48 protein-coding genes, 1 pseudogene and 2 riboswitches (2 of these 51 cut by a window edge) are annotated in these 57,671 nt (G+C 70.4%); of the genes and pseudogenes, 28 read left to right on the top strand and 21 right to left on the bottom strand.

The features are described 5' to 3' along the window. A protein-coding gene (locus tag WHN02_RS20420; RefSeq protein ID WP_434740308.1) for a FecCD family ABC transporter permease crosses the window boundary here: on the bottom strand, positions 1–712 show its 5' portion. Its footprint begins 371 nt before the window's first position; only the first 712 of its 1,083 coding nucleotides appear in the window; it begins with the start codon at positions 710–712; its stop codon lies off the left edge, out of view. 194 nt (positions 713–906) lie between these two features. Between WHN02_RS20420 and WHN02_RS20415 the strand changes: the two genes are divergently transcribed. From WHN02_RS20415 to htpG, 4 genes are all read left to right on the top strand, one after another. Next, positions 907–1,521 (top strand): superoxide dismutase, encoded by a 615-nt coding sequence (locus WHN02_RS20415; RefSeq protein ID WP_434740307.1) that lies wholly within the window; start codon positions 907–909, stop codon positions 1,519–1,521. A 5-nt stretch (positions 1,522–1,526) separates the two neighbouring features. Then, complete coding sequence (locus WHN02_RS20410) at positions 1,527–1,787, top strand: superoxide dismutase (RefSeq protein WP_350897394.1); 261 nt, start codon at positions 1,527–1,529, stop codon at positions 1,785–1,787. Positions 1,788–1,887: 100 nt separating this feature from the next. Next, positions 1,888–2,107: riboswitch (cobalamin riboswitch) on the top strand. A gap of 128 nt (positions 2,108–2,235) precedes the next feature. After that, the gene (gene metE / locus WHN02_RS20405) at positions 2,236–4,536 is read left to right on the top strand and encodes a 5-methyltetrahydropteroyltriglutamate--homocysteine S-methyltransferase (protein ID WP_434740306.1); all 2,301 of its coding nucleotides are present in this window, start codon (positions 2,236–2,238) and stop codon (positions 4,534–4,536) included. Positions 4,537–4,802: 266 nt separating this feature from the next. Further along, positions 4,803–6,656, top strand: a complete 1,854-nt coding sequence (gene htpG, locus WHN02_RS20400) for a molecular chaperone HtpG (RefSeq protein WP_434744015.1) — start codon at positions 4,803–4,805, stop codon at positions 6,654–6,656. A gap of 104 nt (positions 6,657–6,760) precedes the next feature. On the opposite strand, the gene WHN02_RS20395 is transcribed toward htpG, so the two are convergent. Further along, a complete protein-coding gene (locus WHN02_RS20395; protein ID WP_434740305.1) occupies positions 6,761–7,054 on the bottom strand; it encodes a hypothetical protein in 294 nt (97 codons plus the stop codon). 296 nt (positions 7,055–7,350) lie between these two features. Further along, a riboswitch (cyclic di-AMP (ydaO/yuaA leader) is annotated at positions 7,351–7,463 on the top strand. Between the two features lie 17 nt (positions 7,464–7,480). Here WHN02_RS20395 and WHN02_RS20390 point away from each other — a divergent pair. The 3 genes from WHN02_RS20390 to WHN02_RS20380 all read left to right on the top strand — a co-directional run bounded on the left by WHN02_RS20390 (position 7,481) and on the right by WHN02_RS20380 (position 9,930). Beyond that, entirely contained in the window at positions 7,481–8,080 is a 600-nt protein-coding gene (locus WHN02_RS20390) for a transglycosylase family protein (protein ID WP_434740304.1), read from the top strand. A 193-nt stretch (positions 8,081–8,273) separates the two neighbouring features. Further along, positions 8,274–9,320, top strand: a complete 1,047-nt coding sequence (locus tag WHN02_RS20385; protein ID WP_434740303.1) for a diacylglycerol/lipid kinase family protein — start codon at positions 8,274–8,276, stop codon at positions 9,318–9,320. Positions 9,321–9,438: 118 nt separating this feature from the next. Beyond that, entirely contained in the window at positions 9,439–9,930 is a 492-nt protein-coding gene (locus WHN02_RS20380; protein ID WP_434740302.1) for a DUF1707 domain-containing protein, read from the top strand. Between the two features lie 178 nt (positions 9,931–10,108). On the opposite strand, the gene WHN02_RS20375 is transcribed toward WHN02_RS20380, so the two are convergent. The 4 genes from WHN02_RS20375 to WHN02_RS20360 form a co-directional block, all read right to left on the bottom strand. After that, on the bottom strand, positions 10,109–10,234 hold the full coding sequence (locus tag WHN02_RS20375) for a hypothetical protein (protein ID WP_434740301.1): 126 nt from the start codon (positions 10,232–10,234) through the stop codon (positions 10,109–10,111). A 34-nt stretch (positions 10,235–10,268) separates the two neighbouring features. Beyond that, a complete protein-coding gene (locus WHN02_RS20370) occupies positions 10,269–11,084 on the bottom strand; it encodes a hypothetical protein (RefSeq protein WP_434740300.1) in 816 nt (271 codons plus the stop codon). Between the two features lie 77 nt (positions 11,085–11,161). Further along, positions 11,162–11,752 (bottom strand): hypothetical protein, encoded by a 591-nt coding sequence (locus WHN02_RS20365; RefSeq protein ID WP_434740299.1) that lies wholly within the window; start codon positions 11,750–11,752, stop codon positions 11,162–11,164. A gap of 97 nt (positions 11,753–11,849) precedes the next feature. Then, a complete protein-coding gene (locus WHN02_RS20360; RefSeq protein WP_434740298.1) occupies positions 11,850–12,383 on the bottom strand; it encodes a DUF4352 domain-containing protein in 534 nt (177 codons plus the stop codon). Between the two features lie 100 nt (positions 12,384–12,483). On the opposite strand from WHN02_RS20360, the gene WHN02_RS20355 reads away from it, so the two are divergent. The 3 genes from WHN02_RS20355 to WHN02_RS20345 all read left to right on the top strand — a co-directional run bounded on the left by WHN02_RS20355 (position 12,484) and on the right by WHN02_RS20345 (position 16,655). Further along, positions 12,484–14,133 (top strand): 3'-5' exonuclease, encoded by a 1,650-nt coding sequence (locus tag WHN02_RS20355; protein WP_434740297.1) that lies wholly within the window; start codon positions 12,484–12,486, stop codon positions 14,131–14,133. A 71-nt stretch (positions 14,134–14,204) separates the two neighbouring features. Beyond that, positions 14,205–16,019 (top strand): N-6 DNA methylase, encoded by a 1,815-nt coding sequence (locus WHN02_RS20350; RefSeq protein WP_434740296.1) that lies wholly within the window; start codon positions 14,205–14,207, stop codon positions 16,017–16,019. A 165-nt stretch (positions 16,020–16,184) separates the two neighbouring features. Beyond that, positions 16,185–16,655, top strand: a complete 471-nt coding sequence (locus WHN02_RS20345; protein ID WP_434740295.1) for a DUF1707 domain-containing protein — start codon at positions 16,185–16,187, stop codon at positions 16,653–16,655. A 64-nt stretch (positions 16,656–16,719) separates the two neighbouring features. Here the strand turns inward: WHN02_RS20345 and WHN02_RS20340 are convergent, their stop codons facing one another. From WHN02_RS20340 to WHN02_RS20315, 6 genes and pseudogenes are all read right to left on the bottom strand, one after another. Further along, positions 16,720–17,289, bottom strand: a complete 570-nt coding sequence (locus WHN02_RS20340; protein ID WP_434740294.1) for a helix-turn-helix domain-containing protein — start codon at positions 17,287–17,289, stop codon at positions 16,720–16,722. Beyond that, positions 17,286–17,432, bottom strand: coding sequence for a hypothetical protein (locus WHN02_RS20335; RefSeq protein ID WP_434740293.1), 147 nt, complete (start codon positions 17,430–17,432; stop codon positions 17,286–17,288). The genes WHN02_RS20340 and WHN02_RS20335 overlap by 4 nt, the downstream gene beginning before the upstream one ends. A gap of 391 nt (positions 17,433–17,823) precedes the next feature. Further along, a pseudogene (locus WHN02_RS20330) lies at positions 17,824–18,021 on the bottom strand (type II toxin-antitoxin system Phd/YefM family antitoxin); the annotation flags it as partial. 54 nt (positions 18,022–18,075) lie between these two features. After that, positions 18,076–18,483 carry an arsenate reductase ArsC gene (locus WHN02_RS20325; protein WP_434740292.1) on the bottom strand — a complete coding sequence of 136 codons (408 nt, stop codon included), beginning with the start codon at positions 18,481–18,483 and terminating at the stop codon, positions 18,076–18,078. Further along, complete coding sequence (locus WHN02_RS20320) at positions 18,483–19,217, bottom strand: aquaporin (protein ID WP_434740291.1); 735 nt, start codon at positions 19,215–19,217, stop codon at positions 18,483–18,485. The genes WHN02_RS20325 and WHN02_RS20320 overlap by 1 nt, the downstream gene beginning before the upstream one ends. Continuing rightward, positions 19,202–19,582, bottom strand: coding sequence for an ArsR/SmtB family transcription factor (locus WHN02_RS20315; protein ID WP_434740290.1), 381 nt, complete (start codon positions 19,580–19,582; stop codon positions 19,202–19,204). The genes WHN02_RS20320 and WHN02_RS20315 overlap by 16 nt, the downstream gene beginning before the upstream one ends. A gap of 108 nt (positions 19,583–19,690) precedes the next feature. On the opposite strand from WHN02_RS20315, the gene WHN02_RS20310 reads away from it, so the two are divergent. Next, positions 19,691–20,155 carry an ArsI/CadI family heavy metal resistance metalloenzyme gene (locus WHN02_RS20310; RefSeq protein WP_434740289.1) on the top strand — a complete coding sequence of 155 codons (465 nt, stop codon included), beginning with the start codon at positions 19,691–19,693 and terminating at the stop codon, positions 20,153–20,155. A gap of 398 nt (positions 20,156–20,553) precedes the next feature. Beyond that, on the top strand, positions 20,554–20,997 hold the full coding sequence (locus WHN02_RS20305) for a hypothetical protein (protein WP_434740288.1): 444 nt from the start codon (positions 20,554–20,556) through the stop codon (positions 20,995–20,997). An 81-nt stretch (positions 20,998–21,078) separates the two neighbouring features. On the opposite strand, the gene WHN02_RS20300 is transcribed toward WHN02_RS20305, so the two are convergent. Further along, entirely contained in the window at positions 21,079–21,810 is a 732-nt protein-coding gene (locus WHN02_RS20300; protein WP_434740287.1) for a hypothetical protein, read from the bottom strand. A 604-nt stretch (positions 21,811–22,414) separates the two neighbouring features. Between WHN02_RS20300 and drmD the strand changes: the two genes are divergently transcribed. The 10 genes from drmD (at position 22,415) to WHN02_RS20250 (ending at position 43,290) form a co-directional block, all read left to right on the top strand. Next, positions 22,415–25,555: a DISARM system SNF2-like helicase DrmD gene (gene drmD / locus WHN02_RS20295; protein WP_434740286.1), complete on the top strand. Its 3,141-nt coding sequence runs from the start codon at positions 22,415–22,417 to the stop codon at positions 25,553–25,555. Next, the gene (locus WHN02_RS20290) at positions 25,552–29,547 is read left to right on the top strand and encodes an Eco57I restriction-modification methylase domain-containing protein (protein WP_434740285.1); all 3,996 of its coding nucleotides are present in this window, start codon (positions 25,552–25,554) and stop codon (positions 29,545–29,547) included. Before drmD ends, WHN02_RS20290 begins: the two co-directional genes overlap by 4 nt. Before the next feature lie 45 nt (positions 29,548–29,592). Beyond that, positions 29,593–31,200 carry a 3'-5' exonuclease gene (locus tag WHN02_RS20285; protein WP_434740284.1) on the top strand — a complete coding sequence of 536 codons (1,608 nt, stop codon included), beginning with the start codon at positions 29,593–29,595 and terminating at the stop codon, positions 31,198–31,200. Between the two features lie 76 nt (positions 31,201–31,276). After that, a complete protein-coding gene (locus WHN02_RS20280) occupies positions 31,277–32,464 on the top strand; it encodes an AAA family ATPase (protein WP_434740283.1) in 1,188 nt (395 codons plus the stop codon). Continuing rightward, positions 32,461–33,150 carry a hypothetical protein gene (locus WHN02_RS20275; protein WP_434740282.1) on the top strand — a complete coding sequence of 230 codons (690 nt, stop codon included), beginning with the start codon at positions 32,461–32,463 and terminating at the stop codon, positions 33,148–33,150. The genes WHN02_RS20280 and WHN02_RS20275 overlap by 4 nt, the downstream gene beginning before the upstream one ends. Continuing rightward, on the top strand, positions 33,147–36,977 hold the full coding sequence (gene drmA / locus WHN02_RS20270) for a DISARM system helicase DrmA (RefSeq protein ID WP_434740281.1): 3,831 nt from the start codon (positions 33,147–33,149) through the stop codon (positions 36,975–36,977). Before WHN02_RS20275 ends, drmA begins: the two co-directional genes overlap by 4 nt. Beyond that, the gene (gene drmB, locus WHN02_RS20265; RefSeq protein WP_434740280.1) at positions 36,977–38,869 is read left to right on the top strand and encodes a DrmB family protein; all 1,893 of its coding nucleotides are present in this window, start codon (positions 36,977–36,979) and stop codon (positions 38,867–38,869) included. Before drmA ends, drmB begins: the two co-directional genes overlap by 1 nt. After that, a complete protein-coding gene (drmC, locus tag WHN02_RS20260; protein WP_434740279.1) occupies positions 38,866–39,639 on the top strand; it encodes a DISARM system phospholipase D-like protein DrmC in 774 nt (257 codons plus the stop codon). The genes drmB and drmC overlap by 4 nt, the downstream gene beginning before the upstream one ends. A gap of 4 nt (positions 39,640–39,643) precedes the next feature. Then, on the top strand, positions 39,644–41,671 hold the full coding sequence (locus WHN02_RS20255) for an N-6 DNA methylase (RefSeq protein WP_434740278.1): 2,028 nt from the start codon (positions 39,644–39,646) through the stop codon (positions 41,669–41,671). Beyond that, complete coding sequence (locus WHN02_RS20250; RefSeq protein WP_434740277.1) at positions 41,659–43,290, top strand: protein kinase domain-containing protein; 1,632 nt, start codon at positions 41,659–41,661, stop codon at positions 43,288–43,290. The genes WHN02_RS20255 and WHN02_RS20250 overlap by 13 nt, the downstream gene beginning before the upstream one ends. Positions 43,291–43,342: 52 nt before the next feature. Here WHN02_RS20250 and WHN02_RS20245 read toward each other — a convergent pair whose 3' ends face one another. Continuing rightward, the gene (locus WHN02_RS20245; protein WP_434740276.1) at positions 43,343–43,918 is read right to left on the bottom strand and encodes a hypothetical protein; all 576 of its coding nucleotides are present in this window, start codon (positions 43,916–43,918) and stop codon (positions 43,343–43,345) included. Positions 43,919–44,124: 206 nt separating this feature from the next. Here WHN02_RS20245 and WHN02_RS20240 point away from each other — a divergent pair, with 206 nt between their 5' ends. Continuing rightward, positions 44,125–46,989: a DEAD/DEAH box helicase gene (locus WHN02_RS20240; protein WP_434740275.1), complete on the top strand. Its 2,865-nt coding sequence runs from the start codon at positions 44,125–44,127 to the stop codon at positions 46,987–46,989. Between the two features lie 48 nt (positions 46,990–47,037). On the opposite strand, the gene WHN02_RS20235 is transcribed toward WHN02_RS20240, so the two are convergent. After that, positions 47,038–48,165, bottom strand: coding sequence for a hypothetical protein (locus WHN02_RS20235; RefSeq protein ID WP_434740274.1), 1,128 nt, complete (start codon positions 48,163–48,165; stop codon positions 47,038–47,040). Between the two features lie 167 nt (positions 48,166–48,332). On the opposite strand from WHN02_RS20235, the gene WHN02_RS20230 reads away from it, so the two are divergent. Then, positions 48,333–48,776, top strand: a complete 444-nt coding sequence (locus tag WHN02_RS20230; RefSeq protein ID WP_434740273.1) for a hypothetical protein — start codon at positions 48,333–48,335, stop codon at positions 48,774–48,776. A 166-nt stretch (positions 48,777–48,942) separates the two neighbouring features. Here the strand turns inward: WHN02_RS20230 and WHN02_RS20225 are convergent, their stop codons facing one another. Next, positions 48,943–49,374 carry a hypothetical protein gene (locus WHN02_RS20225; protein ID WP_434740272.1) on the bottom strand — a complete coding sequence of 144 codons (432 nt, stop codon included), beginning with the start codon at positions 49,372–49,374 and terminating at the stop codon, positions 48,943–48,945. A gap of 194 nt (positions 49,375–49,568) precedes the next feature. Continuing rightward, on the bottom strand, positions 49,569–49,769 hold the full coding sequence (locus WHN02_RS20220; protein WP_434740271.1) for a helix-turn-helix transcriptional regulator: 201 nt from the start codon (positions 49,767–49,769) through the stop codon (positions 49,569–49,571). A gap of 433 nt (positions 49,770–50,202) precedes the next feature. Between WHN02_RS20220 and WHN02_RS20215 the strand changes: the two genes are divergently transcribed. Beyond that, positions 50,203–51,081 (top strand): helix-turn-helix domain-containing protein, encoded by an 879-nt coding sequence (locus WHN02_RS20215; RefSeq protein WP_434740270.1) that lies wholly within the window; start codon positions 50,203–50,205, stop codon positions 51,079–51,081. 821 nt (positions 51,082–51,902) lie between these two features. Here the strand turns inward: WHN02_RS20215 and WHN02_RS20210 are convergent. From WHN02_RS20210 to WHN02_RS20200, 3 genes are all read right to left on the bottom strand, one after another. Continuing rightward, positions 51,903–52,514, bottom strand: a complete 612-nt coding sequence (locus WHN02_RS20210; protein ID WP_434740269.1) for a DUF6879 family protein — start codon at positions 52,512–52,514, stop codon at positions 51,903–51,905. A 50-nt stretch (positions 52,515–52,564) separates the two neighbouring features. After that, positions 52,565–52,798 (bottom strand): hypothetical protein, encoded by a 234-nt coding sequence (locus WHN02_RS20205; protein ID WP_434740268.1) that lies wholly within the window; start codon positions 52,796–52,798, stop codon positions 52,565–52,567. Positions 52,799–52,948: 150 nt separating this feature from the next. Continuing rightward, positions 52,949–53,185 (bottom strand): hypothetical protein, encoded by a 237-nt coding sequence (locus tag WHN02_RS20200; RefSeq protein WP_434740267.1) that lies wholly within the window; start codon positions 53,183–53,185, stop codon positions 52,949–52,951. 433 nt (positions 53,186–53,618) lie between these two features. On the opposite strand from WHN02_RS20200, the gene WHN02_RS20195 reads away from it, so the two are divergent. Then, entirely contained in the window at positions 53,619–54,518 is a 900-nt protein-coding gene (locus WHN02_RS20195) for a hypothetical protein (RefSeq protein ID WP_434740266.1), read from the top strand. Then, the gene (locus WHN02_RS20190; RefSeq protein ID WP_434740265.1) at positions 54,515–54,724 is read left to right on the top strand and encodes a hypothetical protein; all 210 of its coding nucleotides are present in this window, start codon (positions 54,515–54,517) and stop codon (positions 54,722–54,724) included. Before WHN02_RS20195 ends, WHN02_RS20190 begins: the two co-directional genes overlap by 4 nt. Before the next feature lie 12 nt (positions 54,725–54,736). Here the strand turns inward: WHN02_RS20190 and WHN02_RS20185 are convergent, their stop codons facing one another. Beyond that, positions 54,737–55,264: a hypothetical protein gene (locus WHN02_RS20185; protein ID WP_434740264.1), complete on the bottom strand. Its 528-nt coding sequence runs from the start codon at positions 55,262–55,264 to the stop codon at positions 54,737–54,739. A gap of 403 nt (positions 55,265–55,667) precedes the next feature. Between WHN02_RS20185 and WHN02_RS20180 the strand changes: the two genes are divergently transcribed. Continuing rightward, positions 55,668–57,671 carry the 5' portion of a GmrSD restriction endonuclease domain-containing protein gene (locus WHN02_RS20180; RefSeq protein WP_434740263.1) on the top strand. Its footprint extends 531 nt past the window's final position, so only the first 2,004 of its 2,535 coding nucleotides appear in the window; its start codon is at positions 55,668–55,670; the stop codon falls past the right edge of the window.

Below are 57,671 nucleotides of genomic sequence, written 5' to 3'. Positions count from 1 at the left end.
CGACGGTCAACAGGAGGATCGTGCCGAGGACCACCACGGCGGCGATCGTGAGCAGGGCGTTCCACCGGGCCAGCCCGAGGGATCCGAGCAGCCAGAACATCACCGACCGGGCACCCTCGGCCGACCCCGAGGCGAAGATCAGGAAACTGGTGGTGGCGTAGAGGGCGTACCCGACGGCGACCCCGGCCAGCAGCAGCCGGATCGAGGTCACCCGGCCGCCGGTACGCGCGATGAGGAAGACCAGCAGCGAGGCGGCGAGCGCGCCGAGGAAGGCGCTGGTCGGCAGGGCGTACTGCCCGAACCCGGCTCCGGCGCCGAACAGGATCGCGGCGGCGGCCCCGCTGGAGGCCCCGGAGTTGATGCCGAGCAGGTACGGGTCGGCCAGCACGTTGCGCACCATCGCCTGCAGGGCCACCCCGCAGACCGCCAGTCCGGCGCCGACCAGCATGCCGAGCAGGACCCGGGGGAGCCGGACCTGCCAGACGATGGCCTCCTCCGACAGGGTCCAGGTCACCTCACCGGGGACCCCGACGAGGTGGTAGCCGATGATCCGGGTGACTGTGAGCGGGGCGATGCCGATGGCACCGGAGCCGACCGCCACCACCCCGGTCACCAGGAGCGCGACGGTGAGCCCGATCAGCCAGGCGCCCGTACGGCGTCGTCGGGTGGCGACGCCGAGCAGGTCCTCCTGCTCCTTCAGCAGGGTGGCCATCTGCGTACCCCCAGTGCGACACCGTCGTTCCTGCAAAGTCTTGGCAAAAGCTAACAGCATGATCAGGGGGGTGAAAGGGGCGGACCCGCTGTTCACTGTGAGGTCGCCCGCACGCCACCCCGCCACACCGTAGGCTCACTGTTGCAAGATACTGGCAACAGCGAAGTTTCGGCAGAACCCATCAAGGAGTGCTGATGACGGCGTACACCCTGCCCGACATGCCCTACGACTACGGCGCCCTGGAACCGGCCATGTCCGGCGAGATCCTGGAGCTGCACCACAGCAAGCACCACGCGGCGTACGTCAAGGGCAGCAACGACGCCCTCGACCAGCTCGCCGAGGCCCGGGAGAAGGGCGACTTCGGCAGGCTCGTGGGGCTGGAGAAGACCTTCGCCTTCAACCTGTCCGGGCACGTCCTGCACTCCATCTTCTGGAACAACCTCTCCCCGGACGGCGGCGACCGCCCCGACGGGGACCTGGCCGCCGCGATCGACGAGCACCTCGGCGGCTTCGAGGCCTTCGCCGGGCAGCTCTCCGCAGCCACCAAGAGCGTCCAGGGCTCCGGGTGGGGCGTGCTGGCCTGGGAGCCGCTGGGGCGGCGGCTGATCGTCGAGCAGGTCTACGACCACCACGGCAACGTCGGGCAGGGCACCACCCCGCTGCTGGTCTTCGACGCCTGGGAGCACGCCTACTACCTGCAGTACCGCAACGTCCGTCCGGACTACGTCGACAGGCTGTGGGACCTCGTCGACTGGGCCGACGTGACCGCCCGCTTCGACGCCGCCCGCGCCGGCGCACCCCGGATCTGACCGGCGTGCCGGCCCCCACCCCCGCCGTGGCGGAGCTGGTGCAACGCGCGGCCGGGGTGATCGCCGCCACCCACCGTGACGACCACGCCGGAGCCGAGGAACTCCTCGCCGCCTTCGACTCCGAACAGGCCAGGACCCTCGGCTTCCACCTCCTCGCCGACCTCCTCCTCGGCCTGCTCCGGGCACAGAGCGGACAGACGATGGACGCCCTCGTCCGGGAGCTGACACTGCTCGTCGCCGACGCCGCCCAGGCGCCGCCGACCTGACCGTCCGACCCGCGTCGGGTCCCGCCACCGCCCGGGCGGGACCCGACGCACCACAGACCCCCCACCGAGACCTCGATCGACCGGACCGGGTGCACGCCGTACGATGGTCGGCGGTGTTGGTTCGCCCCACCCACGACAGGTGTGGGGCGTCGTAAGAGGGAACCCGGTGTGAATCCGGGACTGCCCCGCAGCGGTGAGTGGGAACGACCGCCGTCATCGGCACTGGACCCGCAAGGGTCTGGGAAGCGACGGCCAGTAGGAGACCGGGTGCACCGGTCACGCCCACGAGTCCGAAGACCTGCCCGCACCGCGTACGCGTCCGCGTACGCCGCCGACGGCCCCGTGGGAGGGCCCGGGCGAGGCCGGTCGTCGTACCGTGCCCGACCCTGCCCTCCTCGATCCGTCGGCTCGCACCGCCCGGACCTCGAGGGAAGGAATCCCAGGCGTCATGACCACACCGTTCGGTACCAGTACCGTCCTCGGCTATCCCCGCATCGGCCCGCACCGGGAGCTCAAGAGCGCCCTGGAGGGCTACTGGGCCGGCCGCGTCGACGCGGCAGCCCTGGACACCGTCGCCGACGACCTGCGCGAACAGACCTGGCGCACGCTGCGCGACGCCGGCCTGTCCGCCGTACCGTCCAACACGTTCTCCCTGTACGACCACGTTCTCGACGCCGCCGTGGCGGTCGACGCCGTACCGCAGCGGTTCCGTCGGCTCGGTCTCGACGAGCGGGACACCTACTTCGCCATGGCCCGGGGCACCGCGCAGGAGCCGCCACTGGAGATGACGAAGTGGTTCGACACCAACTACCACTACCTCGTCCCGGAGATCGGCCCCGAGACCGTCCTCACCGCCCGCCCCGGCAAACCCCTGAAGGAGTACGCCCAGGCCGAGGCGCTCGGCATCACCACCCGCCCGGTCCTGGTCGGCCCGGCGACACTGCTCCTGCTGGCCAAGCCGACCGACGACGCCCCCGAGGGGTTCACCCCCTTCGACCGGCTCGACGACCTCGTCGACGTCTACGCCGACCTGCTCGGCGCCCTCGCCGACGCCGGTGTGCCCTGGGTGCAGCTCGACGAACCGGCCTACGTCGCCGACCGGACCGACGCCGAGACCGACGCGCTCCGGGCCGCGTACACCCGGCTCGGGACCCTGACCCGCCGCCCCGCCCTCTTCGTCGCCGCCTACTTCGGGGAGCTGGGGGAGGCCCTCCCGGCCCTGCTGGACACCCCGGTCGAGGCGGTCGGCCTGGACCTGGTCGCCGGTCCCGCCGACCTCGACCGGCTCGCCGGGTACGGGCCGATCCCCGGCCGGACCGTCGTCGCCGGCCTGGTCGACGGGCGTAACGTGTGGCGCACCGACCTGCGCGCCGCAGCCGCCGTCGGGGCCACCCTCACCGGCCTCGCCGACACCGTGGCCGTCGCCACCTCCTGCTCCCTGCTGCACGTCCCGGTCGACCTCGCCGCCGAGACCGACCTCGACCCGCAGGTCCGCGACCGGCTGGCCTTCGCCCGACAGAAGGTCGACGAGGTGGTCCTCCTCGGCCGGGCACTGCGCGACGGAGTCGCCGCCCTGCCCGCCGCAGCGCCACCGGCCCCGGCCGGCTGGCGGGACGACGCCGTCCGCGCCCGCCTCGACGCCCTCCGCCCCGAACACACCCGGCGGGGTCCGCACCCGGACCGGGCCGCCGCCCAGCAGGCCCGCCTGGGACTGCCGCTGCTGCCCACCACCACCATCGGCTCGTTCCCGCAGACCGACGAGGTCCGACGGGCCCGCGCCGAACACCGGGCCGGTCGCCTCGACGACGCCGGGTACGCCGACCGGATGCGCGCCGAGATCGCCCGGGTCGTCGCCGAACAGGAGACCCTCGGCCTGGACGTCCTCGTCCACGGCGAACCGGAACGCAACGACATGGTGCAGTACTTCGCCGAACACCTCGACGGGTTCGTCGCCACCGCCCACGGGTGGGTGCAGTCGTACGGCTCCCGCTGCGTCCGACCGCCGATCCTGCACGGCGACGTGTCCCGCCGGGCGCCCGTCACGGTGGGCTGGTCGAGCTACGCCCAGACCCTGACCGACCGGCCGGTCAAGGGCATGCTGACCGGCCCGGTGACCATCCTCGCCTGGTCGTTCGTCCGCGCCGACCAGCCGCTGTCGGAGACCGCCCGGCAGGTCGCCCTCGCCCTGCGCGACGAGGCCCGGGACCTGGAGGCCGCCGGGATCCGGATCGTCCAGGTCGACGAGCCGGCGCTGCGGGAACTCCTGCCCCCGCGCCGCCGTGACCACGAGTCCTACCTCGACTGGGCGGTCGCGGCGTTCCGGCTCGCCACCAGCGGGGTCGCCGACGCCACCGCCATCCACACCCACCTGTGCTACTCGGAGTTCGGCGAGGTCCTCCCCGCCATCGAGGCCCTCGACGCCGACGTCACCAGCATCGAGGCGTCCCGGTCCCGGATGGAGATCCTCGACGACCTCGCCACCGTCGGCTACACCCGTGGCGTCGGACCCGGGGTCTACGACATCCACTCGCCCCGGGTGCCCGACCACGACGAGGTGACCGCAGCGCTGCGGCGGGCGGTGGCTGTCGTACCCGCCGACCGGCTCTGGGTCAACCCGGACTGCGGGCTCAAGACCCGCAGCTACGACCAGGTACGCCCGGCGCTGGCCGCCCTGGTCCGGGCCGCCCGGACGGTCCGTGCCGAACTGCCGTCCACCGCACCGGCGGACACCGCAGCCGGCCGGGCCTGACCGACGGCACCGCCGACGGGGTACCCGACCCCGTCGGCGGTGCCCGGCCGTTCTCCCCGCCTCGAAGGGTGTGAGAAGGGTGCCCCTGTCTACCGCAGGCGTCAGGAAGGGGCCCCTCCTTCGCGGGGGTGCTGACCGGACAGCGACGGCGGGGGAGCACGCCGTATCCTTTTGCCCGTTACCGGGCAGCACTGCGGGAGGATGACGTGAGTAATCGGATCGAGACGCTGGAGTTCCAGGCGGAGACCCGGCAGCTGCTTCAGCTGATGGTCCATTCGATCTATTCGAACAAGGACGTCTTCCTGCGGGAACTCATCTCCAACGCCTCCGACGCCCTGGACAAGCTGCGTCTGGAGTCGATGATCGACAAAGACCTCCAGGTCGACACCGGTGACCTGCACGTCGAGCTGGTCGCCGACCCCGAGGCCCGGACGTTGACGGTCCGGGACAACGGGATCGGGATGTCCCGCGACGACGTGGTCGCGCTGATCGGCACCATCGCCCGGTCGGGCACCGCCGAACTGCTGCAGAAGCTGCGCGACAGCCGTGACAGCGCCGCCTCCCAGGAACTGATCGGCCAGTTCGGCGTCGGGTTCTACGCCACCTTCATGGTCGCCGAGAAGGTCACCCTGGTCACCCGGCGGGCCGGGGAGACCGAGGGGACCCGCTGGGAGTCGACCGGCGGCGGCACGTACGAGATCGCCACCGTCGACGACGCCCCGCAGGGCACCTCCGTCACCGTGCACCTCAAGCCGGAGGACAGCGAGGACAACCTCTTCGACTACACGGCCGAGGCGAAGATCCGGGAGATCGTCAAGCGGTACTCCGACTTCATCTCCTGGCCGATCCGGATGACCGTGTCGAGCACCGGCGAGGACGGGGCGGTCACCAGCGAGGTGCAGACCCTCAACTCGATGAAGGCGCTCTGGGCGCGCCCCCGCGACGAGGTCGCCGAGGAGGAGTACCGCGACTTCTACCGGCATGTCAGCCACGACTGGACCGACCCGCTGGAGACGATCCACATGCGGGGGGAGGGGACCTTCGAGTACGAGGCCCTGCTGTTCATCCCCGCGCACGCCCCGTACGACCTGTTCATGCGGGAGGGTCGGCGCGGGGTCCAGCTCTACGTCAAGCGCGTGTTCATCATGGAGGACTGCGAGGCGCTGATCCCCAACTACCTGCGCTTCGTCAAGGGTGTGGTGGACGCGCACGACCTGTCGCTCAACATCTCCCGGGAGATCCTGCAGCAGGACCGGCAGATCCAGGTGGTCCGCCGCCGCCTGGTCCGCAAGATCCTCTCCACGGTGAAGGACCTGAAGGCCAACAACGAGGAGAAGTACCGCACCCTGTGGGCCGAGTTCGGTCGGGCGCTCAAGGAGGGTCTCCTGGAGGACCCGGACAACCGGGACACCCTGCTGGAGATCGTGTCGGTGGCCTCCACCGACGACCCGGCGGAGCTGACCACCCTCGCCGGGTACGTCGAGCGGATGAAGGACGGCCAGGGCGACATCTACTACGCCACCGGTGAGTCCCGGTCGATGATCGAGAACTCCCCGCACATGGAGGCGTTCCGGGCCAAGGGCTACGAGGTGCTCATCCTCACCGACCCGGTGGACGAGGTCTGGGTGGAGCAGGTCGGCCAGTTCGACGGCAAGGCCCTGCGCTCCATCGCCAAGGGCCAGGTCGACCTGGACACCGAGGAGGAGAAGAAGGAGGCCGAGGCCGAGCGGGAGCAGCGCACCCAGGAGTTCGCCGGTCTGCTGACCTTCCTCACCGAGAAGCTCGCCGAGAACGTCAAGGAGGTCCGGCTCTCCTCACGGCTGACCACCTCACCGGCGTGCGTGGTGGGCGACGCGTACGACATGACCCCGACCCTGGAGAAGATGTACCGGGCGATGGGTCAGGAGGTTCCGCCGGTGAAGCGGATCCTGGAACTCAACCCGACCCACCCGCTGGTCGCCGGGCTGCGTACCTCTCACGAGCAGGGTGAGGACCCGGCCGCCCTCGTCGAGACCGCCGAGCTGCTGTACGGCATGGCGCTGCTGGCCGAGGGCGGGGAGCTGACCGACCCGGCCCGGTTCACCCGGCTCCTGGCCGACCGGCTGGCCCGTACCCTCTGATCTTTTCCGGTCAGACGTGTCTCGCGGGCCGGTGTTGCCGCACCGGACCCGCGAGACGTCACGGCCCGACGCCGGGCGGGGTCACCCACCCGACGTCGTGAGACTCAGGCCGCCGCGACCGAGCCGGGGTAGCGGGGCGGCGCCGCGACCGCGGCCAACGCGGGCCGGTCGGCGTGCTGCTGCTCCTGCTCGGCCGGGTACGCCAGCTGCAACGCCCGCCGCGCCCACGTGTACGCGGCGCACGGCTGCGGGCCGTCGGCACACTGCAGGTTCCGGCACTGCCCCTGCGCGGCATCCCGGTGCTGCTCGGCGACGACGATCGCCTGCCGCCACAGCATGGTGTCGGTCACGCCCGCCGGCACGGCGTCGCGCCGGTCGGATCCGATGGAACTGGACATGAGCGGCCCCCCTCGTACGCGATGTCCCCTTAACCCTCACCACTGAACCCCTGTTCTAACCGTTCCGGCCCGTCACAGTTGGGTGACGGTCGACACGGATGCCCTGGTCAGAGGTGTGTGAAGGCGCAGAATGCCGCCTGAGCGGCGAGTTCGCAACCCCGCCCCGTGTGGCCTGGTGAACAACCTCACGCAGCGTATGCACCCGCCCCGGGCCACCCCTACCGTCATACGGGTCCGCCGACGCGGACACCGCCGCCGGAGTACGCCCAATCCATGCCCCCGGCTCCGCGGAACACTCCACCACAGGGCATGGAGCGGGGGACCCAGGTTCCACGGTGCACGTCACCTCGGGGTGAAGCCGCCCACCGGCGGCCGGGCTCCTCGGCCCGAACCCGACAGCTCACCTCGTCGGCGTGGAGGAACCCCATGGCAACTCGACACACGTCCCGCGCCCTGCGCAACCCCCGACGGATCCTCGGCACCCTCGCCGTCGGTGCCGTGACCGGCCTCGCCGCCGTGTTCGGCACCGCCGCCCCCGCCCAGGCCGACAGCGTCGACTGGGACGCCATCGCCCAGTGCGAGTCCGGCGGCGACTGGAGCATCAACACCGGCAACGGCTACTTCGGCGGCCTGCAGTTCGTCCAGAGCACCTGGGAGGCGTACGGCGGCCTCCAGTACGCCACCCGCGCCGACCTGGCCACCCGCGCCCAGCAGATCGCCGTCGCCGAGCAGGTCCTGCAGGGTCAGGGCATCGGTGCCTGGCCGACCTGCGGCCCCCTGGGCGGCCCGGTCTCGCCCTCGGGCGGGTCGACCTCCGCCGCCGACGCCGCCGCCCAGCGCGCCGAGCAGCCCGCGTCGCGCAGCACCGACCGGGACACGTACGTCGTCGAGGCCGGTGACACCCTCGTGAAGATCGCCGCCGCCCACGACGTCACCGGCGGGTGGCAGGCTCTGCACGAGCGCAACAAGGACGTCATCGGCGACGACCCGGGCCTGATCATCCCCGGTCAGCGGCTCACCCTCTGACGTCGAGGCGAAACCCGGCCGGGGCGCACCTCCCGGCCGGGTTCCCCGCCGTCCTTCCCGCCGACTCGTCCCCGCCCGTCGTACCGGCCGGTCCGGTCCTCCGCCCGCCGGTGTGCCGGGTTTCGCCCCCGGCGCTGGTATCTCCAGGGTGGACACGCGTAGTGACGTCGCCGGTGGGGTACCAGCGACCACCATGAGCACGAACACCCTGGACGAGCGCCCCACGGACCCGGCCCGCCCCGACCCGACCGCCGACCCGGCCACCACCGATCCGGCCGCCACGGACCCCGTCGGCACCGACCCGGGCAGCGCCGACGCGGGCGGCACCCTTCGGGCGGGCGGCGCGACGACGCTGGGCACCGTGGCCGTCGTCGCACACCGCAAGAAGACCTTCGGCGGCGGGCTCGACGAACTCCGCGCCGCCCTGGTCGGCGCCGGGATCAAGAACCTGCTCTGGTACGAGGTGCCGAAGAGTCGCAAGGCGCCGAAGAAGGTCCGTAAGGCCCTCGACGAGGGGGCCGAACTGGTCTTCGTGTGGGGCGGCGACGGTACCGTCCAGCGCAGTGCGGACGCCATGGCCGGATCCGGTGTCCCGATGGCCGTCCTGCCGGCCGGGACCGCCAACCTCTTCGCCACCAACCTGGGCATCCCTACCGACCTGCCCGAGGCGGTCAGGATCGGTCTGCACGGCCCACGTCGCACCGTCGACCTGGGCAAGGTCAACGGGGAACACTTCGCGGTGATGGCCGGTGCCGGGTTCGACGCCGAGTTGATCCGTGACGCCGACCGTAACCTCAAGGGCCGTCTCGGCCGCCTCGCCTACGTCCTGACCGGGCTGCGGCACGTGCGCGGCGAGTGCGTCCGGACCCGGATCAGGATCGACGGCAGTGACTGGTTCGACGGTGAGGCCAGCTGCGTGCTCTTCGGCAACGTCGGCACCATCACCGGCGGCATCCCCGCCTTCGACGACGCCCGCCCCGACGACGGTGCCCTGGAGGTCGGGGTGGCCACCGCCAGCGGCGCTGTCGACTGGGCCCGCACCCTCGGCCGGATGGCCGCCGGCCGCTCCGAGGAGTCCCCCTTCGTTCGGATCACCCGGGGACGCACCATCAAGGTACGCCTCGACGCCCCGAGGACGTACGAACTCGACGGGGGTGCCCGGGGTGAGACGAACCGCCTCAAGGTGAAGGTCGTCCCGGCGGCGCTGACCGTCTGCTGCCCGGAAACTCAACAGGCGTAAGGCATTCCCCGTCCAGGGGGTGTGGGCTCGACGGTGTCTCCTGGCTAGGCTGGGCCGGCCCCCCGGTGATCATCAGGGATCACCGGGGTGACCGGCGACGGAGGAACAGGATTCACCGATGGATCTGAACGAGCGGGTGGGCACGGCACAGCGGACCCAGGTTCTCGACCTGCTGTCGCAGGCACTCGAGCAGGGCTACATCGACCTGGCCGACTACGAACGCCGGATGGCGGCGGTCCACAGCGCCACGGTCGTCGGCGACCTGACGGGGCAGGTCGCCGATCTGCCCCGTCAGTTTCACTGGCACCCGCAGCAGACCTCCGCCGCCACGCCGAACCCGCAGGTCACCGTCGACCCCGAGCAGCGCACCCGGACGATGACGATCGCCGCGGTCGCGCTCGGCGGGTTCTCGGTGGTCGCCTCCCTCTGCGCGGGCGTCGGCGCCCTGTTCGGAGTGGCCGCGATCCTGCTCGGCCGCCCCGGTCTCAAGAGCGCCCGCAACCACAACCTCGCCCTGACCGGCATGATCCTCGGCGCGGTCGGCATCGTCTTCTCCATCTGCGCCATCGGCATCCTCGTCTTCGGCGAACCGATCCCCGACCAGTCCTGACCCGCCCAGCCCGACACGCATCACCGCCGGAACCCCGCCCAGGCGCGTCACCGTCAGAACCCCCTTCCGTCGAGGATCTTGGAAGTGAGTGGCCCCTATGAGGGTCGATTCCTACCGAGATCTGGCAGCGTGTGTGGTCTCGCCCAGCGGATACGAGGTCGACGCCAGCGCCGGACTGTCAAGGGGCGTCGCAGGAGCCGCGTCGGGTGGGTGTGAAACCGGGACCGGGGCCGATGTCGGCGAGACGGCCCACGGCCGTCGGCAGGGAGGCGGTCCGGTCGGCGGTGCGGTGGTTTCTGATCATGGTTCTGCTCCGTTCGGGTCGGTTGACGGGTGGTTCAGTCCGCGACGGCGGTGTGCCAGTCCCGCAGGAACGCGTCGACCAGGCCGTACGCCCGGGCGTACGGGTCGAACCGTTCCTCGATGCTGCGACGGGCCAGGTGGGACAACCCGTCGGCGGCTTCGTTGAGCGGGTGCCCGGAGTGCGCCCGGACGTGCCGGAAGCGCAGGTCCGGACGGGTGCCGACCAGGCGGGCGAGGCGTACCAGGGTGGGCGGTGCGCCGTTGCGACGAGGACGGAGGCTGTACCCGTCCGGCATGAGGTGGATCCCGTCCTCGGCGCGCTGCCACCGGTCGAGGAAACGCAGTGCGGGCAGGCTGTCGACCAGGACGGTCAGGCCGGGCGGGACGGTGCCGTCGGTGAGCAGGTACTCCACCGCCCGCAGCTCGTCGACGAGCACCCGGGACGGTCCGGTCGGGTCGAGCCGGTCCCGCCGTCGGCCACGTAGCCCGAACCGGCCGTCGCCGGTCACGTACCCGATGCCGCCGCAGCGACGCTTCCAGCTCGCGTCGGTCGCGGCGACCGGCCCACCGCGCCGACCCGCCCAGCGGGCCACCCGGCCGCGCCCGCCGCTCGGCCCCGTCACCTGCGGGTGGGTGTGCCCGGCGGCCAGCAGCTCGGCCGTCTCGATCAGGTGCACACTGCCGGACATCTCTTCGTAGCGGGCGGCCAGCAGGGCCGCCTCGACCGGGTCGGCGATCCGGCGGCACTCCTGACAGCCGGTTCGGGACAGGTACGGCCGTAGGACGCGGACCCGGTCGGACAGTCCTACCGGGAGCAGCCCGACGGTCTCGTCGAACTCGTCGAATCGCACGGTGCCTCCTCGCACGTGGTGAAGGGGTCGCGTGGTGACACGGGTCGCGTGGTGAAGGGGTCGCGTGGTGAAGGGGGTCAGTACTCGGACACCGACGTCACGACGGCGGTCAGCCGGTCACCCGAGCGGGCCGTGCTCGTCGACTCCTCGCTCTCCACGGAGGCGGAGGATCCGGTCACCTCGAAGGTGTTCACGATCGGGTCTTCGGCACCCTTGACCTGGTAGGTGACCTCGTAGGTGGTCGAGGGGTCGAGCTCAGCGCCGGTGTAGGTGACGTCGACCCGGAAGTCGACGTTGCAGCCGGCGCTTCCGAAGCACTGCTTACGCAGCACCTTGACCTTGAGCCGGAAGTCGTCCTTCGTCGGCGTCCCGTACGCCGCCACTGTCGGCGTGGGCAGGGGCGGGGGACTGGTGGTGGCGGCCACGGCGCTGGTGGGTGGTGTCGTGGTGGTGCTCGGGCCGGGTGTGGAGGGTGCGGCCGTGTCGGCGGTGGTGCCCTCACCGATCGGGGTGCGCGCGCCGATCAGGGTGCCGATGCCGATTCCGGCGGCGAGGGTGACGGCCAGCGCGACGCCGCCGACCACCAGGACGCGGGGTTCGAGCCGACGACTGCCGGCTTCTGCGACGGACCGGGGCTGCGGGGCGACGTCGTCGGACGGTTCGACCATTGGCTGACTCCCTTGTGGACTGAGGAGGAGTGGTGATCCGGGGCGGGCGGCGGGCGTCCGCCCCGGATCGTCTGCGGAGGGCTCCGGCGGGGGCGGGTCAGTTCAGGGAGACGGTGACGCCGCCGGAGAGGAAGGAGTCGTGCAGCTTCACCTCGGTGAGCTTCACCTTCTTCGGTACGTCGAAGACGATCACGCCGGTGACCCGGTTCCCGGGGTTGATCTCGTTGAGGAAGGTCTCGGCCTTCTTGTTGGCGTACAGGGCGGCCTCGGTGTCGGTGGAGTACTCGGTGCCCTTGGCGTCGTACGCCTTCTGGCTGCTGCCGTCGAGGAGCTGGGCCTGCTTGCCGATGTTCTCGACGGTGAGTTCGACAAGGCAGTACTGGCCCTGGGCGGTGGCACCGAGCGGCCCGGAGCCGACCTTGTCGACGCCGCACTTCGCGGACGTGACTGTGAACTCGAACTTGCCGTCCCGGGCGGGTTCACCGATGGCGGCGACCTTCCGGGTGTCGGTACCGCCTCCGCCGGTGTCGGTGCCGTCGGCGGTGCCGCTGACCTCGCCGGTCGCCCCGGCTCCGCAGCCGAGTGCGACGAGTCCGGCGGTGGTCAGGGCGAGCAACGTGGTTCTGCGCATCAGTCAACCTCCGTAGCGTTGTGTGGCGGACTCAATGAAAGCATTAGCTGTGAACAGTGTCAACGGACATGGCGTTTGACGGGCATGGCACACTGCTCACGTGTCGATCTTCATCGCCGGCCACCTCACCCGGCAGCCCGGAACCGACCCACGGACCGTCACCTTCGCCTTCGTGGACGTCGAGACAACCGGCACCGACCCGGACAGCGGGGCCCGGATCTGCGAGATCGCCGTGGTCCGGATGCGCGGCGACGGCGTCGTCCTGGACGAGTACGCGACACTTGTCGACCCCGGGGCGCCGCCCCCGACCGGCGAACCCGACCCGAACCCCGAACTGGACGTCACCGTCGCGCCGACCTTCCCGGAGATCGCCGACGACCTCCTGGCCCGGCTCAGCGGGGCGATAGTGGTGGGCCACAGCCTGGCCTTCGTCGACAGGTTCCTCAGCGCCGAGTTCGACCGCCTCGGCCTCGCCCTGCCCCCGGTCCCCGGGCTCTGCGCCCAGGTCACCGCCCGACTCCACCTCGATCGGGACGACGACGGGCTGACGGAGCTGGCGAACCTCCTCACCGGGGAGTGGCCCAGCGCGCTGCCCTCCGCCCTCGGCGTCGCCCGCGCCATGGCCGGTACGCTCGCCACCCTCGTCGGCACCGCCCCCGAACCACTGTCCTGGCGGGGCCTGGCGGCCACCTCGCTACCGGCGCAGCCCCGGGCGACGCCTGTCACCCCCCGGGTGGTGGGCCTGCGCAAGGGCAGCGACGGGTGGCTCGCCACCCTGACCGCCCGACTCCCGTACACGGTGGATCCGCCCCGACCGCGACCGGACGGGCTGCGCGAGTATCGGGCGGGGCTCGCCCGGGCCCTCGCCGACGGCCGAATCGTCGGCGACGAGGCGATGGAACTCGCGGACCTCGCCGGTCGGGCCGGGCTCACCCAGTCGACGGCCTGGCAGGTGCACGAGGAGTTCCTCGTCGTGCACCGCGCCCACGCCGAGTCCGACGGCGTCGTCACCGCCACCGAGCTGCGGGAACTTCAACGAGCGGCGAAGGAACTCGGGGCGACGTACCTGATCCGGGACCTGGAGGAGGCGGCGGCGGCCAGCCGGGCCCGGCGCGAGGCCCCGCTGCGGGGGTGGCGGGTCCTGCCCGTCGGCGACTCGCCGGGGGTGACCGCCGCCGTGGACCTCGCCGTCGAGCACGGGGCCACCGTGGCGGTGAAGCTCACCAAGACCGTCCGGCTGGTGATCACCGACAGCGACGCCGCCGACCCCCGCCTCGCCCGGGCGGGCACCCTGGGCGTACCGGTCCTGACGGCCGCGCAGGCCACCACCCTGATCGCCGAGGAGGTCGCCACCCCCGGCACCGACCAGGCCGGGTCGAACGGGATGGACACCGGCGACGGCGCGCACGGCCCCCGGTGGCACGAGTTCTGGCGACCCCGGGAACTGACCCCGACGGAGTACCGCGCCCGGTTCGGCGAGACGCTCACCCTCCCCGCCGGTGCCCCGATGGCCGCCGCCCGGCCGACCGCTGCTGTCACCACCGCCGTCACCGTCCCGATCTCCGTCGACCCGGCAGCCGCCGGTCGGCCCGCCGTCGGGGGTTCTGCCGCCGGGCGTCCCGCCGTCGGTCGGGCGTCGGCGGTCCACACCACCACCGCGCACGCCAAGAGCGGGTGCGCCGTGGTAGCGCTGCTCGCCGGTTCACTCCTGGTCGGCGCCGTCGAGCTGGTACGGAACCTGGTCTTCTGACCCGCAGCCGCCGCTCAGATGTGAACTGCGTCAACGGGCTCGATGCTTGACGGGTGTGGCACACTGCGGAAATGCAGGGAAGCCCGTCCATCACCGCAGCGGAGATCGCCCGACTCGCCGGGGTCGGCCGGGCCGCCGTCAGCAACTGGCGCAAACGGCACGCCGACTTCCCCGCACCGGCGGGCGGCACCGCCACCAGCCCCGAATTCGACCTCCACCAGGTCGAACAGTGGCTCCGCACGCAGGGAAAACTCCCCGAACTATCCACTGTCGACAGACTCTGGCACCACCTCGACCACACCCCGGACACCGCCCCCGCCGTCCTCGCCGCCGCCGGAACCCGCCTCCTCGCCCGACACCGGGGCGAACCCACACCCCCCGCCGACCCGCGCCTCGGCGACCACACCCCGACCGTCGACGCCCTCGCCGACGAACTCGGCCCCCGCGTCGCCTTCGACGAACTGTGGCAGCGCTTCACCGCACCCGGCCCCGGAGGGCGTACCGCAGTCACCCCCGACCCCCTCGCCGACCTGATGGCCGCACTCGCCGACGTCACCGGCGGCACCGTCCTCGACCCCGCCGCCGGCACCGGAGCGACACTGCGCGCCGCCGCCCGCGCCGGCGCCACCGCCGCCCACGGCCAGGAACTCGACCCCGACGCCGCCCGCCTCGCCGCACTCTGGCTCGCCCTGCACGACACCACAGGCGAGGTCCACCCCGGAGACTCACTACGGGCCGACGCGTACGCCGGACGCACCGTCGACGCCGTCGTCTGCCACCCGCCCTTCGGGGCCAGCAACTGGGGACACGACGAACTCGGGTACGCCCACTGGGAGTACGGCACCCCACCGCGTACCGAACCCGAGTTGGCCTGGGTCCAACACGCCCTCGCCCACCTGCGCACCGGCGGGCACGCGGTCCTGCTCATGCCCCCGGCAGCGGCGAGCCGACGGGCCGGGCGACGGATCCGCGCCGAACTCCTGCGCCGGGGAGCGCTCCGCGCGGTCGTGGCACTCCCCGCCGGGGTGGCCGCCCCGCACGGCGTACCCCTGCACCTGTGGGTCCTGCGGCGACCCGCGCCCGACGCGCCGCCGCCCGCGCGGACCCTGCTGGTCGACACCGCCGACGGCGAGGACCTGACCACCCTGGCCGCCCGGGTCCTGACAACCTGGAAGGCGTTCACCGCCGACCCGGAGGCCGACGTCGAGCAGCCCGGCTTCGCCCGCGCCGTGCCGGTGATCGAACTCCTCGACGACGACACCGACCTCACCCCGGCCCGCCGCCAGGCCACCGCCGAGCCGGCCCGCACCGGCGAACACCTGATCCGCACCCGCGACCGGCTCGCCGTCCTGGTCAAGGAGCTACCCGCACTGATCCCGCAGGACGCCCCCACCGCCGACGGCGAGACCGGCCCGACCGTCACCGTCGCCGAACTCTCCCGCACCGGCGCCCTGGAACTGGTCGGCCCGAGCCGGAGCGGTAACACCGAGGTCCCGCTCGCCCCGGGCGACGTGCTCGTCCCGATGCTCGGCCGGCAGCTCACCCCCCGGGTGGTCACCGCCGCCGGTGAACAGTTGGGCCGCAACGAACACCTGCTGCGTCCCAACCCGGCCGCCCTGGACCCGTGGTTCCTCGCCGGCCAGTTGCGCACCTCGACCAACGAGAAGCAGACCTCCAGCCTCTCCGGCACGCTGCGGTTCGACATCCGCCGAGCCCAGGTACGCCGACTGCCGCTGGCCGACCAACGCGCCCAGGGCGAGGCGTTCAAACGCCTCGACGCCTTCGAGTCGGCGTTACGCGAGGCGGCGACGCTGGGGGAGGAGCTGATCCAGCTCGCCGCCGACGGCCTGGCGAGTGGCACCCTGCGCCCGAACCGCGACCTCTGACGGCCACCACGGTGGTCAGGTGAAGACGGCGGGGTCAGGCGGGATCGGCGGGGGCCACGACGTCGTGGGTGGGCGAACCGTCTGCTGCTGCCCCGAGCCGCGGTAACCGGTCCGGTTGATCGTGCTGTCTAGGCTGGGGCTCCGACGGGAGATCGGACGCGGGCGATGAACCTGAGAGAGCGGGTGGGCACGGCGCAGCGGACCCAGGTCCTGGACCTGCTGTCGCAGGCCCTGGAGCAGGGCTACCTCGATCTCGGCGAGTACGAGAGCAGGATGTCCGCCGTGCACGGGGCGCGGTTCGTCGGTGATCTGACCAGCCAGGTGGCCGACCTGCCCCGCCAGCTCCGCTGGTATCCGTACCCCGTCCCGGTGGCCCCGATCGCACCACGGCCCGCCACCGGTTCCGACCAGCGGGCCTACCCCTGGGCCGTCGTTTCGGTGGTCCTGGGTGGTCTATCCCTGTTCTGTGCTCTCTGCTGGGGCATCGGCGGGGTGCTCGGGGTGGCGGCGATCCTGCTCGGGCGGCCCGGCCTCAAGAGCCCGTCCAGTTACCCGCTGGCGGTCATCGGCATCCTGCTGGGTGCCGCCGGTCTGACCCTGTCTCTGCTCACCATCCTGCTCTTCGTGATGCTCTGACCCCGGTCCACGCTGTCCCGGGTCGCCGCGACCCCGGCGGAACGCGAACGCTCGTCGTGTTCGCTCAGCGAAGGCCTCCGGCGAGAACTTCGGATCGGCAGGGTGCGCAGGCTCCAGCGGGTTGTCCGACGTGACCGCGCCGCTGACACCGATCGGCACCCGGCGGTGGCGGCAGTGCGGCACCTCGACGTTCCGGGTCCGGGTGGCGGTTGCTGTTCTTCGGGGTCCGATCCCACCAGCGTCGCGCACCCGCGCGCTTCTGCTTCAAAACCCCTTCGCCTTCGGGTGACACGCCCCCGGTGTCGGCGGCACCCCCAGGGGGCGGGTTCTGGCGGGTCTGGTCGTCAGATGGCACCCCCGCGCTCTGGTTGGCACCCCCGCCGAAGACGATCCGGTACACCCGGGTGGCGATCCCGGCGGCCTTGGTGACGACCAGTCGGCCGAGTTGGATCAGCTTGGGGATGCACCGTTGCACGGTCCGCTCGGAGCAGCCGGCGTACTCGGCGATCGTGGCCACGCTGGGCCAGGCGTCGCCGGCCCGGTTGGTGTGGGCGGCGATGGCCAGCAGCACGCGGCCCTCGTTCTTCGGCAGGGTGCGGGATTCGAGGAGCGCGGCCTTGACGGTGAGGCTCATCGGGCACCGCCGGTGGAGGCGAGGCGGCGCGGGGCACCGGTGCGGAACTCGGCGCGGAGGCCGGAGGCGGGGCCGCTGTCGCCAGCGACGAGCCGTCGAGGGGTGGTGTGCGCGCAGGCGCGCACGTGCGCAATGATGTGCACGGGTCAGGACCTCTGTTCCTGATCAAGGGCCCGGAGCTCAGGTGTTAGCGCACCTGCCGGGCCCGTCTTCTGTTGTGCGGACGATCGTAGCGTCTACATTCGACTGACGGCGCAGCGGCGCATGCAAGACATGGGACGTGTTCGGCCCGGACCGTCGGTGCGGGTCAGCATCAGGCCCACGGGCCGTGTGCGACCACTTGTCGAGCCGGCCGCGTCTGCCAGCGCCAGCAGCTGCGGCACCGGTCGGGGTGAACCTGCCAGGCCCTCGGCGGAGGGCGTGGTCCACCTCATTCGTAGTGGTAGCGGCACAGGGCGTTCACCCGTTTGAGCATCTGGCGATCTTCCTGCCAGGTCACATAGTCTTCCCGGACTCGGCCGGCGAACTGGACCTTCACGCTGCCGACCCCTCGCCTGAACTGGCGTCGGGGTCGATCAGGTCGTGCATCTCTCCACCCCCGTTATGCAGCTCTTCGACGGCTTCATTCAGACGGCGCGCGTTGGCGGGGCTGGCCATCAGGTAGGCCGTCTCCTTCAACGACTCGTACTCGCGCAACGAGATGATGACTGCCGCCTCCCGGCCGGACCGGGTGCGCCCAGGAGCGACCGCGGTATCAGGCCGGCCGATGGTGACGAGTGGGGTTGCTCAGCTCTGCGGCTCGATGCTGGCGAGGAGGTCGGTGACGCGGGTCTTGATGTCGTCGCGGACCTGGCGGACGATGTCGAGGGGTTGGCCGGCGGGGTCGGTGAGCTTCCAGTCTTCGTAGCGTTTGCCGGGGAAAACGGGGCAGGCGTCGCCGCAGCCCATGGTGATGATGACGTCGCTGGCTTCGGCGGTGTCCCAGGTGAGTCGGGTCGGGGTCTGGCCGGTGATGTCGATGCCGACCTCGCGCATGGCGTCGACGGCGGTGGGGTTGATCTGGTCGGTGGGTGCGCTGCCGGCGGAGCGGACGTCGATGGTGTCGCCGGCGAGGTGGCGCAGCCAGCCGGCGGCCATCTGAGAGCGGCCGGCGTTGTGCACGCAGACGAACAGAACACTGGGCTTGTGGGTCATCAGGATGCGCTCTCTCGGGTGGGGTGGGGCATGACCACGGCGTCGGCGCCGTGCCCGGCGTGGGGGTACCAGGCGGCGAGGGCGGCGATGGCGACCAGGCCGCCGAGGAGTTGGGCGACCACGAAGCCGGGTACGGAGGTGGGGGCGATACCGGCGAAGGTATCGGTGAACGCGCGGCCGATGGTGACGGCGGGGTTGGCGAACGAGGTTGACGAGGTGAACCAGTACGCCGCGCCGATGTAGGCACCCACGGCAGCCGGGGCCGCGTTGGTGCGGCCGGAGCGAGCCAGGGCGAAGACCAGCACGACCAGTCCGGCGGTGGCGACTACCTCAGCCAGCCACAGGTTCGCGCCGGTCCGGTCGGTACGGGACCAGGAGACCGCCGGAAGCCCGAACATGAGGGCAGCCAGCACCGCCCCGGCAACGGCCCCGGTGACCTGTGCACAGACGTAGGCTGCGAGGTCCCGGGGAGTCAGACCGGTCCCGAACCGGCGGCCGAGCCACCAGTCAACGGCGGAGACGACCGGGTTGAAGTGCGCGCCCGACACCGGACCGAACACCAGGATCAGCGCGCCCAGAGCGAGAGCGGTAGCGACCGCGTTCTCCAGAAGCTGAAGTCCGATATCGGTCGGGGAGAGCCGGGCGGCGGCGATTCCGGAGCCGACGACGGCGGCGACCAGCAGGGCCGTGCCGGCGAACTCCGCAGACGCCCGCCGGGTCAGGGGGAGGCGCACGCAGTGGCCTGAGCGTCGGCGGGGATGTCCAGCAACGCGCCGAGCTGCCGGAAGGCTTCCGGGCGTACCCGGTACCAGACCCAGGTGCCCCGCCGCTCGGAGCCGACCAGGCCCGCGTCCCGCAGCACCTTCAGGTGATGGGAGATGGTCGGCCCGGACAGGCCGAACGCCGGGGTCAGGTCACAGACGCAGATCTCCGGCACCGAGGCGATCATCGACATCAGCCGCAGCCGGACCGGATCACCCAGGGCCTTGAACATCGGGGCGACCGCCGCCGCCTGGTCGTCGTCCATCGGACGTACCGCGATCGGGGCGCAGCAGGCCACGGCCTCCGAGTCGACCACCGGCAGGTCTTGTTTCGACATGCGTCTAGGTTGACAGATATCAAAACAGGCGGCAACCTTGGCCTTGCTTCGAAAACCATCTAGACAAGGGCTGAAGCAGCGACCGGAGCCCTCGTCAGGAGGAGAGCCATGTCTCGCGTTCAACTTGCCCTGCGCGTGTCCGACCTCGAAGGCTCCGTGGCCTTCTACTCGAAGCTGTTCGGCGTCGAACCAGCCAAGCGCCGCCCCGGCTACGCCAACTTCGCCGTCGAGAACCCGCCGCTGAAGCTCGTGCTCCTGGAGGGCGAGCCCGACCAGCCGACCGTCATGGACCACCTGGGCGTCGAGGTCTCCACCACCGACGAGGTCGACGCCGCCACCCAGCGCCTCACCGAAACCGGCCTGATCACCCTGGAGGAGAACAGCACCGAGTGCTGCTACGCCCTCCAGGACAAGGTGTGGGTACACGGCCCCGGCAACGAGCCCTGGGAGGTCTACACCGTCAAGGCCGACTCCGACCAGCTCGGGAAGAAGGTCACCGCCAGCGCCTGCGGCACCCCCGCCACCGCCGCCAAGGAACCGGCCACCACCGGAGCCACCGGCACCTGCTGCTGACGGCACCGCACCGCAGCAGTCGCCATCCCACCCGCAACGCCTGACCCCCACGTGGAGTGCGAGTCGGGCGGCGGGATGGCGGCAAGAGCGCCGGCTGGTCGGGAGGCGGCGCGCCGGCGTGGCGGATTCGGCGGCTGGTGGCCGGGCGCGTGGTGGACCGTTTCCGGGGCGGCCTGGTTGCACCGTCCATGGTGATCTCCCGGGGCAGAAATCGGGCGGGGATCCCCGGCGGTGCGATGGATCTGACCGGTGCCGTCGAACCCGGAGCCGGGTTGCCACCAGCGGCCCGGCAGGTTGCCGGCACCCTGGGAGGTTCCCGTGACGGCACCGACCGATGCTGTCGGTGTCGACCGGTACGGTCCGGTGGGGCAGACCCCGATGATCCGGGGTGACGGGCAGTGGAAGACCTACCAGCCGAACGGCTGACGCTGATGGACGGCGGTCAGGTGAAGACGGCGGGGATGTTCCTGGAGTTCGGGCCCGTCCGCTCGGCCGAGCCGCAGCGGAGCATCTTCGACAGCGTCGCCGACGAGGAGTTGCCCGACGTGGCCTGGGTGGTCGGCTACCTTGACGCCGGTCATGTGCTCATCGACGTCATGGACGTCGCCGCCGATCCGTTCGAGCCCACCGAGCGGGTGCTGAACGGCTCGACGGTGCTGACCGACGGCGATTGGCTGTGGCGCAAGGATCTCGCCTACTACGTCCGCCGGCACCGGGTCGCGGTGCCGGCGGAGTTCCTGGCCCTGATCCGCGAGCGCGGGTACGCCGTCCCCGCGCGTGGCGTGCCCGAGCTGACCGCCTGCTCGCAGCGGGCACGCGAGTTGATGTTCTGGAACAGTTGACTGCCCACCGGTCGGGCGGGACGGGCGGGCGGACGCCGACGGGCTGCTTGTCGCGCACAGCACCCTTCAGCGCGCGGAGGGTCAGCGATGTGACTCCTCGGACGGCGGTGGGGCGTTGTCGATCAGCGTGGGCCACGACGTCGGGGCTGGGCCGAACGCGCGACGACTGGCCTGCACGGCCAGCGAGGCGAGGACGGCGTTGGCACCACCACCGATCAGAGCGCCGATGCCGAACGGTGCCACCCGGCCGATCACGATGATGCCCTGTTTGGTCCCGTACTTCGTGATGAAGTGTCGTCCCAGAAGCTTGTTGATCTGGCGTAGCGTCTCGGCGGGTACCTTGGCGGCGACCTGACGTCCCCAGTGTTGCCCCGTACGCTCGGCGACCTTGCCGATGGTGGCGGAGCCGGACCCACCGAGCATGATCCCCATGACGATCGTCCGGCGGCGTTCGAGCTCGTCGATGGGGATTCCGTGGACCTCGGCGATCGAGAGTGCGAAGAGGGCGCTCAGCTCAAGAGAGGACAGAGCTTCGCCGGCCGACAGTGCCAGCGCGACTCCCGTGCCGACGCCGGGGGCTGCCGCAGCCCCACCCACTGCGGCACCCGTTCCGGTCAGGGCACTGACGTACATCCGTTCCAGGTTGCGGATCACCTGTGCGGGCGTCGCCTCGGGGTTGCGCTGGCGGGCCCGGGTGATGTTCTTGCGCACCAGTGGGCTCTGCAGGTCGATGGCCTTGTTCAGGAGGTCGAGAACCCGCTGCCCGGGTCCGGTTGCTGCCGGAACCGGCCCGTCGAAAGCATCTGCTGCCATGCCTTGAACTCCTCGGGTTCATGCCCCAGTTGGGTTTTCGCACTCGACCAGCCGAGTGGAACTTGCGCCGATCGGCGAACGGTGGACACCGTACTAGCGTCGGTGGTGCCGTTTGTCCTTTAAGGAATGGTTGTGGAGCTTGCCAGTCGGCTACCTGACAATCGTTTGCGATACGGCGGCAGGCTGCGGCCGCTGATGGCGAGTGGAAGACCCGCTGTCCGGACGGCGGGGTTTGATGGACGGCTCAGGTGAAGGCGGCGGGCATGTCCCAAAGTCCGGCCCGTCCGCCTTGGCCGAGCCGCAGCGGAGCATTCACGGCCGGTCGGGTCGCCAAGAGGGTGATCGGGGTCCACCGGACGGCCGGTGGCCAGCGCCGGACGTCGGGGCGCAGTTGTACGTCCGGGGCGTTCCAGGAGGCATGTCAGTAAGGCGACAGGTGGTCCGATTGACGAGACTGGCGGGCGATGGTCTGCTGAGTGCCGCCATCGGGGCTGTGAAGTCAGAACACAGTTCGATCAGGTGACTACAGACCCGTCAGCATTCGTCCGCGGAAGGTGCGGGGCGGATTCGTGTGGGGCGAACCAATGGGGAGAGAATGCCGAGCGTGACGACGGCGATACCGCAGATCAGCAGGCTGGTGTCGGTGCGCGGCCAGCGGTGGGTGGTCAGCGCCGTGCAGCCGGGCGAACACAGCACCCTGGTCAGCCTGCAGAGCGTCGAGGACGGCCGCTACGGCCAGACCCTGGACGTGATCTGGGAGATCGAGCCGGGTCGTCGCGTGCTGCCCCGTGGTGCCCTGCCCGACGTCACGGATCGCAGTTTCGACCCGCCGCAGCGGCTCGCCGCCTTCCTCGACGCGGTCCGCTGGTCGGCGGTCACCTCCGCCGACGTCAAGACGCTCCAGTCGCCGTTCCGCTCCGGCGTCGCGATCGAGGACTACCAGCTCGAACCGGTCGCCCGTGCGGTCGACGCACCCCGGGTCAACCTCCTCCTCGCCGACGACGTGGGTCTCGGCAAGACGATCGAAGCCGGGTTGGTGACCCAGGAACTGCTGCTGCGCCACCGGGCCCGACGCGTCATGATCATTTGTCCGGCGGGCCTGACCATCAAGTGGCGCGACGAGATGGCCGAGAAGTTCGGCCTCGACTTCACCGTCGTCGACTCCGAGCGCTGCGCCGAGGTCCGTCGCAGCCACGGGTCCGCCGCCAACCCCTTCGAGGTCTTCCCACTGAGCATCGTCAGCCTGCCCTGGCTGCGAGGACCCAAGGCCCAGCGGCTGCTCGACGAGATGTTGCCCGCCGACGGGCCGTCGTACCCGCGCACCTTCGACCTGCTCGTCCTCGACGAGGCGCACCACGTGGCCCCGGCCGCGCCCAAGCAGGTCTACGCCGTCGACTCGCAGCAGACGAAGCTGATCCGTCGGCTCGCCCCGCACTTCGCCCACCGGCTCTTCCTCTCCGCCACCCCGCACAACGGCTACCAGGCGTCCTTCACCGCTCTGCTGGAGATCCTCGACAACCAGCGGTTCGCCCGAGGCGTCAAACCGGACCCGGCCGCCGTCAGGGACACCGTGGTCCGCCGCCTCAAACGGGACATCGAGAACCCCGACGGCAGCCCACGCTTCGTCGAACGCCGGGCCATGTCGATCCCCGTCGCCTATCCCGAGGAGGAGCGGCAGATCCACGCCCTGCTCACCCACTTCGCGGAGCTGCGCGGCAAGCGGCTGCGCTCGCAGCGCGGGCGTAAGGCCACCGACCTGGTGACGTTGCTGCTCAAGAAGCGGCTGTTCTCCAGCCCGGCCGCCTTCGCCCACACCGTCCGCGTCTACCTCGACACCCTGGCCAGCAGGAAGGGCGCGGCAGCACCGGCCGACACCGACGAGGTCCCGCAGTGGATGGACGAGTTCATGGACGACCTCGCCACCTACGACGACGACCAGGCCGCCGAGGCCGAGGACGACGCCCTCAGCCGGGTCCGACCGATGCAACCCGACCCCACCGACGACGAGACCAGCCTGCTCACCAAGATGCTCGACTGGGCAGAGGCCAAGGAAGCCCTGCCGGACGCCAAGGCGACCAAGCTCATCGAGTACCTGACCGCCGTCTGCCGCCCCGACGGCCGGCACTGGCTCAACGAGCGGGTCGTCGTGTTCACCGAGTACCGCGACACCCAGGCGTGGCTGGCCGAACTGCTCCGTCAGCAGGGCTTCGACACCGGCGGCCGACTCGCCCTGCTGCACGGGGGCACCCCCACCGACGACCGGGAACGCATCCGGCTGGAGTTCCAGGCCGACCCGACGGAACGCCCGGTGCGGATCCTGCTCGCCACCGACGCCGCCAGTGAGGGCATCGACCTGCAGAACCACTGCCACCGTCTGGTCAACTACGACATCCCGTTCAACCCGAACAAGCTGGAGCAGCGCATCGGTCGCATCGACCGGTACGGCCAGCGGTTCCACCCGGAGATCCAGCACTTCGTCGGCACCGGATTCGGCAGACACGTCGACCCCTTCGAGGCCGACCTGGAGTTCCTCTCCCGGGTCGCCACCAAGGTCGCCCGGATGGAGGCCGACCTCGGCTCGGTGAACGCCGTCCTCGCCGACGCCGTCCAGCGGCGGATGCTCGGCGAGCAGGTGACAGTCGACGTCGAGCGGGCCGGCAGGTCCCGCAGCGGCGGTGCCCTGCCCACCGAGACCAACCTGCGCGAGCAGGTCCGTCGTCTCCGCGCCGAACTGGACCGGACCGTCGAGGAACTCGGCATCACCCCGTCGGCTGTCAAGCGGGTCGTCGACACCGCCCTGGTACTGGCCCGGCAACAGCCGTTGAGGAGCCACACCGACGACCGAAACCTCCTCGACGGTCTCTACCAGGTGCCCCCGTTGACCGGCTCCTGGCAGCGCGCCGGTGCCGGACTGACCGCCAAACTGGCCGACGGCGACGAGCCGGCCCACCAACTCCCGGTCGCCTTCGACCCGCAGGTCGCCAAGGAGGACCGCGACAACATCGTCCTCGCCCACCTCAACCATCCCCTGGTGGCCATGTCCACCCGGCTGTTGCGGGCCGCCGTCTCCAACCCCGACATCGGCCTGCACCGGATCACCGCCGTCGTCAGTGACGACCCGGAGTTGGAGGACGTCCTGGTCGGGGCGTACTCACGGTTCGTCCTGGTCGGCGCGGACGGCGTCCGGCTGCACGAGGAGGTCCTCTACGCCGGAGGATGGGTTCCCGAACAGGGACGGTTCCGCCGGGTGGATAGCCTGACGACCCTGGGCGGGATCCTCGACCGGGCGTTGACCCTCGGCACCGAGGCCTCGCCGGTGGTGCAGGCCCGGGTCGCCGAGCGTTGGTCGACCGCCGCTGCCAAGGGTCTGCTGTCGGCGATCGAACGGCGGACCAAGGCCCGGCAGGACTCCCTGGAACGCAAGCTCGCCCAGCGGCAGGAGGCCGAGCGGCAGCGGATCACCGACAACCTCGCACAGTTCGCCGCCACCCTCCGCGACGCCCTGGCCTCCGACGACAGGGAGATGGAACAGACCCTGATCAGCCGCGCCGAAGCCAGCCGGAGCAAGGAGGAACTCGCCCAGTACCGCAAGGACCGGGATTCCTGGGACAAGCGCCTGAGAGCCCTCGACGTCGAGCGCGACCGTGAACTCGACGCGGTCACCGCCCGTTACCGCGACCCGAAGGACCACAGCTTCCCGGTCGCCGTCGTCTTCGTCGTCCCGAAGCGGGAGGCCACCCGATGAGCCGCACCTTCCGACGTCCCGCCCCCGACGGTGCCGAACAGCACCGCAACTGGCTGAGCCTGGTCGAGGTCAGCGGCCCCTTCCTCAGCCTGCCGGTGCTGCGCCGCACCTGGCCCACCCTCGACACCCTCGACAGGCCGACCCGGGAGCGGCTCCGTCAGGAACACGCCACCTGGCAGGACGACACCACCGGCGGCCGGGAAGCCTGGATCGGGTACGTCCTGGGTGACCTGCTCGGTTGGGGCGACGCCCTGCACACCACAGGCCTGGACCACCTCACCCACACCGTCGCCGAACACGACACCGCCCTCTCCGCGTCCTTCGCCCTGGTCGAGCCGGGGGAGGAGGCCAAGCCGGACAGCGTCCGGCTGCTCGGGTCGATCTGTCCGCCCGGCCAGCGGCCCACCCTCCGGGTCGAGGACTCCACCTGGGCGGCCACCCCCGCCGACCGGCTCGCCGTCCTCTGCCGACGTCACGGTGTCGAGCTGGGGCTGGTCACCGACGGCCGCTGGTGGACGCTGGTCTGGGCCCCGCGCGGGGGCGTCACCACCACCGCCACCGTCGACGCCGTCTCCTGGCCCGAGGCGGCCGAGCGGGACGTCGTCCGTGCGTTCGTGTCGCTGCTGTCCCGTCGCCGGTTCTTCGGCGTGCCCGACGACGAGAGACTCGTCCCGCTGCTGCGGGACAGCCTCAACAGCCAGGAGGAGATCACCGAGGCGCTCGGCGTCAACGTCCGCCGGTCCGTCGAACTTCTCGTCGCCGCCCTCGGCCGGATCGACGTGCACGACCGGAGGTCCGGGGGACCCGGACTGGCCCACGTGGACGCTCACGACGTGTACCGGGGCTCGGTCGCGGTGATGATGCGGATCGTCTTCCTCCTCTTCGCCGAGGAACGCCGCCTGCTCCCCGCCGACAACGAGCTGTACGCGAAGGCGTACTCCGCCGGGCAGCTCCTGGCGGAGCTGGAGCAGCAGGTCAAGCAGGGCACCGAGGAGGACCTGGAGCACACCTCCGCCGCCTGGCACCGGCTCCTCGCCCTCTTCAACGCCGTCCACGACGGCGTCGACCACCCCCGCCTGAGGCTGCACGGCCACAAGGGGTCCCTCTTCGACCCGAAGATGTACGCCTGGCTGCCACTGACCGTCGACGACCGGACCGTTCTGCACATGCTCCGCTCGGTGCAACGGGTCCAGGTCGGGAAGGGCCGGTCCAAGGAGACCCGGACGGTCAGCTTCCGGGCACTCGACGTCGAGCAGATCGGGTACGTCTACGAAGGCCTGCTCTCCTTCGAGGGCTTCCGCGCCGAGGGGGTGACCGTCGGCCTGATCGGCGGGGAGGGCATCGAGGAGGAGGTCCGCCTTGCCGACCTGGAGGCCCTGCGCCAGCGGCACCCCGACCCGTCGGCGCTGGCCAAGGCGCTCGCCGAGACGTACAAGTCCTCCAAGATCGGCTCGGTGGCCGCGCTGACCAGGGCACTCGTACCACTCGACGGGGTGGACCGTGAGGAGGCCCGGAAGAGACTCCTCGCTGTCAACGGCAACGACTACGAACTCTCCGAGCGGCTGCTTCCGTTCCAGGGCCTCATCCGCGACGACCTGCGCGGCCTTCCGGTCGTGATCCTTCCCGGCGCCCTCTTCGTCACCGAGTCGGCCCTGCGCCGCAACACCGGCACCCACTACACACCCCGCAAGCTCGCGGAGGAGGTGGTGGAGGGGGCACTGGAGCCGCTGGTCTACCGGGTGGGTCCGCTCCAGACGGCGGACACCACCCAGTGGGTCAAGAAGTCGGCCGACGAGATCCTCGCCCTCAGGGTCGCCGACATCGCGATGGGGTCGGCGGCGTTCCTGGTGGCGGCGGCCCGCTACCTCGCCGGACACCTCATCTCGGCCTGGGCTAGGGAGGGCGACGGGAAGGCCGCCAGGTATGCCGAGTCGCGTACCGACGACCGGGCGGTGGACGCCGACGACGACCCCCTGGTCATCGAGGCTCGGAGGCAGATCATCGGGCGCTGCCTCTACGGGGTGGACATCAACCCGATGGCCGTGGAGATGGGCAAACTCTCCCTCTGGCTGGTCTCCATGGACCCCCGACGCCCCTTCACCTTCCTCGACGACCGCCTGGTCGCCGGGGACTCCCTCCTCGGCCTCGGCAACGTCACCACCCTGCCGGGCAAGAAGGTCCGGGACCTCCGTCTGGAACGGGAGATCGCCGAGTCCCGGGACCTGCGGCGGCGGATCGCCGAGCTTCCCGACGGGCCGGACGCCCTGGCGGAGAAACACCGGCTCCTCGAAGAGGCCAAAACGGTCCGGAAGCGTGCCGAGGTCTATGCCGACCTGGTGGTCGGGGCCTCCCTCGCCTCGATGAAGCGCGGCCAGGACCCGGTTGCTATCGCCGGCAGAGTCGCCGAGCTGACCCAGAGTATGGCCAAGGGCGGCAGCCCGGAAAAGCTCCGCGAGAAGGCCCGAGAGTGGCTGAGGCTAGACCAGCCGACCGGTGCTTTCGACCGGAAGCCACTGCACTGGTCCCTGGAATTCCCCGAGGTCTCCGAACAGGGCGGCTTCGACGCCGTCATCGGCAACCCTCCGTTCCTCGGGGGGCAGAAGCTGACCGGTGCGATGGGACTCGCCTACCGGGAACGGCTGGTCAGTGCCATCGGTCGGAACGCCCGGGGCAGCGCCGACCTGGTCGCCTATTTCCTGCTGCGGGCACACGACCTACTCAACTCTGGCGGGCAGACCGGCCTGATCGCCACCAACACCCTCGCCCAGGGTGACACCCGGGAGGTCGGCCTCGACCAGGTGGTCGCCGGCGGCACCACCATCCGCCACGCGGTCAAGAGCCGCCCGTGGCCCTCTCAGTCTGCGGCTTTGGAGTTCTGCGCCGTCTGGACCAGCCGGGCCGGACTCGGCCCGACCGCCGAGCGACGTGCCGACGGCATCGTGGTCACCGGGATCACCCCCTCCCTCGACGCCGAGAAGCGAGTCACCGGCAACCCCTACCGCCTGGAGCGCAACACCGGCATCTCGTTCATCGGCTCGTATGTGTTGGGGCTCGGCTTCACCATGGAACCGGAGAAAGCCGCCGCGCTGAGGGCGAAGGACGAACGTAACCGCGAGGTCATCTTCCCCTACCTGAACGGAAAGGACCTCAACTCCCGCCCCGACTGCTCGGCAAGCCGCTGGGTCATCAACTTCCACGACTGGGACGAGGACCGAGCCAAGACCTATCCGGACGCCTACGAACAGGTCAGGACGCTGGTCAAGCCCGAGCGAGACCAGAACAATCGTCAGGCGAGGCGTGAGCGGTGGTGGCAGTTTGCTGAGCGTTCGCCTCGGCTGTACCAGTCGATCACGGACCTGAAGCGGGTCGTGGCGATCACGCGGGTGAGCAAGACGGTGATGCCGGTGCTGGTGCCGACCGGTCAGGTCATCAGCGAGGCTGTGGTCGTTCTTGCGACAGATGACACCGCGATGCTGGCGTTGTTGTCGAGTTCGCCGCACTACTGGTGGGCGGTCAGCCGGGCATCCTCGATGAAGGCAGACCTTCGATACACCCCCTCTGATGTGTTCGAGACGCTGCCACTGCCACATGTGACTCCCGGGGTGCGGGAGCATGGTGATCGGCTTGATGTGTATCGGCGGGATGTGATGTCGAGTCGGCAGGCGGGGTTGACGGCGACGTACAACCTGGTTTTCGATCCGGCCTGTCGGGACGAGGACATCGTGGAGTTGCGGCGGATCCACCGGGACATCGACGAGGCGGTCTGCCGGGCCTACGGCTGGGACGACCTGGTCGAGCAGGGGCTCGACCACGGGTTCCACAAGGCCGGTGCCTACACCCGCTACACAGTCGGCCCCGCAGCCCAGCGGGAGATCCTGGACCGCCTCCTGGAACTCAACCACGAGCGCTACGCCGAAGAGGTCGACCAGGGCCTGCACGACAAGAAGAAGCAGGCGAGCCGCCCCAAGGGCAGCGCGGACACCCTGTTCTGATCCCCACTCTCACCCCCCGATCTCACCCCCGAAGTGGAGGCCGACGTGTTCTCGCGTGGGCAGCTCACCCGTCAGCGCGGTGTCGACCCGCGATCCCTGACCTTCGCCGTGCTCGACCTGGAGACCACCGGCCTGGAACCGGGCCGGGGGTCGCGGGTCTGCGAAGTGGGGATCGTCCGGATGCGCGGCGACGGTGTCGTCCTGGACGAGTATTCGACCCTGGTCGACCCGGAGAAGCAGCGGATCAACAACAGCGAGTACCACGGGATCACCGTCGCCGACGTCAGGTCGGCACCCACCTTCGCCGCGATCGCCGGGGACGTCCTGGCCATCCTGGCGGACGCAGTGGTGGTCAGCCACAACCTGGACTACGAGGAGAAGTTCCTGGCCGCCGAGTTCCGGCGGCTGGGAGTCGACCTGCAGGGGGTGCCGGGTCTCTGCACGCTCGTCACCGCCCGCACCCAGCTCGACCGGTGGGGATACAAGCTGGAGAACGTCAGCCACCTGATCACCGGGGAGTGGCTCGACGCCCGGCACTCGGCCCTCGGCGACGCCCGGGCGCTCGCCGCGACCCTGGCCAAGCTGGTCGCCGAAGCGCCACGACGGCTCTCCTGGGTCGGTCCGACACCGGTGCCGCTGCCCACGACGCTGTCCCGTAGCGGCCCGATCGCTCCCCGGGCCACCGGACTGCGTAAGGGAACCCAGGGGTGGCTCGGCACCCTGACGGCACGTCTGCCACTGATGACCAGCCCGCCCCCGCCACGCCCCGAAGGGTTGGGTGACTACCGGGCGCTGCTCGGTCACGCGCTCGCCGACGGGAAGATCGTGGGGGAGGAGGCCAACCAACTGGCGGTCGCGGCGGCGCGGGCCGGGCTGACCCAGACCACCGCCCGGCAGGTCCACGAGGAGTTCCTCGCCGAGGCCCGGGCGCGGGCCGAAGCGGACGGTGTGGTCACCTCCACCGAGCTGCGGGAGTTGCAACGGGCAGGTCGGGAACTCGCCGCCTCCCACCTGATCAGCGACCTGGAGGAGGCCGCCGCCGCGAACCGGGCCAAGGGGAACGGGCCGCTGAAGGGGTGGCGGCTGCTGCCAGTCGGTGACTCGCCCGCCCTCACCGAGGTGCTCGACTACGCCGTCGAACACGGGGCCAAGGTCGCGGTCAACCTGACCAAGACCGTACGCCTCGTCGTGAACGACGACCTCCCGGAGACGGACCCCCGGATCGCCAAGGCCCTGGCGGCGGGGGTCGACGTCCGCTCGCCGGAACAGGCCCGCAAGCTCCTGGAGACGGAGGTGGCGAAACCCGACGGGCTCTTCGCCGACCGCGACGGGGAGCAGGTCGCCTCCCGGATCAGCGCGGAGCAGGCCGCCGTCGCCGGACCCCGGCGGCCCGAGTGGCACGAGTTCTGGCGACCCCGTGAGCTGACCGACGCCGAGTACCACGCGGAGTTCGTCGCCCGGTACGACGACCGGGAAGAGTTCGACGAGGTGGTGTACACCCTCACCACCGCGCGCCAGGCCGGTCAGGCCCCAGTCCACCGCACCCCGGTGACGGCCGGTGGTCAGGCGAAGAGCGGCTGCGCTGTCGTCATCCTCGCCGGGGGTGCGCTGGTGGCCGGGCTCGCGGAACTCCTCCGACAGGTCGTCGCGTGAGGACGGCGACGGGCCGGGGTGCATCCCCCGGTACGCCCAGCGGGTTCGGAAGAATGGTCGCGAGGGGGTGAGCCTGATGGAGAAGCGGCTTCTCGCGGTCGAGGTGGAGAACTTCCGTAGCCTGCGGAAGGTCACGTTGCCGCTGCGCCCGCTGAACGTGCTGGTCGGACCGAACGGTGCCGGTAAGACCAACCTGCTCGACGTGTTCCGGTTCCTGGCCGACGTCATCGGCACCGACCTGCAGCCGGCGCTCGACCTGCGTGGCGGCTTCGACGAGGTGGCCTTCAGGGGTGGGGAGAAGGCTCCTACCCACATGCAGATCAAGCTGACCGCGATGTGGACGACGCACAGCAGCCTGAACGCCCCCGACGAGTATCAACTCCGCGTCACGCGCCTTCGGCACGGCACCCTTTCCCGGCGGGAGAGGTTCGCCTTCAAGCGCACCCAGGGCCGGGGTCGTCGGATCACCATCAACGGCCAGAAGGTCAACGTCGTCGACACCGGGCGCGGGGGCGGTGAACGGGAGATCGGCATCAACGCACTCAGTAGCGGGCTCTCGACCCTTCCCCGGCTCTCCGACGACGAGGGCGGGTCGGAGGTCTCCACTGTCGCCCAGCGGCTCGCCTCCTTCCGGGTCTTCGACGTGCGTGTCGACTCGGCGCGGCAGGCGTCGCGGTTTCCCCGGGCCAAGACCGAGACGCTCGACGACGGAGCAGCGAACCTCGCCGGGTTCCTGCTCGCACTGAGAAGTCGGGACGAGGGTGCGTGGCAGCGTCTGGTGGAGGATGCACAGGAAGTGCTGCCGCAGCTCGAAGACATCGACTTCGACTACCCGTCGGGGGCGGCCCGCGAGGTGGTCGTCGTGCTGCACGAGCGGGGCCTGCGTCGACCCACGCAGCTCGCCGACGCCTCCTACGGCACGATCCGGCTGCTCGGGCTGCTGGCCTTGCTCTACGACCCGAGTCCTCCCGCGTTGACCTGCGTCGAGGAGATCGACCACGGGCTGCACCCGCAGGCCCTCGCACTTCTCGTGGAGCGGCTGCGTGAAGCCAGCGAGCGGACCCAGTTCCTCATCGCCACCCACTCCCCGGCTCTCGCCGACCGGCTGTCCCCGGAGGAACTGGTGGTCTGCGAGCGACATGCCGACGGGTCCTCGGCCATTCCCGCCCTGACTGCTGACCACATCGAGGAGATCGTGACGGCCAGCGAGGGCATGCCTCTCGGTGACCTCTGGTTCTCCGGAGCGCTCGGCGGTGACCTGTGACCCGGCGGGGAGGGACCGCCGTCCGGGCCACGAAGCGACCGGTGGTGGTGTTGGCAGGCGAGGACCGTAACGACCGTGAGTGCCTGCGGGTGGTCCTGGAGAAGTTGTGCCCCGCGATGCAGGGCCGGCTGGTGGAGATCAACGACTCGATCCGGCTGCACGAGGCGAAGAGCCCCGCCACCCTGGCCGACCGGGCTCGGACACTCGGACGGCAGGCCAGGGCGAAGGCAGCCAGGGAACGAGCCGAGTTGGCCTGCCTCTTCGTCCACGAGGACTTCGACCGGACCGACGGCGACGAGTACCTCGAAGCACGCGGGCGGGTCCAGACGGCGTTGCGTGCCGAGGTCCCCAGCGCGCACTACGTGTTGTCGGTGGCCGAGGTGGAGGCGTGGCTCCTGCTGTTCCCCGACGCGCTGACCAGGACCGTCACCGGTTGGCAGGTGCCCAGGCAGTACCGCAACCGGGACACCGGAACCCTCACCGATCCGAAAGAGATCCTCAGGCGCAACGTCGGAGGTGCCGGTCGGCGTTACCGGGAGTCCGACGCGCCGGACGTCCTGGCCGCAGCGGTGGCGCTCAACAGCCTCGACCAGCCGGTCGGCCGGAACCGGTCCTGGAACCAGTTGCGCGACGACGCCACCGAGTGCTGCACGTTGCACATCCCGAAGGCGAGGAGGCCGCAGTGAAGGCCGATGTTCAGGGCGGACTCTTCCCGCACCCCCGAGGAGAGCAACAGGCCCTCGCCCTCTCCGGCGACGAGGGGGCGGACACCCCGGCTCTGGACCGGGCTCAGAGCTTCCCCGAGGCGACCTCCTACCAGGTGCGCGACGAGGTGGAGGAGCTGATCGGGCGGGACCTGCTCGGCCCGTGGGACGGGGAGGACGAGGAGTTCCGCCCGGGTGCGATGGGGCCACGCGAGCGGTACCTGGTCGGGATGCTCGGCCCGAAGCAGCGTCCCCGTGCGGAGCGGACCGACGCGGCAGGCGTCCAGGACGTCGACGCGGCCACCCAGGGTGACGGCAGTGAGGCCGAGCTGCCCGAGGTGGTCACCCCGCTGAACCTGGGCAAGATGTGGGCGTCGTCGATGGGCCTCTCCTTCGCCGTCGCCGACGACACCGACGTGCTGTCGGTGACCGCCGAGTGGGGCCGATACGACCTGCGGGTCACCGAGGACGAGGCGGGGAAGTCCAAGCGCGTCTGGTACCGGGAGCCGGTCTCCTACGCCAGGGAGGTCCGGCTCGACGGGGAGACGTCGTACCGGCTTCCGTTGACGGTGGCCGACCAGGACGCGCCCGGGGTCCACCTGGCCGTCGAGGTGCGGCCCCGGGACGGCCAGCGGGTGGTGCAGATCGCGCTGGTCAACACGCAGGTCGAACCGGAGAGCAACGCCGACACGGCATGGCTGTTCCAGTCCTCGCTCACCGTGACCGCGCTCGACGGGCAGGCGGCGGTCTTCCTACCCGTCGACGATCCGCTCGACGGGGTGAAGGGTCTCAGCGACGGCCAAGGGGAGGAGGTGCACCTGCGGCTGCTCTACCGGGCGCAACGCCGGTACGCCGCCGGCCGCAACGTCGCCGTCCACCCGTGGGTCCGCGACGGGCAGCGTCGCGCGTACAAACTCTTCACCACCTGGCTGCCCACCTACGACGTTCCGGCGACTGTCGCACCGGTCGGCAAGGGGACGCGGCTTGCCGGGGTCGAACTGTCCATGGACGCCCTGGCGGCTGCGGACATCGACCGGCTCCGCACCGGACTCGCGGTCCTCGCCGACGGGTACGAGAATTGGCTCGACGACGAGGAAGCCAAGATCCCCGGGTTGCCGGAGCCGCTGCGCCCGGCCGCCGTGGAGGCGGTCTTCGTCGCCCGGCGGGCCGCCACCCGGATCCGGGCCGGCATCGCCCTGCTCACCAATCCGGAGGAACCCCGGCACGCCGAGGCGCTCGCCGCGTTCCGTTTCGCCAACCAGGCCATGGCGTTGCAACGTCGGCACAGTGAGGTAGCCCGGCTGCGTGAGGAGAAAGGCCTGTCGTACGCGCAGGCCAAGGCCGACATCGACGCCCACGGCGCGGCTGCCGCCTCCTGGCGGCCGTTCCAGCTCGCGTTCGTGCTGCTCAACCTGCCGTCGCTGACCGACCCGGCGCACCCGGAGCGGGCCGCCGACGCGCAGGCCACCGTCGACCTGCTGTTCTTCCCGACCGGCGGCGGCAAGACCGAGGCCTACCTCGGGTTGACCGCGTTCACCTTCGCCATCCGTCGCCTCCAGGGGGTGGTCGGGACCGGGATCGACGCCCGCAGTGGCGACGCCGGGGTGGCGGTGCTGATGCGGTACACGCTGCGGCTGCTCACCGCCCAGCAGTTCCAGCGGGCCGCCGCGTTGGTCTGCGCCGCCGAGGTGCTGCGCCAGGACGACGAGCGGACCTGGGGCGCGGAACCGTTCCGGATCGGACTCTGGGTCGGCGGCGGTGTCTCCCCGAACTGGTACGACGAGGCCGCCCAGCAGATCGCCGAGGCGCGGGAGGCCGGACACGGCAAGTACACGAACGTCCTGCAGACGTTGAGCTGCCCGTGGTGTGGGGCCAAGCTGCGCGCCGAGCACGACCTGGAAGCGAAGGAGGACCTCCGCCGGGTCCTGCTCTTCTGCGCCGAGGGGGAGGGGGCCGACGCCTGCCCGTTCTCCCGTACGCGCAGCAGGGAGGGGCTGCCGATCCTCACCGTCGACGAGGAGATCTACCGGTACGCCCCCAGTCTGGTCATCGCCACCGTCGACAAGCTGGCCCAGCTGCCGTGGCGCGGCTACGCCGGGCTGCTCTTCGGCCGGGTCCGGCAACGCTGCTCCCGCCACGGGTACCGGCACGACGACCTCGACGGGCGGGTCAACTGCGGTGCCCGGCACAACAAGAAGGGCAGCCTCGCGGCGGTCACCAGTCAACCCGTGGTGCGGCTGCGCCCGCCGGATCTGATCATCCAGGACGAGCTGCACCTGATCTCCGGTGCGCTCGGCACCACGGTGGGTCTCTTCGAGGCGGCCGTCGACGAGCTCTGCACCTGGCCACTGCCCGGTGGCGGCGAGACCGGTCCGAAGATCGTGGCGTCGACGGCCACCACCAAACGCGCCCGCGAACAGGTGCTCGGGGTGTTCGGGCGGGACCTCGCAGTGTTCCCGCCGCCGGTCGTCGACATCACCGACACCTTCTTCAGCCGCCAGGTCCCGGTCACCATCGACAACCCGGGTCGCCGTTACCTCGGTATCTGCGCCCACGGGGTCCGGATGAAGTCCGCCGAGATCCGGGTCGCGGAGATCCTGCTGCTCGCCGGCCAGACCCTCTTCGACAGGTACGGTGCACCCGCCGACCCGTACCTGACGACCGTCGGCTACTTCAGCGCCACCCGGGAACTCGCCGGGATGCGGCGGCTGCTCGACGACGACGTGACGACGAGGGTCCGGACCCACGGTCGCCGCAAGGGACTCTCCGACCGGATCGTCGGCCCGCTCACCCTCAACGTGCAGGAGTTGACCTCCCGGATCTCCTCCGGTGACATCAGCGACGTGCTCAAGCGGCTGGAGATCGGGTTCGACCCGGAGCTCGACACCACAGCCCGGCGCAAGGCGATCTTCGCCGACATGCGGGAGGCGCAGAAGGCCAAGACGGCCTCCCACCCGCGACTCAACCTGCACCCGGTCACCGACCGCTTCTACAAGCGGCAGAACGAGGGTCGGCTTCCCGTCGACGCGGTCCTCGCCACCTCGATGCTGCAGGTCGGGGTGGACGTGTCCCGGTTCGGTCTGATGGTGGTCACCGGCCAGCCCAAGAACACCGCCGAGTACATCCAAGCATCCTCCCGGGTCGGCCGGGACCCCCGCCGCCCCGGCCTGGTGGTCACCCTCTACAACTGGACCCGGCCCCGCGACCTCGCCCACTACGAGGACTTCGAGTACTACCACGCCACCTTCTACCGGCAGGTGGAGGCGCTCTCGGTCACCCCGTACACCCGGCGGGCGCTGGACCGGGGGACCGCAGCGACCCTGATCGCGGCCGTGCGCCACGCGCAGGAGGAGTTCTCCCGCAACACCGACGCCCACGACGTCCCGCTCGACGGGCCGCAGGTGCAGCGGGTCCTCGACCGGTTCCTGCGGCGGGCGGAGGCGATCGCCGGTGAACGGGGCCGCGACTACCTCTCCGAGCGGATCAACACGCTCCGTGACATCTGGAACAAGCGGCGGACCGGCCTGACCCGGCTCGGATACGACCGGGGTTCCTTCAAACAGCAGCAGCTCACCGGCCTGTTGGAGCGGGCCGGCAACGAGCGGTGGACCGAGCTGACCGTCGGACAGTCGATGCGGGAGACGGAGAACGAGATCAACCTGGTACTGCCGGCCGGCGGCAGGATTCTCGACCCCCTGTACGGCGCACCACAGTGGGCCTTCGGCCCACCCGAGGGCAACGCCCGGGACGAGGACCTGCCGGACGGGGACGAGTTGGGCGAGACGACGCTGACCGGAAAGGGCAAGTGATGGCGGGCAGGTTCTTCCGGCGGGTCGGCACCGTACGCCCCAGCCACCTGATGTTCACCACCGGTGTCGGCGCGGTCGTCGACCTGCCGAACTTCTCGGTCCTGGTCCGTGGCCTCGACGACTGGGACCACAAGGCGGTACCCGAGTTCTCGCCGATCGTCGAACCCCGCCTCCTCGCCGAGGTGCGCCGGTTCCTCCACGATCCGGCTCTCGAAGAGCTGCGTCCGGCGCCGTGGATGGAGGGGGCCGACGACCCCAACAGCCAGGCGGCGAAGGTCGGGGTGCCGATCACGCCCTTCCCCGGCTGGCTCCGCTGCACCGCCTGCGACGACCTTGCCCCGATCGAGGGCAGCACCTTCGACTTCGAGAACTCGAAGGCCCGCAAGCCGCACGAGGCCCGCTTCTTCCACGCCTCCTGCGGTCGGAAGAAGACCGGCCGTCGACCCATGGCCGTGGCGGCCCGGTTCGTGCTCGCCTGCACCGCCGGGCACCTCGACGACTTCCCGTACTCCGAGTTCGTCCACCAGGGTGGTGGGTGCCCGAACGCCTCCCACCCGAAGCTGCGCATGGACGACCGGGGCGGGAACCTCGGTGCCAACGTCGAGATCAAGTGCATGCCGTGCGGGGCCCGCCGCAACCTCAAGGAGGTGCTGGGCCAGCGGGGCGCGGACAAGCTGCCCCGATGCCGCGGACGCCGCGCCCACCTGGGTGACTTCGACCCCGGGGAGTGCCCGGGGGAGCTGAAACTGCTGGTGATCGGCGCCTCCAACCAGTGGTTTGCCCAGACTCTCTCCGCACTGGCCGTACCTCCCACCGGGGCCAGCGAACTCCAGGCGAAGGTCGCGGCGACCTGGGAGAGCCTCAAGGACATGCCGGGCATCGGGATGCTGCCCTACCTGCGCACCGTCGTCCCCGCCCTGAGGGGGTTCGACCGATGGAGCGACGAGGAACTGTGGGCGGCGATCCAGCGCCACCGCAACGCCTCGGAACCCGAGGAGGAGAGGGGATACCCGGATCTGCGTACCCCGGAGTGGGAGATCTTCTCCGCGACGCGGTTGCCGCCGGGCACCGACGACTTCACCCTGCGGCGTGACCCCGAGGGGGTGCCGGCGGAGCTGAAGAACGTCTACGCCGACGTCATCCAGGCCGAACGCCTCCGGGAGGTCCGGGCTCTGGTCGGTTTCACCCGGCTCGACGCGCCGGACCCGCAGGACCCGGACCTGGTCCTGCGGGCACCTCTGTCCAGGAAGAAGGCGGGATGGGTGCCCGCCAGCGAGGTACGCGGAGAGGGCATCTTCCTCCGACTCCCCGAGGACCTGCTGACCGAGTGGACCGCCCGGGTCACCGGCACCGAGGCCATGCAGACCCACCGGGAGGCGTACGCGCGGTTCCGGCGCAGCCGCTACTCCGGCCGGATCCGGGGCGGGTTCGAACCGATGAAACACTGGCCGGGGGAGCGGTTCATCGCCCTTCACACCCTCTCCCACCTGCTGATCCGCACCATCGCGCTGGAGTGTGGCTACAGTTCGGCGAGCCTGTCGGAGCGGATCTACGCCGGGACCGAGGCGGATCCGCACCGCGCCGGGATCCTCATCTACACCGCAGTCCCCGACGCCGAGGGCACCCTCGGTGGACTGGTCTCCCTGGCCGAACCGAACGCGCTGGTCCGCCTCACCCGACGGGCGATCGCCGACGCCATGCACTGCTCCTCCGATCCGCTCTGCGCCGAGCGGTTGCCGCACGATCCGGCGGAGTTCCTGCACGGTGCCGCCTGTCACGTCTGTCTGTTCGTCTCCGAGACGACATGTGAACGCGGGAACCGGTTCCTGGACCGGCGTTTCGTCGTACCGGTCGACGACCCGGGCCTGGCGCTCTTTCCCGAGCTACCGTGACCTGGCATCCGGCGTTCGAGGCGGCGGCGCAGGCCGCTGCGCACCGACTCGGATCGGTGCACCTGCGGGTGCTGGCTGACCGCCTCGGTGCCGGATGGCCGGAGCAGGCGGTGCGGCACGCCGTTCCGGTGCCCGGCTTCGCCGAGGTCGCTGCAGCGGTGTTGACAGCCCGAAGTGTGTCGGGGCTGTCCGAGCGGGAAGCGGCCGCATACCTGCGCGGCCTGGCAGCCGGGCACGCCCAACGGTCCGCCGCCACGCGGGTCGAGTCGGTGTGGAGCGGGCCGAGCACCCACCCGGTGCCGGTCCGCGCCACCGCGCAGGTGCTGACGTCCCTGGCCCGCTCCGCCCGGACCGAACTGCTGCTGATGACCTACTCGGCGACACCGTACCGGCCGCTGCTCCGGGCCCTGACCGAGGCGACCGCCCGGGGGGTCGCGGTCACCGTGGTGGTGGAGACGGTGGCCGGTGGGGCGGGGGCGCTGCACGGGGCAGAGCCCGCCGCCGCGTTCGCCGACGTCCCCGGGGTCGAGCTGTGGCACTGGCCGGTCGACCGGCGGTCCGAACGACCGGCCAGGATGCACGCCAAGATCGCGGTGGCGGACCGGCACGCTCTCCTGGTGTCCAGCGCCAACCTGACCCAGTCCGGGGCGACCCGCAACATCGAGGCCGGGCTGCTCGTGCACGGCGGATCGGCACCACTGCGGGCCGCCGAGCACATCGCGGAACTCCAGTCCCGGGGCGTCCTCACCCGGCTGGGAGCGGTGGGCTGAATCGGTGGAACCGGCAGGCACCGGCGTGGCCACCGTCGCCACCGGAGACATCGCCCGACTGGCCAACGTCGGACGGGCCGCGGTCAGCAACTGGCGCCGCCGCTTCCCCGACTTCCCCACACCGGTCGGCGGCAGCACGGCCAGCCCGCAGTACTCCCTGACGGAGGTCACCGGGTGGCTCACCCGGCACGGCAGATCATTCACTGTCCGTCCGACCGACCGCCTGTGGCAGGAGTTGCGCGGCGCGACCGGTGACATGCACCTCGGTGACCGGCTGGGCTACGTCGGCGGTCTCCTGACGTTGCTCGCTCGCGCGCCTGAACGGTGGCGACACCTGGCCGACCAGCCGGACGGTGCGCTGGTCGGTGGACTCGCCGACGCACTCCGAGCTGTGGTTCCCGAGATCGCCGAGTTCGTGGTCGACGACCCGGACGAGGCGGGGACGGCGATCGTCCGGCTGACCGCCGAGGTGGCCCAGCGAGAAGACCCCCGAGCCGTCTTCGACTTCCTCCACGAGCGCTACCTGGAGGTCCACTCACGCAGACACGACGGCACTCAGACCGCCCACGCCCACCTGCTGGTTCGAGCCGCCGACGTGTCCGGCGGGCGGGTGCTCGACCCGGCCTGCGGTACCGGAGGGCTGCTGGACGCGGCTCGGGACAGCGGTGCCGTCGAGCTGTACGGGCAGGACGTCAGTCGTACCGCCGCCCGGCTCGCCGCCGCGCGACTGGCGCTGCACGGTGCCCCCGCACGGATCGTGGCGGCCGACTCCCTGCACCGCCCCGGCGGGGGTCACGGCACGGTCGACGCGGTGATCTGTGACCCACCCTTCGGTGACCGCTCGTGGGGGCAGGACGGTGAGGCACCGCAGGACCCTCGCTGGTCGTACGGGCTACCGCCACGGGCCGAGCCCGAACTCGCCTGGCTCCAGCACTGCCTGGCGCAGGTACGACCCGGCGGACGGGTGGTGATCCTGATGCCGGCGGCTGCGGCGAGCAGGCGCTCGGGACGACGCATCCGGGGCAACCTCCTGCGGGCCGGTGTGCTGCTCGCCGTGCTGAGCCTTCCCCCGACGGCCCCCGGCGCTACCGCCGCAGACCTGTGGGTACTCCGACGGCCCGACGGGGAGCCCCGAGTCAGCCACGTGCTCGTCGGCGAAGCGAACACCGACACCGTCCTCGCGACGCTGCCCGGTCAGGCGCCCCCGACCGGTCGGTCGGAGACGGGAGTCCAGGCCGTGCCGATCATCGACCTGCTCGACGAGCAGGTCGATCTCAGCCCGTACCGCTGGCTGAGCGCTGCCGACCCGTCGGAGGGCTACCGGCCCGCCGTCGAGCAGTGGACCGCATCGGTCGTCGATCTGCTGTCGCACCTGCCCGACCTCACCACCGGCACCCGGCACGGAGTCGCCGACACGACGACCATCGGGGATCTCGTGCGAGCCGGGGTCCTGCTGCTCCGGCAGGCCCCCGTCGGCACGTCCGACGTCCACGACGGGACCGAGCCGCTGCTCACCGCGAAGGACGTACGGCTCGGCCGTCCACCCACCGGCCGGGCACACCGGCGCGACGGTGCCGTCATCCTGCAGCCCGGCGACCTGGTGACACCGTTGGCCCCCCGGACACCCGTGGTGCGGGTGATCACCGAGGCCGGAGCCCTGCTCGGTCCCCGGCTCTACCTGCTGCGGGTCGCCCCGGAGCGGATCGACCCGCACTTCCTCGCCGGGTTCCTTCGGGCCGGGCAGGGCGCGGGTACCTCGGTCGGCACCTCCCTCGCCGGTCAGGCCGATCTGCGTCGGGTTCGGGTGCCACGGCTTCCCCTCGCCGCACAACGGACCTACGGGGACGCCTTCCGTCGTCTCTTCACCGCCGATGAGCGACTGCGAGAGGTGACCGTACGGGGGCAACAGCTGGTGGAGCAGGGGTTCCACGGCCTGGGCCACGGGGGTCTACGGCCGATCCGGACGGCCACTAACCTTCCACAGTCGGACGCGGCGGAACCGAGCGAGAGGCAGTCACGATGGGGAGGCTGATCAACAGCCGGTACGAGCTGGACGACCTGCCCATCGGCCGGGGTGGGATGGGCGAGGTCTACCTCGGCCGGGACACGAAACTCGACCGCGAGATCGCCGTGAAGTTCATCCGGTTCCCGAACGGTCTCAGCGACAAGGACTACGTCCGACGCTTCGTCCGCGAGTCGCGGATCACCGCCCGCCTGGAACATCCCGGAGTGCCGGCCGTGTACGACGTCGGCACCGACGGCAACCAACCGTTCCTGGTGATGCAGCGGATCCACGGCATCAGCATCGCGGACCTGGTCGCGGAGAACGGCCCACTCCCCGTGGGCTGGGCCAGCGCCATCGCCGCCCAGGTCTGCGCGGTGCTGGCCGTGGCCCACAGCGCGTCGCTGGTGCACCGCGATCTCAAGCCCAGCAACCTCATGCTCGAACCCGACGGCGGGGTGAAGGTGCTCGACTTCGGACTGGCCGTCGCCCCGGACCAGCCCGACTTCTCCAGGATCACGGTGACCGGTCAACCGCTCGGCACGCCCGCGTACATGGCACCCGAGCAGATCCAGGCGAGCATCACCGGTCCCGCGACCGACCTCTACGCACTCGGCTGCACCCTGCACGAGATGCTGACCGGGGAACGGGTCTTCACGGGCGCGACCTCGTACGACGTCATGAGCAAACAGGTCGCCCACCGGCCGCCGCCGATCCGCAGCGTGCGTGACGACGTCCCGGCTCCGTTGGAGGAGTTGCTGCTGCAACTGCTGGAGAAACGCCCCGAGGACAGGCCTGCCGACGCCCACGCGGTCTACCGTCGGCTGGTGCCGCTGAGCACCTCCCTGGGTCCGCTGCCAGGAGCGCTCCACCCGCCGGCCACGCCCAGCCCCACCCGGATGTACGCCGCAGTGCTCAGCCAGGTCTTCGTCGGCGTCACGGGCAGCGGCAACGTACCTCCGCAACCCGTGGCCGGACCGGCGTCGACGGTGGCACCGATTCGACCGGAACCCGCAGCAGCCAAGAAGCCCCAACCGAGGCACCAGCGTCAAGGGGCCGGCTCGCGGCCTCGCCCGCAAGCGGCGGCAGCCGTGCCGAACCGTGGCAGGGTCACGGAGAAGGTTCGCCGACTCGTCGCCCAGTCTCGGTACGACCAGGCCGCCGACCTCCTGGAGTCGGCGATCGCGGACGCCGCCCGGACGTCGGGGCTGGCCGGTCCGGAGGCGCTCGAACTGCGGCTGGCCTGGGCCGACGTACTCTTCGATGGCGGCGACTACCGCAGCGCGGGGCGGGAGTACCGACAGCTCACGGTGGACGTCGCCGGTCAGGGCGACGACGAGGGGTCGCTGCGTTGCCGTCTGAAGGCGGCCACCTGCACCGCCCTGACGGGGCACCCCAGCGAGGCGCTGGACGAATTGCAGGGACTGTTGCTAGACCAGCGGCGGCTCTTCGGCGACGGCGACCCTCGCACCAGCGAGCTGCGACGTCAGATCGGTCTGCTGCAACTCGGTGCCGGGCAGCGTGACGACGCGGAGCAGACCCTGAGCCGACTGCTCGCCGACCTCAGTGAGCAACGCGGCCGGGACGACCCCATGACACGGGAGGTGTCCGACCTGCTCGTGCAGGTCCGACGCTCAGGCCTGAACTGATCACCAACCGTGTCGGCTCCGTACGCGATTCGCGGCTGTCCACGTCGCCGTGTCAGTCGGCCAGCGGGCTGAAGCTGCGGCCGTCGAGCACGTTGATCAGCTCGTCGTCGCGGTGCACCTGGTAGCCGCGCCGCCGCAACTCGGCCACCAACTCCGTCTCGCTGCTCAGCGGGATCTCCAACAGGTCGCCGTTGAGGACGGTGGCCTGCTGATCGCCGAAGCGTGTTCGCAGCTCCTCCGGCAAGAGAGTGACTGCCCGTTCCGCCACCATGGGCGGCCAGTCTCCCTCCACGACCGATCCCAATTCGTTGATGTCGAAGGGCTCCTCGTCGGCCGGGTCCTCCTCGGGGTTGTAGTTCTCCGGGTCGGCGGGATTCGTCACATGGGTCGTCTGGATCCTCCGTGCCTCGCCCCAGGTGCGGGCGGCGGCGATCGCTCTGATCTCCGCTGCCTCCTCGGCGGCGGTGTTCCCGTCTGCGAAGGCGAGGCAGTCATGCATCTGCGCGTGGCCGTAGACGAGGTTTTGGCTGGTCGAGTGGTGATTCGTCATGATCCAGATCATGCCCGAGACGTCCGAACGCAAGATCAGCTGTTGATCGTGGATCGGACGCGAGTGTGCCAGGATCATCGGCCGGTCGGACCAAAGACGATCACGAAGGTTCTCGTCGGCGTTCGGTCGGGCCAGCGATTGTGTCCGGTCGGACCAGGCAACCGCGCCGTCCGCACCCTAGGTTGATTGGCGACTACATCCGCTGGCACCTGCGTCAGATCGGCGCGGTGCGGCACTGCCACCGTGTGGGGTTGCCGCCGAGGCCGTGGGTGGCGGGAGTCGGGATGGCTGTCGGCGCAGAGCGGAAGCTCGTCAAGGCCCTGCGACAGGCGCTGTCGCAGGGACCGATCCCGCAGGAGGATCTACTCACGGCGCTGCGGCAGACCGGTGTGCGCACCGACAGCAGCGGCCTCTACATCGCCTGCGCCACGCACGGTCTCGCCGATCTGCGGGAGGACACCTGGATCCCGCGAGGCTGGGCCGCCCCGGTGGCTGAGGCGACACCGGCCATTCCTCGTCAACGCCCGCTGGAATCACCCACCGCCCGCCGGGCCGCTGTGGAGATCCGTGACATCGCCTCCTCCATCGGCATCCCCATGGACGAGCCGACCCCACCCGCCGGGCCGGTACCCGCCGCTTGGCCAGGGATCGCTGCCCAGGCCGGCCGGGCACTCCAGGAGGAACTCCGAGCCGTCACCGACCGCCGCACCCTCCAGGACGTACCGGTCAGTGGTGGTTTCGTGGTCGCCGAGACGACGTCCCGGACGCTGATGCGGTTCGAGGCCGAGGGTGACCTCGGCGTGTCCGAAGGCGCCCAAGCGACGCTCGTTGTCGAGGGCACGCCGATCGACGTCGAAGTGGTGTCGGTCTTCGGTGACGTGCTGACCCTGTCGGTGCCGCCCGCAGCGGCCGTACCGGAGAAAGCCGTGCTGCGCTGCGACCTCTCCTGGCTGCTCTCCGCGCAGAGCAAGCGGCTTCGGGAGTTGGCCGACGGCGGGCCGGGTTTCAACGCCGAGGCCGCGGCCGCCCTGTTGAACGCCGGCCGGGCCGCCGTGCCGGACGACTTACCAGCCGTAAGAGCCGCACATCTCAACCAAGGCCAACGGCATGCCGTCCAGCTCGCGCTCACCCCGGGTGTCACATGGCTCTGGGGGCCGCCGGGCACGGGAAAGACCACCACCATCGGCACTCTGGTGGCGGAACTCTGCGTACGCGGGCTGCGCGTCCTGCTCACCGCGCCCACCAATGCCGCCGTCGATGTCGCGGTCAAAGCCGTCCTGAAGGAGATTCCCGAGCTTGCCGGCGGCGGGCTGGTCCGGCTCGGTCAGCCCTCCGACACCGCTCTCGTCGGACGGGCCGACGGGCATGTCCTGATCGACGAGATCGCCGCGAAGCGCGGTGCGATCCTCGCCCGCAGGCGGGTCCAAGAGGGACAACTCGTCCGCGATCTGCGACAACGACTCAAAGCCCTGCAACGGCGGCACGCCAACCTCAACGACGAGGACCAGCAGGAGCGCCTGACCTTGGAGCGGGGCGTGGCGGAAGCGACCGCCGTGATCCGGGAGCTCGACGAGGCTCTGCACCAGGTGCGCCGGCAGGTCTGCCGCGAGGCCGAGGTGGTGGCGGCCACCTCGCACCAGGTGGTTCTGCGGACGCTACGGGAGCTCACGTTCGACGTGGTGATCCTTGACGAGGCCAGCATGACCACGACGGCGCTGGCGATGCTGGTGGCGGGTATGGGCGACGGTCACACCATCATCGCGGGTGACTTCCGCCAACTGCCGCCGGTTGTCGTCGCCGACACGCCGTCCGCTCAGGAGTGGCTACTCAAGAGCCCGTTCGAGAAGGCCGCTGTGGACCTCGCGGTGGGCGGGAAGTCCCCACCGGGCCGGCTCGCGGCGCTCACCGAGCAGTACCGCATGCGCAACGACATCAACCGTGTGGTGAGCGAGGCGTTCTATCCGGAGAGCCCGCTCGTCACCGCGCAGAATGTGTCCAGTCGGCCGCGACACAGCAGGGCGGACTGGGCGGGGGGTGAACTCGTCCTGCTCGACACCTCGCAACTCGGCGCACGGACCGCCCGCAAGCAGGGCATGTCCTCCCGGTACAACCTGATGCACGTGCAACTGGTCGCCGGGCTCGTCACCGACCCGGATGGCGACGTGTCCAGTCTCGGTGTGATCTCACCCTTCGCCGCCCAGGCCAGCCTCCTGGAGTCGCTGCTGCCGGACCCCGACCAGGAGGATTGGGCGGCCTCGACGGTGCACCGGTTCCAGGGCGGAGAGCGGGACATCGTCGTGTACGACACCGTGGACACCGGCCTCGGTGTACGCCCGCTGCACCGCTGGTTCACCGAGGGCGAGCCCGGAGGTACCGGCGCGCGGCTGCTGAACGTGGCGGCCAGCCGCGCCCGCGACCACCTCGTGGTGATCGCCGCCCTGGACCAACTGCACCGGCATCGCACCAGCCGGGACGCGGTCTCGCTGTTCTTCGCGAAACTGCTCGAACGGGGGCGAATCGTTGGAGTGGCCGAGGCGCTCGACAACGTGTCCGTGACCCGACGGGTGACCCACGACATCACCGCACTGCTTGGCGACGACCTGGCAAACGCCGGATCTGTCGAGATGTGGCTGCCCCGGGCGCCGCTGGTCGGGTTGAAGCCCCTGATTCCGGCACTCAAACTGATTGCTGAACAGGATGTCGACACCGAGCCGGTGACAGTCTGGGTCGAGCCGGATCCCGACGGCTACCTTTCGGCGGAGGCGATGGCGGCCAAACGCGGGGGTGTGAACATCCGTCCGTGCACTCCGATCCTGGAATCCAGCGCCGTCATCGACGACGTGGTCTGGACCTCGACCCGTTCGCTGCTCGGTCCCGATCCTGGGACCGTGCTCCGCACACGACACGCGGCATTCGCCGACGCGGTGCGGCGGGCACAGCGGCGACGGCCCGGCATCGCACCGGGCAGTGGACAACTCGGCGACGACTGCGGGCGCTGTGCGCGTACCCTGGTCCGATTCGAGGTGGGCCGACGGGGTCTGCCCACCGTCGGCTACGGCTGCCTGCACTGTGACACCTCGTCCCGTCGAAGCCATCGTCCTGGAAATCGTGACGGGCTCGACCTGGCCGGGGGGAACCAGCACCGGTAGCGCTCGGAAAAGCGTTCAGCCGCCCCAATGGCGGTGGGCCGGCGGTCATCAACGGGGGCCGAAGACCATGCCCAGCCTGGACAGCCGAGCGTTGTCCAGCTCCCACTGCAGCACGGTATCGAGCGTGTCGAGTGCCCGCCCCTCGACGGTGGCCTTTGTGCTCTGCAGGCCGTCGACCACCTCGGGCAGGGCCGCCACCACCGCTGCGGTGGCGGTCCGGATGGGCTCCTCGGCACCGTCGGCCACGGCCCGGATCAGGTTCACCACCGGGATGCGAGCGGTGCGCGCGTACCGTCCGGCGATCCGCTTCAGGCCGGCTGGCATTCCGGCCCCCGCCTCCCGCGTGGCCGCGGACAGCCCGGCGAGGAGGAACTCGGCCAGTTCGCTGCGGCCCACTGCGAGACCGGGCAGCACCGCCGCGACGGCGGCCCGGGTCGCCGTCTCCGCGGGCGTCTCGGCGCCGCCGTCCTCCGGGGCGTCCGCTTGATAGGCCAGCCGCCGCCGACCCGCGGTGCTCATCTGGAACAGCACCATGAGCACCATCGCCCGGTAGAAGTCGCTCACCCCGTCGGCACCCGCCAGCGCGGCCAGCCGCGGCACCGCGCCCGGGACAGTGGGCACCACCGAGCCCTGCGGGAACGCGTCGTTCGCGATCGCCGCGATCAGGTCGCCCACACCGTCGAAGGTGCGGCCCTCGAAGGGCACCACCTCGGCGGCCGCGTGAAGATCGGCGGCAGGACGACGGAAACCACCGCACGTGAGTCCGGCAGGCGCGGGCAGATATGGCGCGGCAGCTGTCTGCCCCCCGACGAGCTCCGCGCGGATCCGGTCGGCCTCGGCTCGGTCGAGCTCGTGCGCGAGGCCCTCCCGGGAGAAGCGCTCGATCGCCCTGTCCGGAAACTGGCCGCACGCCGAGTTGACCTGCCCGCCGTACTCCCGGGCAATGGCCGTAATGGCCTTCTTCTCGGCCGGTGAGACCCCCAGTGGACCCTCGTAGGGCGGATCCACGGCCAGCGAGTGGGCTCGCCACCAGCCGGCGAAGCGACCCTCCAGCGGGTCGATCGGCACCTGCCGTACCGCGACCAGCAGGTGGCCGCGCTTGGCCAGCTTGTCGGCGACGGCATAGGCCGAAACCTCATCCGGCACCGACACGACGAAGCGCATCTCACGAATCACGGCGGCACTCTATCGACGATGGGTCGGGCTTCCCGGCGGCGCGATCCTGGCCGGCGCGGTCGAACAGGTACGCCACCTCGTGCTGTGAACCGCCCAGCGGCTCGGTGGCCGGACAGCACACCACCGAGCTGTCCTCCATACTCGACCCTCCGTGGGGGTGACGGGCAGTGGAAGACCTACCAGCCGAACGGCTGACGCTGATGGACGGCGGTCAGGTGAAGACGGCGGGGATGTTCCTGGAGTTCGGGCCCGTCCGCTCGGCCGAGCCGCAGCGGCGCATCTTCGACAGCGTCGCCGACGAGGAGTTGCCCGACGTGGCCTGGGTGGTCGGCTACCTTGACGCCGGTCATGTGCTCATCGACGTCATGGACGTCGCCGCCGATCCGTTCGAGCCCACCGAGCGGGTGCTGAACGGCTCGACGGTGCTGACCGACGGCGATTGGCTGTGGCGCAAGGATCTCGCCTACTACGTCCGCCGGCACCGGGTCGCGGTGCCGGCGGAGTTCCTGGCCCTGATCCGCGAGCGCGGGTACGCCGTCCCCGCGCGTGGCGTGCCCGAGCTGACCGCCTGCTCGCAGCGGGCACGCGAGTTGATGTTCTGGAATAGCTGATCGCGCACCCGGCCAGGTCAGTGATCAGCCGTCGATGGGCTGCTGACAGGTCAGGGGCCCGTGTTCCTGCTCACCGGTGTCGACCAGACCGACCCAGGGCAACCGTCGCCGACCCCGCCCCTAGTCGATGGAAACCACGTTGTCCACGCCTCGACGGTAGGCCACCTCACTGCTCGGCAGGACGGCCGGAGAGGGTGGCCGCTTCCGCCAGGAGTTCGTCCAGCTCCGCGTCCGTGAGGTTCGCGTCAGCGAGAATCTTCAGTGCGGTGGCGGCCTGGATTGTTCCGATCATCTCCTGGGAGGCGGCGTAGTCCACCGACGGGTCGATGACGGACATGATCAGCCGTTCGGCGGCCTCGGTGTTGATCTCTGCACCGCCGTGCAGGTCGGCGCGGAGGTCGGCTACAAACTTGATCGTGTCGGGCCACTCGGCGTTCTCGCCGAACCGGCGGTCCACGGCGAGGAAGAAGACCATCGCGAGGAACTTCGGGAAGCCGTCCCACCCCTCGGCCTGGAGCCTGGCCTCGATCGCATCGTTTGCGGCTTGCTTGCCGCGCACCAGCGTACGGATGTAGTCGGGCAACTCAGGTCTGATCATCAGGGTCACGCCTTCTCAACCGTCGTTTCGCGATTTGCCGTGCGATCGCCTTGATCGTCGCCGTCAGCGCATCGGCCACCGTGGCGTCTGCGGCCAACGGAGTATCAACCGGTGTGGGGCATCTGGAGATGCGACGGACGCGTAGGCGGAAGACGAATGAGAAGCAGGGTGGCCTGGGGGTGTACCCGAGATGCCTACTCTTCGGTGTCCTGGATGTCTGGGCGGTGGGCCTTGATCCAGCGTTCGACGTCTTCGGTCTCCCAGATCCGGCCGACGGAGAGTACGGCCACCGGGTCCGGGAAGGACTTCGAGTTGGTGATCTGGTAGGCGCGCGTACGGGAGACGCCGAGCATCTCCTGGATTTCCTGGCTCGCCACCAGCCGAAGCTTCCCCACGCTGTCACGGTAGGAGCAGGCGAACTGAACGCTTGCACATTGACTATGTGAACTCATCACTCGCTTAGATGCGTGTAGACTGCACACCTGTTCACCAAAAGAGGTGTCGATGCAGGGGAGGGCCCATGGCCGGGCGGTGGAAGTGGTTCCTGCGGGTGGGGGAGGTGTCGGTGGACCTGACCGGGCAGGTGGTGTCGGGCGGGGACGTGCCGGGGTGTTGGCGGCGGGCGACGGCTGAGGGTCGCGTACCCGATGGGGCGGTGACGTCCCGGTGTGACGACGCGGTGGTCTTCGTGGTGCCGGCGCAGCGGGGCTCGCGGCCGGCGAGCCGGTCGACGGTCCGACCCGCTGGGCGCGACGGCAACCAGCGTCGGTGGTTCCGGCCTGCGCCGTCTCCGGCTAGGCGGCGTCCGCAGCTGGGAGGGCAGGGGCGATGACTGAAGGTGCGGTGTCGGGCGTGCCCCGGCGGGTGTTGGGACGGGCGTTGCGGGAGTTGCGGACCGGGGCGGGGGCGACCCTGGACGGGGCGGCCGAGTCGTTGGGGTGGAGCCGCAGCAGGATGTCCCGGATCGAGGGCGGTGGCGGCCGGGTCCGGGGTGCTGACGTCCGCGCCGTGTGCGAGCGGTACGACGCCTCGCCCGAGCTGACCGCCGCGCTGGTGACCCTGGCGGGGGAGGACGGGTCTGCGGGCTGGTGGCATGCCCACGGGGGTCCGCTTCCGGCCTGGTTCGACGTGTACGCCGGGCTGGAGGCCGACGCCTGCCGCCTCCGTGAGTACCAGAACGGCCTGATCCCCGCCCTGTTCCAGATCCACGAGTACGCGCTGCGGGCCGAGGGGCGGCTGCCCGCCGGTGAGCGGGACCGGGTGGTCGGGGCACGGCTGGCCCGGCAGGCTCTGCTCCGGCGGACGCTGCCCGCGCCGCCGCAGGTGGAGGTGGTCCTGTCAGAGGCTGCGTTGGTACGGGCAGTCGGTGACCCGGCGATCGGGGCGGATCAGCTTCGGCACCTGCTGGAGGTGGGGCTCCTGCCGCATGTGTCGATCCGGGTTCTGCCTTTCGCGGCCGGGGTCTGCGCGGGTGTCCTCGCGGGGTCGTTCGTCCTGCTCGACTTCTCACCCGGCGACGGGGCCGAGCCTGCCCTGCCGGTGGCGTACCAGGAGTCGGCGGTCGGCGCGCTCTACCTGGACGGGCCGAGGGAGGTGGCCGTGTTCGAGCGGGCCTGGGCCAGCTTCGACCCTCTCGTCCTCGACCCGGACCAGTCCAGGATCCTCATCGAGATGATCCTGAAGGAAGCCGGCCACGACCAGAGCTGAGCGGATGCGCAGGTGAGCGGGGCGTGGGATGCCGGGACTGGAGGAGTTGTTCTTCCGGTTCGCGCACCGGTCTGAGCGGGTCGAGCCGCAGCGGCGCGGTGAGAGCAAGGAGAGTCAGCTGCTACGCGGCGCGGTGACCTGTCAGCACCCGTTCGGTCGGTTGTCGGCGTGCTCTGGCCTGCGTTGACAGGAGCGGCGGTGTAGCTGTCAGGGCCTGTCAGACGACGAAGAGTCCGCCGTCGGCGAGGTCGAGGTTGTCCGCTAGCGGCTGGGCCTGGTTGTTGGGCAGCGCGGCGAGCCGGACTCGGGTTGTGGTGCCGCCTGGGAGCCAGACTGTCTCGGTCGGATGGTCGTGTGGGTGGCGGTGGAGCAGGGCACTGCCTCACCGAGGAGCTGGTGTAAGTGCTTTCAGCGCCTCGAAGGGCAGGCGTTGACACTGGTGGCGGCGAGGACCTGATGGTCGTCGAGGAGTTGAGGCAGTCCGTCGAGGCCGGTGATGTACGGGTGGCTGGCCGGGAGACCAGGGCAGCGCGATGCAGGCGTGAGAAGTCACCCCCAGAGAGAGAATCCCGTAGGGAGTCTGGATGAGGCGATCTTGCTCGCGGTTCTGTCGGCTGCACCGTACGCGCAGGTCAGAAGCCTGACAGGCCCGTGACGGACTGCTCGTTTGGGGGCTCGTCTCGCGACGCCCCCAAACGAGCCCCCGATGCCGCCCCCAAACGAGCCCCGAAGCGCAACCGCCTGGTGCGCAGCTCTGCCGGCGGCCAGGCCTGAAGGTGGCCGAGCCGCCGGGACCGGTCCGGCCCGAGGCCGTCCGCATCTCACCCCACGGTCGGCGGTTCCAGGGGCGCCACCTTTCGGGCGAAGAACTCGTCGAGCGGCTCGCCGTCGAGGTAGCGGGCCTCGATGAACTGCTGGCACCGGGCCACCAGTGCGGGATCCTCCCAGCGCCGGGCGGTTTCCAGTACGCCGTCGGTGTCGTAGACCGCCTCGTACATCACCTCGGTGCCGAGGGTGTACACCTCGGGCACCGGACCGGCTGTCTCGACGAAGGCGACCTGGTCGGAGTCGATCACCCGGGTCAGTCCGCCGTACTCGTGGCGTAGCCGCAGCACGTGCAGCTCCCACTGCAGGTAGGGGGTCAGCGGCTGGTCGACAACGCGGACCCGGCGGGTGGCGAAGCCGCTGTCGGCGATCCGGCGGTAGTAGACCTCGAACTCGTCGCGGCGATCGTCGAGGATCCGCAGCGACTCCTCCCACCGGCCCTCGGCGAACGCCCGCCAGCCCTCGTCGCCGGGCTCCTTGAAGGTCTGCTGCCGTTCCAGCTTCCAGAACCCCGGGGCAGTGGTCTTCCAGAACCGCGCCTCGAAGTCGGCCCAGTAGTCCTGGAGGCTCAGCAGCTCACCGGGATCCCGGCCAAAGAGCTCATGCATCGGTACGTCACCTTCGCCGCGATCATTGTCGATCGGGGAATGATGACAAGTCACTCGCCCGGATCGACGGACACACCGTCCCGCAGCTTCTTGAGCGGAAACTGGCCTTCCCCCTGAGATGTGGACACCCTGATATCCGCGTTGCCGGGCAGGTCGGTGCGGAGGTCGGCCACGCTCGTGATCACTTCGGACTTCTCGGTGTTCTCGCCGAGCCGGCGGTGGACCGCATCGTAGTGCCGTGACCTGTCAGCACCTGTCTGGTCAGAGTTGCCCTGGGCTTTCACCTGCGTTGACAGGAACGGCCGATCGGCTGTCAGGGTGTGTCAGGCGACGACGGGTCCGTGGTCGTCGAAGGTGTGGTGATCCGCTGCGGGCTGGTCGTGATCGGCGGGCGGCTCGGCGAGCCGGACCCGGATGGTGGCGCCGGCCGGGAGTCAGACCGTCTCGACCGAGTCGGTCGTGTGAGTGGCGGTGGCGCTGGGCGCTGCGCCGTCCAGGAACCCGGTGACGTCGTCCTTCGCGGTGTTCGACGGTGAAGGCGTCGTGACTGTTCGAACCAGTACCTGGGTGGGCTCGGGCCGGTGGTGGGTGGCCGGAAGGCGGTGGGTGATGTACAGGTGGCCGGCCAGCAGGCCAGGGATACGCGATGCGGGTACGAGCAGGCTCTCCACCGATGCGCTCGCCACCGACGCGTCACCCCGGTGGAGAGAGAATCCCGTAGGGAGTCTGGATGAGTCGATGTTGCTTGCGGTCCTGTCGGCCGCTCCGTACGCGCAGGTCAGGTGCCTGACAGGCCCGTGGCGGTGTGCTCGTTTGGGGGCTCGTCTCGCCGACACCCCCAAACGAGCCCCCGATGCCGCCCCCAAACGAGCCCCGAAGCGCAAAAAGTCTGCTGCGCAGCTGCCAGCGGCCAGGCCTGGAGGTGGCCGAGCCGCCGGGACCGGTTCGGCCCGAGGCCGTCCGTGCGCATCTCACCCCACGGTCGGAGGTTCCAGGGGCGCCACCGTTCGGGTGAGGAACTCGTCGAGCGGTGGTGCCGCTGCAGGAAGGTGGTAGACGCGTACGCTGGTGCGGTCGGAGTTACGCAGCGTGGAGGAGGTGGCGATGATCAGTGATGGTTCGCAGGTCGCCGACCTGACCTTGCGGGCGGTCGGTCCGGCTACCGAAGGCGGTCGGCTCCCGCTTGCTGAGTTGTCCCGACTGGCCAGCGGGCTGCAGGCAACCCTGGAGTTGTTGGCGCTGAGTATCGCCGGCAAAACCACCGGGGTTGGTCGGCGACCTCGGGAGATCGTGGACGCGGTGCGGCTCGACTTTGTGGGGTTCCGCGCGGGCTCGGCCGTGCTGGACATCGCGCGCACAGGGCAACTCCAGATCGACGAAGGGGTGCTGGAACAGGCGTTGACGGCGCTGGAGGAGGGGACGAACAGCCTTCGTGAGCAGCCCGACGTGCGCCCGCCGCACTTCGGTCCGCAGGTGCTCAACCAGCTCAGAAGCCTGACCGGAGGCATCAGCACCAGCAACGTCACCAGAATCGAGTTGCGACAGGCTGATCGATCCCGCTTCGTCATCGACGACGCCCTGCATAAGGCTGTTCGCCGAACATCCTTCGAGAAGATTGCTCAGGAGTCGACCGTGGTCGGTCGGCTTCACACGGGTGATTTCTCTCCCGCGACGTTGCGCTGTCGAGTCGACACGTACGCGGGAAGTATCTTGTGGGACTTCGACTCGGATCTACGAAACGCCGTGCTGGATGCTATGGACCAGATGGTGATGGCGGACGGCATCGCCGAGCTTGAGCCCAACGGAGTGACCATCCATATTCTGCACCTGTCGAATCTCCGCCGTATCGATACTGCCGAGCCGAAGAGCCTGGAAAGCCTTGCTCAAGCACAAGGAATCACCCCGGTCAGTTCGGTGGAGGAGCTGCGAGGCGAATCGATCGGTGACATGAGTGACTTTCTGGCGGCGCTGCGCTCGGCCAGAGGTGAGGACGAAGGCGAGTGAAGCGGGTTCTCGTCGACACGGACGCCTTCTCGGTCATCTGGCAGGGAGCAGACGAACACGCTGGTCCCCCCGGTCACCCGTTGGGACAGGCCCCGCAGACAAACGACCTGTGGATCTGTGCCACAGCGATCCGCTACGAAGCGCCGCTGCTCACCCGGAACCGTCGGCACTTCGATGGCTTTCCCGGGCTCGCCGTGCTGCCCTGACCCGGTGGGCCGTCACGGCCAGGACGTCGGAGATTCGCCGAAGGCCCGACGACTGGCCCGCACCGCCACGGCGGCGAGGGCGGCGTTGGCGGTCCCACCGATCACGGCGCCGATGCCGAAGGGGGCCACGCGACCGAGAACGATGATCCCCTGCTTGGTCCCGTACTTCGTGACGAAGTGTCTGCCCAGGATCGCGTTGATCTGGCGCAACGTCTCGACCGGCACCCTGGACACGATCTGACGTCCCCAGTGCTGGCCCGTACGTTGTGCGATCTTGCTGATGGTCTCGGTGGCGGACCCGCCGAGCATGACTCCCAGGACGATCGTGCGACGGCGTTCGATCTCGTCGATGCGGACCCCGTGGACCTCGGCGACCGAGAGCGCGAAGAGGGCACTCAATTCCAGGGAGGAGAGGGCTTCTCCCGCCGACATCGCCAGCGCGACTCCCGTCCCGACGCCGGGGGCCGCTGCGGCTCCGCCCACCGCGGCGCCCGTTCCGGCGAGCGCGCTGACGTACATCCGCTCCAGACTGCGGATCACCTGTGCCGGTGTCGCCTCGGGGTTGCGCTGCCGGGCTCGGGCGATGTTTTTGCGGACCAGTGGGGTCTGGAGGTCGATCGCCCAGGCCGCTGCGCCCGGTCGGCTGCTGCTCGGCGAATCGAATCCACAAGGTACAGATGAGCAGAGTTCGTGAGTCGAAGAAGAGATGTCGGAAAGCCGACGGCGGATCCGCGCAGCCGCCTCTTGCCTGTCGAGGGGGACCAAAACCTGAGAAAGAGCAGGTGAAAAGCTCGTCGGTACGGCGCACGGGATCCGTCCGTCGGGGCTGTCGAATCGGTACCAACCGGTGGCACTGCGTACCGTTCGTGTGTTGCTCGGCGTACCCAAGATCTGTTTGGCTTACCGGACTCAACGGGCAGACCCACACAGGACGGAGGCCGGGATGGTCGCGGCTGCGGAGACCACGTTGCAGGGTCTGCTGGAGGGCACCAGGCAGTACCTGGTGCCGCTCTACCAGCGGACCTATTCGTGGACCGAGCTTCAGCTCGCCCGGATCTGGGACGACGTCTGCCAGCTCGCCAGGGACCGGGCCGACCACCCGGACGCCACCCACTTCATCGGGTCGCTGGTGCTCGCGCCGAGCCCGGCCACCGGCCCGGTCGGTGTCGCCGAGTACCTGGTGGTGGACGGCCAGCAGCGGCTCACCACGCTGACCATCCTGCTCTGCGCCATCCGGGACCACCGGGCCGAGCACGAGGGGCCGAAGCACCGGCTCCGGCTCGACCAGCAGTACCTGACCAACCCGTTCGAGGAGCAGCGCTGGTTGAAGCTGGTCCCCACCCAGGCCGACCGGGACGCGTACGTGGCCTGCGTGAAGTCGACGCCGCAGGTCGGCGGGGACAACGCGGTGGGTCGGGCGTACCGGTTCTTCGCCGACGCCCTGAAGACGGTCGGTGACGGTGAGGAGCCGATCGCCGTCGACCAGGTCGAGAGCGCGGTGATCACCGGGCTGGCGTTGGTGGCGATCACCGCCAGGCCCGGTGACAACGTCTACCGGATCTTCGAGTCGCTGAACAACACCGGGCTGGCCCTCACCCAGGCCGACCTGCTGCGCAACTACATCTTCATGCGGCTGCCCACCCGGGGGCAGGCCGTCTACGAGTCGCTCTGGCGGCCCCTGCAGCAGCGGTTCACCCCGACCGAGCTGGTCCTGCTCTTCTGGCTCGACCTGGTCCACCGCGACCCGAAGATCAAACAGACCGACACGTACGCCACCCAGCAGGCCCGCCTCGACAGACTGCGCACCGAGGCCGACGTCGAAGCCGAGGTGGAGCGGTTCGGTCGGCTCGGGGCGCTCCTGCGGGTGATCCTGCACCCGGCCGAGGAGCAGGACCCGGGCGTACGGCAACGGTTGGAGCGGCTGAACGCGTGGGGCACCACCACCGTCTACCCGGTGCTGCTGCACCTGCTCGACCGACGGGACCGGGGCACGGCGACCTCCGAGCAGATCGCCTCCGCCATGCTGTACCTGGAGAGCTTCTTCGTCCGGCGGCTGCTGATCGGCCGCAGCACCATGAACATCAACCGCATCCTGCTCGCAGTGGTCACCGAGATGGACCGGGACCTGCCTGTCGACGAGGCGGTGCGCAGGTACCTGTCGACGGGCCGCAAACACTGGGCCACCGACGCGAACCTGCGCGACCTGGTGCCCACCATCCCGTTCTACCTCAACGGACGGGCCGGTCAGCGGAGCCTGGTCCTGCGCTGGCTGGAGGAGTCCTACGGCAGCAAGGAACCGGTGGCGCTGGAGAAGCTGACCATCGAGCACGTCCTGCCGCAGACCCTGAGCCCCGAATGGGAGCAGATGCTCGCCGCCGACCTGGAGGACGGCGAGACCACCGAGGCGGGGCACGACGCGCTCGTGCACACCCTGGGGAACCTGACCCTCACCGGCTACAACTCGGAGCTGAGCAACAAGCCGTTCACCGCCAAACGGGCCGCCCTGGCCAAGAGCGGTGTCCACCTGAGCCGGGACATCGCGGCCCGACAGCGGTGGGACTTCACGGCGATCCTGTCCCGGGCCGAGGCCCTCGCCGAACGGATCATCACGATCTGGCCTGGCCCCACCGGGGATACCGGCACCCAGTCCGAGGTGGCCTGGGACGTGCTGGCGAAGGCCCTCGCCGAACTGCCGGCCGGCTCGTGGACCACGTACGGCGACCTGGCGGCCCTGATCGGCACGGCACCGCAACCGGTGGGGAACCGGCTGGCCGGCCATCCGACCCTGAACGCCCACCGGGTGCTCCAGGCCGGCGGGATCGTCGCCGGTAACTTCCGGTGGCTCGAACCCGACCGTGACGACGACCCCCGTGACGTGCTGCGCGCCGAGGGCGTGACGTTCGACCAGCACGGCCGGGCCGACCCGGCCCAGCGGATCACCGTCGAG

It is taken from the genome of Micromonospora sp. SH-82 (genome assembly GCF_051132485.1).
In the GTDB taxonomy this organism is placed as follows: domain Bacteria; phylum Actinomycetota; class Actinomycetes; order Mycobacteriales; family Micromonosporaceae; genus Micromonospora.
This window is presented reverse-complemented; position numbering and strand designations above follow the sequence as displayed.

Excerpts from the sequence above, each read along its gene's own strand:
- WHN02_RS20415 (WP_434740307.1), top strand. The coding sequence starts at position 907 with ATGACGGCGTACACCCTGCCCGACATGCCCTACGACTACGGCGCCCTG.
- metE (WP_434740306.1), top strand. The coding sequence starts at position 2,236 with ATGACCACACCGTTCGGTACCAGTACCGTCCTCGGCTATCCCCGCATC.
- htpG (WP_434744015.1), top strand. The coding sequence starts at position 4,803 with ATGGTCCATTCGATCTATTCGAACAAGGACGTCTTCCTGCGGGAACTC.
- WHN02_RS20395 (WP_434740305.1), bottom strand. The coding sequence starts at position 7,054 with ATGTCCAGTTCCATCGGATCCGACCGGCGCGACGCCGTGCCGGCGGGC.
- WHN02_RS20390 (WP_434740304.1), top strand. The coding sequence starts at position 7,481 with ATGGCAACTCGACACACGTCCCGCGCCCTGCGCAACCCCCGACGGATC.
- WHN02_RS20385 (WP_434740303.1), top strand. The coding sequence starts at position 8,274 with ATGAGCACGAACACCCTGGACGAGCGCCCCACGGACCCGGCCCGCCCC.
- WHN02_RS20380 (WP_434740302.1), top strand. The coding sequence starts at position 9,439 with ATGGATCTGAACGAGCGGGTGGGCACGGCACAGCGGACCCAGGTTCTC.
- WHN02_RS20375 (WP_434740301.1), bottom strand. The coding sequence starts at position 10,234 with ATGATCAGAAACCACCGCACCGCCGACCGGACCGCCTCCCTGCCGACG.
- WHN02_RS20365 (WP_434740299.1), bottom strand. The coding sequence starts at position 11,752 with ATGGTCGAACCGTCCGACGACGTCGCCCCGCAGCCCCGGTCCGTCGCA.
- WHN02_RS20360 (WP_434740298.1), bottom strand. The coding sequence starts at position 12,383 with ATGCGCAGAACCACGTTGCTCGCCCTGACCACCGCCGGACTCGTCGCA.
- WHN02_RS20350 (WP_434740296.1), top strand. The coding sequence starts at position 14,205 with ATGCAGGGAAGCCCGTCCATCACCGCAGCGGAGATCGCCCGACTCGCC.
- WHN02_RS20345 (WP_434740295.1), top strand. The coding sequence starts at position 16,185 with ATGAACCTGAGAGAGCGGGTGGGCACGGCGCAGCGGACCCAGGTCCTG.
- WHN02_RS20340 (WP_434740294.1), bottom strand. The coding sequence starts at position 17,289 with ATGAGCCTCACCGTCAAGGCCGCGCTCCTCGAATCCCGCACCCTGCCG.
- WHN02_RS20325 (WP_434740292.1), bottom strand. The coding sequence starts at position 18,483 with ATGACCCACAAGCCCAGTGTTCTGTTCGTCTGCGTGCACAACGCCGGC.
- WHN02_RS20315 (WP_434740290.1), bottom strand. The coding sequence starts at position 19,582 with ATGTCGAAACAAGACCTGCCGGTGGTCGACTCGGAGGCCGTGGCCTGC.
- WHN02_RS20310 (WP_434740289.1), top strand. The coding sequence starts at position 19,691 with ATGTCTCGCGTTCAACTTGCCCTGCGCGTGTCCGACCTCGAAGGCTCC.
- WHN02_RS20300 (WP_434740287.1), bottom strand. The coding sequence starts at position 21,810 with ATGGCAGCAGATGCTTTCGACGGGCCGGTTCCGGCAGCAACCGGACCC.
- WHN02_RS20290 (WP_434740285.1), top strand. The coding sequence starts at position 25,552 with ATGAGCCGCACCTTCCGACGTCCCGCCCCCGACGGTGCCGAACAGCAC.
- WHN02_RS20280 (WP_434740283.1), top strand. The coding sequence starts at position 31,277 with ATGGAGAAGCGGCTTCTCGCGGTCGAGGTGGAGAACTTCCGTAGCCTG.
- drmB (WP_434740280.1), top strand. The coding sequence starts at position 36,977 with ATGGCGGGCAGGTTCTTCCGGCGGGTCGGCACCGTACGCCCCAGCCAC.
- WHN02_RS20250 (WP_434740277.1), top strand. The coding sequence starts at position 41,659 with ATGGGGAGGCTGATCAACAGCCGGTACGAGCTGGACGACCTGCCCATC.
- WHN02_RS20245 (WP_434740276.1), bottom strand. The coding sequence starts at position 43,918 with ATGATCCTGGCACACTCGCGTCCGATCCACGATCAACAGCTGATCTTG.
- WHN02_RS20240 (WP_434740275.1), top strand. The coding sequence starts at position 44,125 with ATGGCTGTCGGCGCAGAGCGGAAGCTCGTCAAGGCCCTGCGACAGGCG.
- WHN02_RS20225 (WP_434740272.1), bottom strand. The coding sequence starts at position 49,374 with ATGATCAGACCTGAGTTGCCCGACTACATCCGTACGCTGGTGCGCGGC.
- WHN02_RS20215 (WP_434740270.1), top strand. The coding sequence starts at position 50,203 with ATGACTGAAGGTGCGGTGTCGGGCGTGCCCCGGCGGGTGTTGGGACGG.
- WHN02_RS20210 (WP_434740269.1), bottom strand. The coding sequence starts at position 52,514 with ATGCATGAGCTCTTTGGCCGGGATCCCGGTGAGCTGCTGAGCCTCCAG.
- WHN02_RS20195 (WP_434740266.1), top strand. The coding sequence starts at position 53,619 with ATGATCAGTGATGGTTCGCAGGTCGCCGACCTGACCTTGCGGGCGGTC.